This window comes from Rhodococcus gordoniae, from assembly GCF_001646655.1.
GTDB classification, from domain to species: domain Bacteria; phylum Actinomycetota; class Actinomycetes; order Mycobacteriales; family Mycobacteriaceae; genus Rhodococcus; species Rhodococcus gordoniae.
The window spans coordinates 57,672-115,342 of sequence record NZ_LPZN01000015.1 but is presented as its reverse complement, the minus strand read 5'-3'; the positions used below and the strand labels follow the sequence as shown (position 1 = coordinate 115,342).

General features: G+C 67.0%; 51 protein-coding genes and 1 tRNA gene (2 of these 52 cut by a window edge). 24 read left to right on the top strand and 28 right to left on the bottom strand.

Annotation, left to right across the window (positions count from 1 at the left end):
- Positions 1–498, top strand: the 3' portion of a protein-coding gene (locus A8G18_RS08830) for an IclR family transcriptional regulator (protein WP_115311591.1). It extends 270 nt beyond the left edge of the window; only the last 498 of its 768 coding nucleotides appear in the window; its start codon lies beyond the left edge, outside the window; its stop codon occupies positions 496–498.
- On the opposite strand, the gene A8G18_RS08825 is transcribed toward A8G18_RS08830, so the two are convergent.
- Positions 480–1,268: an SDR family NAD(P)-dependent oxidoreductase gene (locus A8G18_RS08825; RefSeq protein ID WP_064063566.1), complete on the bottom strand. Its 789-nt coding sequence runs from the start codon at positions 1,266–1,268 to the stop codon at positions 480–482. The genes A8G18_RS08830 and A8G18_RS08825 overlap by 19 nt on opposite strands.
- Positions 1,269–1,376: 108 nt before the next feature.
- Between A8G18_RS08825 and A8G18_RS08820 the strand changes: the two genes are divergently transcribed.
- A complete protein-coding gene (locus tag A8G18_RS08820; protein ID WP_064063565.1) occupies positions 1,377–1,964 on the top strand; it encodes a TetR/AcrR family transcriptional regulator in 588 nt (195 codons plus the stop codon).
- A 36-nt stretch (positions 1,965–2,000) separates the two neighbouring features.
- Here the strand turns inward: A8G18_RS08820 and A8G18_RS08815 are convergent, their stop codons facing one another.
- Positions 2,001–3,137 carry a 3-ketosteroid-9-alpha-monooxygenase, oxygenase component gene (locus A8G18_RS08815; RefSeq protein WP_064063564.1) on the bottom strand — a complete coding sequence of 379 codons (1,137 nt, stop codon included), beginning with the start codon at positions 3,135–3,137 and terminating at the stop codon, positions 2,001–2,003.
- A gap of 59 nt (positions 3,138–3,196) precedes the next feature.
- A complete protein-coding gene (locus A8G18_RS08810; protein WP_016933467.1) occupies positions 3,197–3,475 on the bottom strand; it encodes a hypothetical protein in 279 nt (92 codons plus the stop codon).
- 298 nt (positions 3,476–3,773) lie between these two features.
- On the opposite strand from A8G18_RS08810, the gene A8G18_RS08805 reads away from it, so the two are divergent.
- Positions 3,774–4,562: an enoyl-CoA hydratase gene (locus A8G18_RS08805; protein WP_016934603.1), complete on the top strand. Its 789-nt coding sequence runs from the start codon at positions 3,774–3,776 to the stop codon at positions 4,560–4,562.
- A gap of 296 nt (positions 4,563–4,858) precedes the next feature.
- On the opposite strand, the gene A8G18_RS08800 is transcribed toward A8G18_RS08805, so the two are convergent.
- Positions 4,859–5,137: a hypothetical protein gene (locus A8G18_RS08800; RefSeq protein WP_245207811.1), complete on the bottom strand. Its 279-nt coding sequence runs from the start codon at positions 5,135–5,137 to the stop codon at positions 4,859–4,861.
- Between the two features lie 400 nt (positions 5,138–5,537).
- On the opposite strand from A8G18_RS08800, the gene A8G18_RS08795 reads away from it, so the two are divergent.
- Entirely contained in the window at positions 5,538–6,410 is an 873-nt protein-coding gene (locus tag A8G18_RS08795; RefSeq protein ID WP_064063582.1) for an alpha/beta fold hydrolase, read from the top strand.
- Between the two features lie 26 nt (positions 6,411–6,436).
- Positions 6,437–7,198: a DUF899 family protein gene (locus tag A8G18_RS08790; protein WP_064063562.1), complete on the top strand. Its 762-nt coding sequence runs from the start codon at positions 6,437–6,439 to the stop codon at positions 7,196–7,198.
- A 152-nt stretch (positions 7,199–7,350) separates the two neighbouring features.
- Here A8G18_RS08790 and A8G18_RS08785 read toward each other — a convergent pair whose 3' ends face one another.
- Positions 7,351–9,297: an APC family permease gene (locus A8G18_RS08785; protein WP_084421624.1), complete on the bottom strand. Its 1,947-nt coding sequence runs from the start codon at positions 9,295–9,297 to the stop codon at positions 7,351–7,353.
- Positions 9,298–9,717: 420 nt separating this feature from the next.
- Between A8G18_RS08785 and A8G18_RS08780 the strand changes: the two genes are divergently transcribed.
- Together A8G18_RS08780 and A8G18_RS08775 are read left to right on the top strand one after the other, a co-directional pair.
- Positions 9,718–10,392 carry a PaaI family thioesterase gene (locus A8G18_RS08780; RefSeq protein WP_064063561.1) on the top strand — a complete coding sequence of 225 codons (675 nt, stop codon included), beginning with the start codon at positions 9,718–9,720 and terminating at the stop codon, positions 10,390–10,392.
- A gap of 161 nt (positions 10,393–10,553) precedes the next feature.
- Positions 10,554–10,943, top strand: coding sequence for a hypothetical protein (locus A8G18_RS08775; RefSeq protein ID WP_064063560.1), 390 nt, complete (start codon positions 10,554–10,556; stop codon positions 10,941–10,943).
- A gap of 492 nt (positions 10,944–11,435) precedes the next feature.
- Here the strand turns inward: A8G18_RS08775 and A8G18_RS08770 are convergent, their stop codons facing one another.
- Positions 11,436–12,971: an amino acid permease gene (locus A8G18_RS08770; protein ID WP_064063559.1), complete on the bottom strand. Its 1,536-nt coding sequence runs from the start codon at positions 12,969–12,971 to the stop codon at positions 11,436–11,438.
- A 220-nt stretch (positions 12,972–13,191) separates the two neighbouring features.
- Here A8G18_RS08770 and A8G18_RS08765 point away from each other — a divergent pair, with 220 nt between their 5' ends.
- Complete coding sequence (locus A8G18_RS08765) at positions 13,192–13,698, top strand: Lrp/AsnC family transcriptional regulator (protein WP_016933667.1); 507 nt, start codon at positions 13,192–13,194, stop codon at positions 13,696–13,698.
- A 103-nt stretch (positions 13,699–13,801) separates the two neighbouring features.
- Here the strand turns inward: A8G18_RS08765 and A8G18_RS08760 are convergent, their stop codons facing one another.
- The 4 genes from A8G18_RS08760 to A8G18_RS08745 all read right to left on the bottom strand — a co-directional run bounded on the left by A8G18_RS08760 (position 13,802) and on the right by A8G18_RS08745 (position 20,368).
- Positions 13,802–14,887: a Glu/Leu/Phe/Val family dehydrogenase gene (locus A8G18_RS08760; protein ID WP_064063558.1), complete on the bottom strand. Its 1,086-nt coding sequence runs from the start codon at positions 14,885–14,887 to the stop codon at positions 13,802–13,804.
- A gap of 53 nt (positions 14,888–14,940) precedes the next feature.
- A complete protein-coding gene (locus tag A8G18_RS08755; protein ID WP_064063557.1) occupies positions 14,941–18,399 on the bottom strand; it encodes an indolepyruvate ferredoxin oxidoreductase family protein in 3,459 nt (1,152 codons plus the stop codon).
- Between the two features lie 381 nt (positions 18,400–18,780).
- Entirely contained in the window at positions 18,781–19,221 is a 441-nt protein-coding gene (locus A8G18_RS08750; protein ID WP_245207810.1) for an SPW repeat protein, read from the bottom strand.
- Positions 19,222–19,369: 148 nt separating this feature from the next.
- Positions 19,370–20,368: a zinc-binding alcohol dehydrogenase family protein gene (locus A8G18_RS08745; RefSeq protein WP_026002793.1), complete on the bottom strand. Its 999-nt coding sequence runs from the start codon at positions 20,366–20,368 to the stop codon at positions 19,370–19,372.
- 91 nt (positions 20,369–20,459) lie between these two features.
- Here A8G18_RS08745 and A8G18_RS23025 point away from each other — a divergent pair, with 91 nt between their 5' ends.
- Together A8G18_RS23025 and A8G18_RS08740 are read left to right on the top strand one after the other, a co-directional pair.
- Entirely contained in the window at positions 20,460–20,612 is a 153-nt protein-coding gene (locus A8G18_RS23025; protein ID WP_167352079.1) for a hypothetical protein, read from the top strand.
- Between the two features lie 19 nt (positions 20,613–20,631).
- Positions 20,632–21,201 carry a hemerythrin domain-containing protein gene (locus A8G18_RS08740; RefSeq protein WP_064063556.1) on the top strand — a complete coding sequence of 190 codons (570 nt, stop codon included), beginning with the start codon at positions 20,632–20,634 and terminating at the stop codon, positions 21,199–21,201.
- A 24-nt stretch (positions 21,202–21,225) separates the two neighbouring features.
- On the opposite strand, the gene A8G18_RS08735 is transcribed toward A8G18_RS08740, so the two are convergent.
- Together A8G18_RS08735 and A8G18_RS08730 are read right to left on the bottom strand one after the other, a co-directional pair.
- Positions 21,226–21,705 carry a DUF421 domain-containing protein gene (locus A8G18_RS08735; RefSeq protein ID WP_016931901.1) on the bottom strand — a complete coding sequence of 160 codons (480 nt, stop codon included), beginning with the start codon at positions 21,703–21,705 and terminating at the stop codon, positions 21,226–21,228.
- Entirely contained in the window at positions 21,705–22,157 is a 453-nt protein-coding gene (locus tag A8G18_RS08730) for a hypothetical protein (RefSeq protein WP_232284655.1), read from the bottom strand. The genes A8G18_RS08735 and A8G18_RS08730 overlap by 1 nt, the downstream gene beginning before the upstream one ends.
- A 239-nt stretch (positions 22,158–22,396) precedes the next feature.
- Between A8G18_RS08730 and A8G18_RS08725 the strand changes: the two genes are divergently transcribed.
- The 3 genes from A8G18_RS08725 to A8G18_RS08715 all read left to right on the top strand — a co-directional run bounded on the left by A8G18_RS08725 (position 22,397) and on the right by A8G18_RS08715 (position 26,786).
- Positions 22,397–23,311: a manganese catalase gene (locus tag A8G18_RS08725; protein WP_016931903.1), complete on the top strand. Its 915-nt coding sequence runs from the start codon at positions 22,397–22,399 to the stop codon at positions 23,309–23,311.
- Positions 23,312–23,438: 127 nt separating this feature from the next.
- A complete protein-coding gene (locus A8G18_RS08720) occupies positions 23,439–24,731 on the top strand; it encodes an ATP-grasp domain-containing protein (protein WP_064063554.1) in 1,293 nt (430 codons plus the stop codon).
- 12 nt (positions 24,732–24,743) lie between these two features.
- Complete coding sequence (locus A8G18_RS08715) at positions 24,744–26,786, top strand: CocE/NonD family hydrolase (RefSeq protein ID WP_064063553.1); 2,043 nt, start codon at positions 24,744–24,746, stop codon at positions 26,784–26,786.
- Positions 26,787–26,852: 66 nt separating this feature from the next.
- On the opposite strand, the gene A8G18_RS08710 is transcribed toward A8G18_RS08715, so the two are convergent.
- The 3 genes from A8G18_RS08710 to A8G18_RS08700 all read right to left on the bottom strand — a co-directional run bounded on the left by A8G18_RS08710 (position 26,853) and on the right by A8G18_RS08700 (position 30,363).
- On the bottom strand, positions 26,853–27,311 hold the full coding sequence (locus A8G18_RS08710) for a DUF6098 family protein (protein WP_016931906.1): 459 nt from the start codon (positions 27,309–27,311) through the stop codon (positions 26,853–26,855).
- 83 nt (positions 27,312–27,394) lie between these two features.
- The gene (locus tag A8G18_RS08705) at positions 27,395–28,894 is read right to left on the bottom strand and encodes a sugar transferase (protein ID WP_064063552.1); all 1,500 of its coding nucleotides are present in this window, start codon (positions 28,892–28,894) and stop codon (positions 27,395–27,397) included.
- Between the two features lie 353 nt (positions 28,895–29,247).
- Positions 29,248–30,363 (bottom strand): glycosyltransferase, encoded by a 1,116-nt coding sequence (locus A8G18_RS08700; RefSeq protein ID WP_064063551.1) that lies wholly within the window; start codon positions 30,361–30,363, stop codon positions 29,248–29,250.
- Positions 30,364–30,546: 183 nt separating this feature from the next.
- On the opposite strand from A8G18_RS08700, the gene A8G18_RS08695 reads away from it, so the two are divergent.
- Genes A8G18_RS08695 through A8G18_RS08680 form a run of 5 tightly spaced genes read left to right on the top strand, consistent with a single transcriptional unit; the run spans position 30,547 to position 37,269 of the window.
- Positions 30,547–32,253 carry a serine aminopeptidase domain-containing protein gene (locus tag A8G18_RS08695; RefSeq protein ID WP_245207809.1) on the top strand — a complete coding sequence of 569 codons (1,707 nt, stop codon included), beginning with the start codon at positions 30,547–30,549 and terminating at the stop codon, positions 32,251–32,253.
- Positions 32,250–33,650 (top strand): O-antigen ligase family protein, encoded by a 1,401-nt coding sequence (locus A8G18_RS22735; RefSeq protein WP_147290697.1) that lies wholly within the window; start codon positions 32,250–32,252, stop codon positions 33,648–33,650. Before A8G18_RS08695 ends, A8G18_RS22735 begins: the two co-directional genes overlap by 4 nt.
- Positions 33,533–34,615: a glycosyltransferase family 4 protein gene (locus tag A8G18_RS08690; protein WP_026002796.1), complete on the top strand. Its 1,083-nt coding sequence runs from the start codon at positions 33,533–33,535 to the stop codon at positions 34,613–34,615. Before A8G18_RS22735 ends, A8G18_RS08690 begins: the two co-directional genes overlap by 118 nt.
- A 13-nt stretch (positions 34,616–34,628) precedes the next feature.
- Positions 34,629–36,176 (top strand): oligosaccharide flippase family protein, encoded by a 1,548-nt coding sequence (locus A8G18_RS08685; protein ID WP_232284657.1) that lies wholly within the window; start codon positions 34,629–34,631, stop codon positions 36,174–36,176.
- A 25-nt stretch (positions 36,177–36,201) separates the two neighbouring features.
- Complete coding sequence (locus tag A8G18_RS08680; RefSeq protein WP_016931913.1) at positions 36,202–37,269, top strand: cellulase family glycosylhydrolase; 1,068 nt, start codon at positions 36,202–36,204, stop codon at positions 37,267–37,269.
- Here A8G18_RS08680 and A8G18_RS08675 read toward each other — a convergent pair whose 3' ends face one another.
- A complete protein-coding gene (locus A8G18_RS08675) occupies positions 37,270–38,352 on the bottom strand; it encodes a GNAT family N-acetyltransferase (protein WP_016931914.1) in 1,083 nt (360 codons plus the stop codon). It abuts the gene before it with no gap.
- Between the two features lie 163 nt (positions 38,353–38,515).
- Here A8G18_RS08675 and A8G18_RS08670 point away from each other — a divergent pair, with 163 nt between their 5' ends.
- Complete coding sequence (locus tag A8G18_RS08670) at positions 38,516–39,640, top strand: GH39 family glycosyl hydrolase (protein ID WP_064063549.1); 1,125 nt, start codon at positions 38,516–38,518, stop codon at positions 39,638–39,640.
- A gap of 3 nt (positions 39,641–39,643) precedes the next feature.
- Here the strand turns inward: A8G18_RS08670 and A8G18_RS08665 are convergent, their stop codons facing one another.
- From A8G18_RS08665 to A8G18_RS08630, 8 genes are all read right to left on the bottom strand, one after another.
- The gene (locus A8G18_RS08665; protein ID WP_064063548.1) at positions 39,644–40,843 is read right to left on the bottom strand and encodes a MalY/PatB family protein; all 1,200 of its coding nucleotides are present in this window, start codon (positions 40,841–40,843) and stop codon (positions 39,644–39,646) included.
- A 42-nt stretch (positions 40,844–40,885) separates the two neighbouring features.
- On the bottom strand, positions 40,886–41,533 hold the full coding sequence (locus A8G18_RS08660) for a phosphate signaling complex PhoU family protein (protein ID WP_064063547.1): 648 nt from the start codon (positions 41,531–41,533) through the stop codon (positions 40,886–40,888).
- Between the two features lie 38 nt (positions 41,534–41,571).
- The gene (locus A8G18_RS08655; RefSeq protein ID WP_064063546.1) at positions 41,572–43,185 is read right to left on the bottom strand and encodes a hypothetical protein; all 1,614 of its coding nucleotides are present in this window, start codon (positions 43,183–43,185) and stop codon (positions 41,572–41,574) included.
- Between the two features lie 91 nt (positions 43,186–43,276).
- Positions 43,277–44,050, bottom strand: a complete 774-nt coding sequence (locus A8G18_RS08650) for a GNAT family N-acetyltransferase (RefSeq protein ID WP_064063545.1) — start codon at positions 44,048–44,050, stop codon at positions 43,277–43,279.
- A gap of 111 nt (positions 44,051–44,161) precedes the next feature.
- The gene (locus tag A8G18_RS08645; RefSeq protein WP_016935452.1) at positions 44,162–44,800 is read right to left on the bottom strand and encodes a hypothetical protein; all 639 of its coding nucleotides are present in this window, start codon (positions 44,798–44,800) and stop codon (positions 44,162–44,164) included.
- A 583-nt stretch (positions 44,801–45,383) separates the two neighbouring features.
- Positions 45,384–45,545 (bottom strand): hypothetical protein, encoded by a 162-nt coding sequence (locus A8G18_RS23015; RefSeq protein ID WP_016933265.1) that lies wholly within the window; start codon positions 45,543–45,545, stop codon positions 45,384–45,386.
- An 83-nt stretch (positions 45,546–45,628) separates the two neighbouring features.
- Positions 45,629–46,741 (bottom strand): glycosyltransferase, encoded by a 1,113-nt coding sequence (locus tag A8G18_RS08635; protein ID WP_064063543.1) that lies wholly within the window; start codon positions 46,739–46,741, stop codon positions 45,629–45,631.
- Positions 46,738–47,883, bottom strand: a complete 1,146-nt coding sequence (locus A8G18_RS08630; RefSeq protein WP_064063542.1) for a glycosyltransferase family 4 protein — start codon at positions 47,881–47,883, stop codon at positions 46,738–46,740. The genes A8G18_RS08635 and A8G18_RS08630 overlap by 4 nt, the downstream gene beginning before the upstream one ends.
- Before the next feature lie 140 nt (positions 47,884–48,023).
- On the opposite strand from A8G18_RS08630, the gene A8G18_RS08625 reads away from it, so the two are divergent.
- The 4 genes from A8G18_RS08625 to A8G18_RS08610 are packed head-to-tail and all read left to right on the top strand — an operon-like array spanning position 48,024 to position 54,608.
- Positions 48,024–50,015, top strand: coding sequence for a hypothetical protein (locus A8G18_RS08625; RefSeq protein ID WP_245207808.1), 1,992 nt, complete (start codon positions 48,024–48,026; stop codon positions 50,013–50,015).
- 5 nt (positions 50,016–50,020) lie between these two features.
- Positions 50,021–51,505 carry an archaeosortase/exosortase family protein gene (locus A8G18_RS23010; RefSeq protein WP_064063580.1) on the top strand — a complete coding sequence of 495 codons (1,485 nt, stop codon included), beginning with the start codon at positions 50,021–50,023 and terminating at the stop codon, positions 51,503–51,505.
- Positions 51,490–52,965, top strand: coding sequence for a glycosyltransferase (locus A8G18_RS08615; protein ID WP_064063540.1), 1,476 nt, complete (start codon positions 51,490–51,492; stop codon positions 52,963–52,965). The genes A8G18_RS23010 and A8G18_RS08615 overlap by 16 nt, the downstream gene beginning before the upstream one ends.
- Positions 52,962–54,608: a glycosyltransferase family 39 protein gene (locus A8G18_RS08610; RefSeq protein ID WP_172506063.1), complete on the top strand. Its 1,647-nt coding sequence runs from the start codon at positions 52,962–52,964 to the stop codon at positions 54,606–54,608. The genes A8G18_RS08615 and A8G18_RS08610 overlap by 4 nt, the downstream gene beginning before the upstream one ends.
- On the opposite strand, the gene A8G18_RS08605 is transcribed toward A8G18_RS08610, so the two are convergent.
- The 3 genes from A8G18_RS08605 to A8G18_RS08595 form a co-directional block, all read right to left on the bottom strand.
- Complete coding sequence (locus A8G18_RS08605) at positions 54,600–55,664, bottom strand: glycoside hydrolase family 5 protein (protein ID WP_064063539.1); 1,065 nt, start codon at positions 55,662–55,664, stop codon at positions 54,600–54,602. The genes A8G18_RS08610 and A8G18_RS08605 overlap by 9 nt on opposite strands.
- A 104-nt stretch (positions 55,665–55,768) precedes the next feature.
- The gene (dcd, locus tag A8G18_RS08600) at positions 55,769–56,359 is read right to left on the bottom strand and encodes a dCTP deaminase (protein ID WP_064063538.1); all 591 of its coding nucleotides are present in this window, start codon (positions 56,357–56,359) and stop codon (positions 55,769–55,771) included.
- A gap of 44 nt (positions 56,360–56,403) precedes the next feature.
- Positions 56,404–57,039 carry a TetR/AcrR family transcriptional regulator gene (locus A8G18_RS08595; protein WP_064063578.1) on the bottom strand — a complete coding sequence of 212 codons (636 nt, stop codon included), beginning with the start codon at positions 57,037–57,039 and terminating at the stop codon, positions 56,404–56,406.
- A 263-nt stretch (positions 57,040–57,302) separates the two neighbouring features.
- Between A8G18_RS08595 and A8G18_RS08590 the strand changes: the two genes are divergently transcribed.
- Positions 57,303–57,373: transfer RNA gene (locus A8G18_RS08590), tRNA-Gly, on the top strand.
- A 247-nt stretch (positions 57,374–57,620) separates the two neighbouring features.
- Here the strand turns inward: A8G18_RS08590 and A8G18_RS08585 are convergent.
- Positions 57,621–57,671, bottom strand: the final stretch of a protein-coding gene (locus tag A8G18_RS08585; protein ID WP_064063537.1) for a TetR/AcrR family transcriptional regulator. Its footprint extends 651 nt past the window's final position; only the last 51 of its 702 coding nucleotides appear in the window; the start codon falls outside the window, past its right edge — the gene reads right to left on this strand; it ends in the stop codon at positions 57,621–57,623.

Here is a 57,671-nt window from a genome sequence, read left to right as displayed (position 1 = left end):
CTGCACGAACTGCATTCGGCGACCGGTCTCGTCGTCCACCTCGCGGTACTCGACGGTGGCGACGTGCGCTACGTCGACAAGGTCGGCCGTGGACCGCTCGCGCTACCCTCGCGCATCGGCGGTCGGCAGCCGGCCCATCGCACCGCGCTCGGCAAAGCGCTCCTTGCCCATACCCGATTCGACGTCGTCCGACCGGCGCCAGGAGGTGTACCAACCGTTGAAAACCTGTTGCCCCGCAACGAGATCGCGCGTATCCGCGAGCGGCACATCGCCCACGAGCGGGAGGAATCCACGCCGGGGGCCGCGTGTGTGGCGGCACCCATCGGCAACGGCCGGACCTACGTGGCAGCGTTGTCCGTGACCGGCCCCGTGAACACGGTGGACACCGTCGGCCTGGCCACCCCGGTCCGGCTCGCCGCACGGGCGGTGTGGCGCGCGTTGTCCCCGAACGAATCGCAGCACGCGAGCGGACCGGCGTCTCAGCGCACCAGCGCCTGACCACCGTCCACCGGCAGCGAATGGCCGGTGATGTACCGGGCCGCCTCGCTGCACAGGAAGACCACGGCAGGACCGATGTCGGTTTCGGGGTCGCCGAGGCGCCCGAGCGGAATCGAAGCAGCGTACGCCGCGGCCTCCTCCGGTTCGCGTTCGGCCCACTCCTGCATGGCCATCGAATCGGCCAGCGGAAGAATGGAATTGACCCGAATGCCGTCGGCCGCCCACTCACAGGCGGCAGTGCGGGTGAACACTCGGATCGCCTCTTTCGCTGCCGCATATCCGCCCGTCCCCGAGGGGTTCCACCGGATACCGGCCGCCGATCCGAGATTGACGATCGAGCCACCGCCACGCAGATGCGGGTGACACGCCCGCATCATCCGCCAGGTGGCGGCCGGGCCGGACTCCATACCGTCGCGGTACACGGCTTCGTCGAGTTCGAGCAGCGTTCCCGGAGCCGGTGATTGCGCGTTGTTGACCAGGATCGTGAGTCCGCCGAACTCCGCCACCACGTCCGCTACGGTCGCATCCACTGCTTCCAGGTCGGTCACGTCGCACACGTACGGCACCGCGCGACCGCCTCGGGCTTCGATCTCGATCGCGGTGGCACCGATGGTCTCCGGGGTGCGGCCCACCGCGGCCACCGAGGCACCGGCAGCGGCGAGCGCAAGGGCGATACCCCGCCCGATGCCCTGACCGGCTCCGGTCACGAGGGCGGTACCACCCGCGAGGGGCAGCGTGGGAACGATCGGGTCCATACGGGATACGGCCATGCATACTCCTGAAGAGATCGGGACGGGACTCCATTGATCGATTGATCAATGGATGTGGCACAATGTTGCCCGGAACAGGCCTCGACCAGGCTTTACGAGAGGACGACGGTGGATCCGCAGGAGCGCAGGAGACAGATACTCGACAGATCTGCGGAGATCTTCGCTCGCAAGGGCGTCACCGCTACGACCATCCGCGAGATCGCCGATGCGGTCGGCGTCTACTCCGGAGCGCTCTACCACTACTTCCCGTCCAAGGAAGCGATCGTCACCGAGCTCATCCGCGAGTACATCACCGACCTCAACGAACGCTGCCGCGAGGTACTCAGGCGCAACCTGCCGCCCGTCGAGCGGCTCGAAGCGCTCACCCGGATAGCGCTGGAGACCTCCGAGGACTACCACGGGGCGACATCCATCTGGCGGCGCGAAGGCGAATACATGCGCGAACGCGTCGTCGAAGCCGACATGGTCGCCTCCGCGGACGCCATGCAGGTCGCCTGGCGCGACACCATCCGGGAAGGCACCGAAGACGGCCTCTTCCGCACCGACATCGACCCCGAGACGTTCCGGGAACTTCTCTACGACGCGGTCTGGCATGCCTCCCGCTGGTACCGGCCGGGACCGAACCGCACCCTGGCCGATCTCGCCCGCGCCATCGTGTCGCTGGCCGTCGACGGATTCCGCCGCCGAGAGGCCTGATCCGTCCCGCCGCAGGCGACGGGACGGATCATCGGATCACTCCGCAGAACCGGCGAGATTCTCCTCGACCTCCTGCTGCCACGACTCGAGCGCACGAGAGGTGTCCACCTCGAATTCGAAACGCTGCGTCATGTCCGGCGTGACGTCCTCGAGGTCGACGTAGAACTGGTTGTACCAGCGACGCAGCTGGTAGACCGGGCCGTCCTCCTCGGTGAGGAGCGGATTCTCGATGCGGGACTTGTGCTTCCAGATCTCGATGTCCTGGGCGAACTGCTCTTCGAGACCGTCGGTGAACATCGTCGCCATCTCGGCGGCCTGCTCCTCGGACATGCCCTCGATCTTCTTGACGATGGTGCCGAACTGCAGCACGAACGAATTGTTCGTCACCGGGTAATGGCAGTTGATCAGCTTCGACTCGATGGTCGTGCCCTCGGCGACCGTGTAGATCGTATCGAGCATGAAGGACGGGCCGTAGTAGAAGGCATCCGAAATAGTCTGCGCCTCCGGCAGATCCATCTGCACGCCGGTCTTGATGTCGTCACGGCCGTAGGAGCGCATGTGCTGGCCGGCGATGTGCCCGTCGAAGACGTTCTTGAAGTACTCGGGCATCTGGTAGTGCACGTAGAAGAAGTGCGCCATGTCGACGACGTTGTCGACGATCTCGCGGCAGTGCGAGCCCTCGACGTGGATGGTCGTCCACGTCCACTCGCTCCACTGCCCGTCCTCGTAGCCCTCGATCTCGGGGATCGCGAGTTCGGGAGTGGGCTCACTACCCTGCGGGCAGTGCCAGACGAAGAGAACGCCGTTGCGCTCCATCGTCGTCCACGCCTTGGTGCGGCCCAGCTTCGGCGTGCGGCGCGCGTACGGAACCGCTTCGCAACGGCCCTGGCCGTTCCAGCGCCAGTCGTGGAACGGGCACGCGATGGTGTCGCCCTTGATCTCCCCGCGCGCGAGATTGCCACCCATGTGCCGGCAGAAGGCGTCGAGCACGTGCAGCTTTCCTGCCGTGTCGGCGAAGACCACCAGGTCGGTGCCGAACACCTTGACCTGGTGCGGCTTTCCGTCACGGAAATTCTTGGCGAGGCCGATGCAATGCCATCCGCGCGCGAAGCGGGTGGGATTGGTACCGGGATCGATGTTGCGGATCTCGATCCGCTCCTGGGGGACGGTCATGGTTTCTCCTGCGCTGACGAGAAGTGAAGGGGCTGAAGAGTGGTGAAGACGAACGGCGGTCACCGGGCCGGGGTGGCCGCCTCCGTGGAAGCGAGAGGAGCGATGGCGGGGTCGACCCGGTGGCCGGTCCGGATCACACCGTCGGACACGGCCTCGTCCACCGTGCGGTCGAGTGCCTCGCACCGCATCACGTAAGCACCGGGACCGACCGCGGAGGCGGCCGCGATCTCACGGCACGACTGCCGGGCCTCGTCGGACCACTGGATGCTGGTATGAGCGGGGCTGTACTTCGCGACGAGCACGCGAGCGTCACAGGTGTGACAGGCGAGCGACTGCATTGTTGCCGGTTCCCTTCCTCGGATGAGCCGAGACTAGGAACCGCACTGTGTCCGGCGACACAGCTTTTCAGCCCAGCGGGACAATCGGCGTTCCACCGATCTCCCGGTCACCTTTCGCGCGGTGAAACGGGGCTCGCCCCGCGTGTTGCAGGGGCGAACCTCGTTTCGGCGCGTCGGCCCGGGGTCGGACGTGGAATGCGGATCACGTTCCGGCGCATCCGCTCAGCGGTGCGCATCCACGGTGCACTCGGTGAACGAGCGGGGTCGGATCCACCGAGGTTGCGGATACTGTCGGGCCATGACTTCCGAAGAGATCCTGCTCGTCGAGCAGCGCGACGCCGTCCGCATCCTCACCTTCAACCGGCCGCAGGCGCGGAACGCGCTGAGCTCGGCGCTCATCGACGCACTGCGCACCGAGGTCGCCGCAGCGGATACGGACGACGATACGAACGTCGTGATCCTCACCGGCACCGATCCGGCCTTCTGCGCCGGACTCGACCTGCAGGAACTCGGAGAGAGCGGCGGCAACCTCTCGCTGGTCTCGGGCGCCGGCCTCCCGGTCGGTCACCCGTGGACGCCGATCTCCAAGCCGATCATCGGCGCGGTGAACGGCGCTGCCATCACCGGCGGCCTCGAGATGGCGCTCGCGTGCGACTTCCTCATCGCGTCCGAGCGCGCCCGGTTCGCCGACACCCACGCGCGCGTCGGTGTCCTGCCGGGCTGGGGACTCACCCAGCGCCTGCCCGCAGCCGTGGGTCCGGGCTTCGCGCGTCGCATGAGCCTGTCCGGCAACTTCGTGAGTGCCGACGAGGCACTACGCGTCGGTCTGGTGACGCAGGTCGTCGCGCACGACGAACTCCTCGATACGGCACTGGAGGTCGCGCGGACGGTCGCCGGCAACGACCAGCCCGGTGTGCGGGCACTGCTCGCGTCGTATCGACGCGCGGAAGAGCACGTCGTCGAACCCGCTCTGCGCGTGGAGCAGCAGACGTCGGAGGCGTGGATGCAGGAGTTCTCCCCGTCGCTGGTCGCGGAGCGGCGAGCTTCCGTGATCGAACGAGGAAAGGCTCAAAACGCCCATAAGTGACGATATTTCGGGCGAATCGGACTTCAAGATCACAAAACAATCACAGCTGTTGATGCGGGGTAACAACAAATGGGACGGTTGCGACGTATGAGAAGGAAGTGAACGGAAACGTCTTCGGACACGTCCACTTCCGCACAGTCCCTCGTGGACATGCCAGTGTACGAACAACAATGGAGGTACTCATGCTGCTCGGATCCCTCGGTCTCACCCTCGTCGGCCTGCTCGCTGCCCTGGGCGTCATTCTCTGACAGCCGTAGATCGACTCCGCGCCCGCACTCTGTGCGGGCGCGGTTCGGTCATCGCCCGGATGAATCCGGATGCACCTCGGGAGCTCGGAAAACCGGTTTCTCGCGGCGCTTCTCGGACATTCGCTTCTCGAATTCTTCTTTCTCCCGTTCCGCCATCTCGGGGTCGACCTGCTCGCCCGAAGGCATAGGTCCGGGATCGCTGCCGGGCGCACCCGGACCCGGATCGGCCGCGTCGATCTCGTTCGAGCCGGTGTGCTTGATCGGGAGAAACGGTTCCATGCTTGCCATGGATACGGATTCCCGGCACCCATGCGCGCAAACGCCCACTCCGGCAGCGGAATGTTCTGCAGTCGCAGGTGACCGATGCGCGGCATCCCGTGGTCGAGCGAGTCGCAGACCCCGACCCTGCCCCACCGCGCAGAACCTTCCCGAGGGCACGAAAACGTAACGAAGTGAGTTCTCGACCGCCGGCAGGGTTTCACGGCGCAGCGGCGGGTACTCCTCCCTCAGCGTCCCGGTGCGGACGCAGTCCGGATTCCCGAACGACAGGAGGAACACATATGCACTTCGGATCTCTTGCGCTCCCCCTCGGCGGACTGCCCACAACACCGGACAGCATCCACTGAGCCAGCGCACGCCGCGTCCGAACGTGCGGACGCGGTCGTGTGTGCGATGAATTTTCCGGTCGGCGCGGGTCGGTATGGTCACCGAACTCGAAGGAGCCGACATGCCCGAACTCGTCACCCGCACGATCGACCTTCCCGGCGCGACCCTCGTCTACGACGTCCGCCCCGTCCCCGGCGGCGCCACGCCGCTGCTTCTCGCAGGATCCCCGATGGACGCGAGCGGCTTCGCAGGCCTCGCCTCCTGCTTCGACGACCGGACGGTGATCACCTACGACCCGCGCGGCACGGGTCGCGGTACGCGCACCGACACGTCGCTGCAGTCCACACCCGCCCTGCACGCCGACGACCTGCACCGGATCCTCGTCGAACTCGATCTCGGCCCCGTCGACGTCTTCGCCAGCAGCGGCGGGGCTGTCAACGCGCTCGAACTCGTCTCGCGGCATCCCGAGCAGGTGCGCACGCTGGTCGCCCACGAACCGCCGATCCTCGAACTGCTGCCCGATCGCGCCTCGGCCGAAGCGGTGCGCGACGACATCCACGACACCTATCAGCGCAGCGGCCTCGGACCGGCCATGGCGAAGTTCATCGCCCTGATCAGTTATGAGGGCGAGCTGACCTCCGACCATCTCGGTCGCCCGTCGCCGAACCCTTCCGACTTCGGGCTGCCCACCGAGGACGACGGGACCCGCGACGACGTACTGCTGAGCCAGAACTGGATGTCGTGCACGGGCTATCACCCGGATCTCGACGCTCTCGCGAGCGCGTCGACGCGCATCGTCGTCGCGAGTGGCCGCGAGTCGGCCCGTCAATTGTGCGGGCGGACCGCCGCAGCGCTCGCCGACCGGCTCGGCACCACCCCGACCCTGTTCCCCGGTGACCACGGTGGCTTCATGGGCGCCGAGCAGGGCATGCCCGGCGACCCGGAAGCGTTCGCCGCCGTGCTCCGCGACGTGCTGCAACCGAGCCGCGTGTAATCCGTCCGATCATCCGGGAGCTCACCATGACCACACCGCGATCCGGCCGCCCACCCGTGGTCGACCTCGCCACCTGGCAGGCCGCACGCGACGAGCTCCTGCTCCGGGAGAAGGCCCACACGAAAGAAGGCGACGCCATCGCCGCGGCTCGCCGCCGACTGCCGATGGTGGAGTTCGACGGCACGGTCGAGGTGGCAGGACCTGGCGGCCCGGTCCCCTTCCTCGACCTCTTCCAGGGCCGCAACGAACTCGTCGTCTACAAACACATGTGGTACGACGGTGCACCCCCGCAAGGACAGTGCGAGGGGTGCACCACCACGGCCTGGCATGTCCGCGACGCCGTCTACCTCGAGGCCCGCGGCGTCTCGCTCGCGTTCGTGACCACGGGTACCTGGGAGGAAGTGGCCGCGTTCGTCGAGTTCATGGGATACACCCAACCCTGGTATTCGGTGCGCGACATCGACGAACCCGTGGGCGGAGCGATGGGTTGTCTCACCTCCTATCTCCGGGACGGCGACCGGACCTTCCTCACCTACTCCACGACGGGTCGCGGCACCGAACGGGCCAACAGTTCCGTCGGCCTGCTCGACATGACCCCGTACGGGCGCGGCGAGAGGTGGGAGGACAAGCCCGAGGGCCGGCCGGAGGGAGACGACCCGTGCTGGTTCTGGCGTACGGACGCCGAGGGGCACGCGACATGGGGTGAGACGAGCCGCCCGGCGCCGCAATGGACCCGACCCGGCGCGACTCCCGTCGAGACCCTCGGGCGGCAGGGCGACTGGCACTGACCTCAGCGACTGCACCGACAACGACGAGCGCGCCTACCGTGGAAACGCAGTGTTTCCGACGAAGGAGATGTGCGTGGCGGATCGTCCCGAGTCCGAATGGAACGGCCGGGATCGGTATGTGAACTTCGGTGAGCGCAGCCCGTCGCGCTCGGTTACTTCGCTTCCGAAGAATGCAACCGCCACGGCACGCTCGTCACCATCACGCCGGGCTGGAACAACAGGCGACTCTTGAGCCTCAGCGCGCTCTGGTTGTGGAGCAGGTTCTCCCACCAGTGCCCCACGACGTATTCGGGGACGAAGACGGTGACCACATCGCGGGGTGAGTTGCCCCGTACCCGCCTGACGTACTCGAGCACCGGTCGTGTGATCTCCCGGTACGGCGACTCCAGCACCTTCAAGGGAATCGTGATGTCGCTGGACTCCCATTCGCGCACGAGATTCCGGGTGTCCTCCTCGTCGACGTCGACGGTGATCGCCTCGAGCGTGTCGGGATGGGTGGCCGAGGCGTACGCGAGCGCGCGACGCGTGGGGTGATGCAGCTTGGCTACGAGCACGATCGAATACGTGCGACTGGGCAACAGACCGTCCCAGTTGGCCGGGTCGAGTTCGACCGCCACGCGTCGGTAGTGGCGGTTGACGGCCCGCATCATCACGAACACGCTCACCATGGCGAGGATGGCAATCCACGCGCCGGCGAGGAATTTCGTGATGAGCACGATGATCAGGACGGTCCCCGTCATCGCGAGCCCGACACCGTTGATGACGCGCGAGCGTTGCATCCTCCGGCGGTGACGCGAGTCGGTCTCGGTGGCCAGCAGTCGCGTCCAGTGACGAACCATGCCGGTCTGGCTCAACGTGAAGGAGACGAACACACCGACGATGTAGAGCTGGATGAGATGCGTGACCTCGGCGTCGAACATCCATACCAGCACGATCGCTCCGAGGGCCAGGAAGACGATGCCGTTGCTGAACGCGAGCCGATCGCCTCTGGTGCGCAGCTGAGTCGGCAGGTGTTTGTCCTGCGCGAGCACCGACGCGAGAACCGGGAACCCGTTGAATGCCGTATTGGCGGCGAGGACGAGGATCAGCGCGGTGACGGCGGTGACGAGGTAGAAGCCGAGCGGGAAACCGGTGAAGACCGTTTCGGCGACCTGCGCGATCAGTGTCTTCTGGTGATATCCGGCCGGTGCTCCGCTCAACTGCGTGGCGGGATCTGCGGCGACGAGGACCCCCAGTCGCTCGGCGAGGACGATGATGCCCATCAGCAGCGTGATCGCGATGGCGCCCAGCATGAGCAGGGTGGTGGCGGCGTTGTGTGATTTCGGTTTCCGGAAGGCCGGTACCCCGTTGCTGATGGCCTCCACTCCGGTCAGGGCCGCGCATCCCGACGAGAAGGCGCGGGCGAGGAGGAAGGCGAAGGCCAGTCCGGCGAGGTGGGATTGTTCGGCGGCGAGTTCGTAGTGCGACGACTCGGCGCGTAGAGGGACATCGGACACGACGAGACGCACGAAACCCCAGACGAGCATCACCCCGACACAGAACATGAAGGCGTAGGTGGGCACGGCGAAAGCTGTTCCGGCTTCGCGCAGTCCGCGCAGGTTGACCGCGGTGAGGAGTGTGATCGCGGTGATGGCGAACAGCACTTTGTGGTGTTCGACGAAGGGGACGGCCGACCCGATGTTCTGGGCGGCCGACGAGATCGACACGGCGACCGTCAGCACGTAGTCGACGATCAGCGCGCTGCCCACCGTCAGGCCGGCCATCGCACCGAGGTTCTTCGTCGCCACTTCGTAGTCGCCGCCCCCGGACGGGTAGGCATGCACGTTCTGCCGGTAGCTCGCGACCACCACGACGAGAACGACGGCGACCGCGAGACCGATCCAACCGGAGAATGCGTAGGCGGACAGGCCCGCCACCGACAATACGAGGAAGATCTCCTCCGGCGCATAGGCGACGGACGACAGGGCGTCGGATGCGAAGACCGGCAGGGCTATCCGTTTCGGCAGCAGTGTGTGGCCGAGTGTGTCGCTGCGCAGCGGCCTTCCCAGCAGCACTCGCTTGGTGATGCTGTCACGGCCTTTGCGGATGGTTACGGCCACGACCACCGACTCCTGTCCGGCGCATACCCGCGCACGCAGAAGCGAACGGTACGCTTGTCTTACGACGCTCGCCAGGGGTGCGGATCGGGCGAATTTCACCCCGTCGATCACCCATTGGCGAGGTTGGCAGATGACACAATCGTCGATAACGTAAAGACGTTGTTGCTCCTCGCAACAAAGCGTGTCGGGTCTCCTCCCCTTTTGACTCGGCACGGACGGACCCCGTCGGCCCCTCCCCTCGTTGGCCGACGGGGTTCTCTCATCCTGTTCCCGCCCATGGCGGGTTCACCCACTTCCGTACCGAGCGGTCCGTTCACGCAATCTGCGGAGTTCCCGTGCAGCGGCAGCGGAGCTTGACTCACCGACAGTGCGCGCGGTCGACTGATTTCCTTCACCACGCTCACGATCCCGGAGACCCTGATGACCGATTCCATGCTCGAGCTCTACGTCCATGACGGATTGTCCGACGAGGAAATCGACCGGCAGAAGGCCACCTACGGCCCGCTCACCAAGGACGTGCGTGAGCTGATCCAGCTCGCACTGCAGACGCGCGCGGACGCCGACGACGTCGCGCGGGCACGCGAGCACCTCGCTGCCGCCCGCGAGATCCTCGGATGCGACCGGGAGGACGGCCCGTACGGCACCCGCTTCAACGACTCCGGCCGCTTCCGCAATTGGGGCAACGCCGCAATCGGTCTGCGCAACGCGATCGCGCCGATCGGCGAACTCCACGAGGACGCCGACGGCCGCGTATGGGCGGACATCCACCTCGGTCCGATCTACGAGGGACCGGCCGGGCACGTCCACGGCGGAGTCTCCGCATTGCTGCTCGACCAGATCCTCGGTGACGCCGCGCGCCTCTCGGGACACCCCGGGATGACGGGCACGCTCACCGTTCGTTACCGCAAACGCACTCCACTCGGCGCTGTGCACGTGGAGGCGAAACTCGACCGCGTCGAGGGGCGTAAGGCGTTCGTCGTCGGGCACGTCGCCGACGCCGAGGGAATCTGCGTGGAGGCGGAAGGCATCTTCATCGCCCCGGTGTGGATGGTCGAGCAGCGCGACTCGTTCGCGGAGACACCACGCCCGGAGTAGGGCGTCTCCCGACCGGCCACTCGCCCCGACGACGGTCACCCTGCAACTCCTGCCGTTGCGCTGATACTCCTGTTGCGAGAGTCACCACCTGCGACTCGGTATCCCCGGCTCCTCCGCCAGTACAGTGGATCGATATCCGGCTGGAGCGAGAGGAGTCGACCGTGCAGAATGCGGTGTTCTACTCGCTCGTCGCCATGTGCTCGCTGTTCGCCGCGTCGACCTGGTGCCTGTCGCGCCCGCATCTGCTGTCGAGCTCGGCTGCGCTCGTCGCCTCCGGACTCTGGGTACTGATGAACGCCCCCCTCGAGGGTCGCGTGCTGTACTCGGTGACGCCGAATCACGGATTGACCGAGGCAGACCTGCTCTCCGGAGTGGGTGTGTGCATCGCAGCCTGGGGATTCTGGACGTTGCGGAACCGTCGACGACGTCGGCGCGCGCCGCGACCGTCGTCGTACCGTGGGCATCCGGACGGGTCCCGCGCCATGCCCACCGCCGTCTTTCCGGCCAGGAGCGACGCCGAGACGGACTCGTTCCGCCGCAAAGCAGGATGAGCATCTCGGTTCGAGCCCGAGAAAATTTCTCAGGTCTCGTTTCAGTATCGACTCTGGACGACCGCCCAGGTCGTCACCTAAGCTCCAAGACGGCCACGGCGTAGGTGGCCGTGTCTCCCGAAAGTCCTCCCCGACACAGGAGATACAGCGCGAGGCCCCGCCGGCTCCTCCCCTCGAATCGCTGGCGGGGCCTTCCCCTGTCGGCCTCCCCGACGACAAGGGCAGATCGAAGGGTAGTCGGTGCCGGACACCGAGTTCGTCCTGTATTCGAACGAAACGTCCGGCGAGCCCTGTGACCCTCGTCTCTGCGGCGCCGATCACAGCATAGATCAATCTGCTCACCCGCGTGCATAGATCTCACTTCGGTTCCGTCCTCCGTTCGGTGTCGCGACCGGACGGCGTCCGGTCTCCTCCTCGCCGATACCCGCAACCTCCCGAACACACGAGCCCGCCCGCACCTGTTCGGCGCGGGCGGGCTCGGGGGCAACCGATCTACACCGGTTCCGGTTCCTTCGTCTCGTGCTGCGCGGCTTCCCGCTGGGCCGCTTCGAGCTTCAGCCGCTGCCCGAGCACCGACTTGCGCCGGCCGTAGGCGAAGTAGACCGCCACGCCGAGGACCATCCAGACGGTGAACCGGATCCACGTCTCGACCGAGAGGTTGAGCATGAGCCAGCCGCAGGCGAGCACCGCGAGGATCGGGACCAGCGGCACGAGCGGCACCCGGAATCCACGAGGCAGGTCGGGGCGGGTGCGACGGAGCACCATCACGCCGACGCACACGAGGACGAAGGCGAACAGCGTGCCGATGTTGACCATCTCCTCGAGCACACCCATCGGGAACACCGCGGCGAGGACGGCCACGACACCACCGACCATCAGGGTGATGCGCACGGGCACACCCTTGTGGTTCGTGACGGCGAGCTTGCGGGTGACCAGCCCGTCCCGGGACATCGCGAACAGCACGCGGGTCTGGCCGAGCATCATCACCATCACGACGGTGGTGAGGCCGGCGAGGCCGCCGATGTTGATGGCCATCTGCGCCCAGGTGATGCCGTGCGCCTCGAAGGCCGTGGCCAGCGTGGCACTGCCGTCACCGACCAGTTCGCTGCCGGTACGCAGATCGGTGTACTTCACCATGCCGGTGAGCACGAGCGTGACGCCGACGTAGAGGACCGTGACGATCGCCAGCGAACCGAAGATGCCGCGAGGCAATGCCTTCTGTGGGTTCTTCGTCTCCTCCGCGGTGGTGGCGACGACGTCGAAACCGATGAAGGCGAAGAAGACCAGGCTCGCCGCGGCGAGGAGTCCGTACCAGCCGTAGGTGCTGCCACCGGCGCCGGTGAGCGCCGAGAACAGCGACTGGTGCATGCCGGCCGCAGCGCTCTGCGATTCCTCGGCCGGCGGAACGTACGGCGAGTAGTTGGACTTGTCGATGTAGAAGATGCCGACGACGATGACGAGCAGGACCACCGCGACCTTGATGGCGGTGACGACGGCGGAGACCCGCGACGACACCTTGGTGCCGATCGCCAGGATGATCGTGATGGCGCCGACGATGAGCAGCGATCCCCAGTCCACCGTGATCGGCCCCAGGTCGATCGATGCGTCGCCGCCGAACATGCCCCCGAGGTACATCGACCATCCCTTGGCGACGACCGCGGAGGCCAGTGCGAATTCGAGGATCAGATCCCACCCGATGATCCAGGCGACGAATTCACCGAAGGTGGCGTAGGAGAAGGTGTAGGCGCTGCCGGCGACCGGTACGGCGGACGCGAACTCGGCGTAACACAGCGCAGCGAGGCCGCAGGCGATCGCGGCGAGGACGAACGCCAGCGAGATGGACGGTCCGGCGAGGTTGCCGGCGGTGCGGGCGGTGAGGGTGAAGATTCCGGCGCCGACCACGACGGCGACGCCGAACACGGTCAGATCCTTGGCGGTGAGTTCTCGTCGTAGCCGCGAACCGGGTTCATCGGTATCCGCGATCGACTGTTCGACGGATTTGGTCCGCCAGATGCCGACTCCGGGCATTGTGTGCTCCTCGGGGTGATTGCGGCGCCCGCCACGCCCGGTCCGGGCAGGGAAGGCATGTCGCTCACGTCGCGCGATGCATTACGTTGCAGCAGTGCGTGTTTGCATGAGCATTTGATTCAGCAATCATGGCACTGGCTGATGAAGTGTCAATATCTTTCTGCTCGGCTGAGCATTATGCTCGAGCAGTGACGCGCATCACAACAGAAAGGGTGTCATCGTGTTCAGTCTCGACCGGCTCGACGCAGCTCTCCTCGGAGAGCTCACTCGCAACCCCCGCGCAGGGATCGTCGACCTGTCGGCGAAACTCGGCGTCGCCCGTAACACCGTGCAGTCGCGGATCAAGAAACTCGAGGAGTCCGGTGCCGTCACCGGATACCGGCCGGTCGTCGACCTGCCGAAGCTGGGCGTACCGCTGCAGGCGTTCATCGGTGCCGAGCTCGTGCAGGCCCGCATGGGTCACGTGATCGCCCAGCTGGGGCGCTTTCCGGAGGTCCTGGAGGTACATGCGACGACGGGCCGGGAGGACCTCCTGATCCGGATGGCCGCGCAATCCCAGGAAGATCTGCTGCTGGTACTCGAACGCATCCACGCCATCGAGGGCGTCGCCCACACCACCACGACCCTCGCCCTCACCACGCCGATCCCGTACCGGACTCAGCCGCTCGTCGAACACATCACCCGCGACGCCGGACACGGCCGCTCGTCCTCGCCCGGCAACCCCTGACGGCACGACCGACACCGACAGCCCGGCCGACACCGACAGCACGGCCCGAAGACACGACAAGGGGAGGCACCGCGCGGCGCCTCCCCTTGTTCCCCTGTGCGGATCAGGCAGTATCGATGCGACGCTCGGCGATCCGATTCGCGGCGGCACCCGGCGTGACGCCGAGAGTGCCGGAGACGTCGAAGATCTCGGTGGTGCGGTCGAAGATCGACTCCACGCGTCCGCGGACGACCTCGGCGTCCGATCCGTCGACCTCACCGGCGACCTGGATCAGGCCGCCCGCGTTCGCGACATAGTCGGGCACCCAGACGATTCCGCGCTCGCCGAGGATGTTCTCCACCTCCGGCACGGCGAGCTGGTTGTTGGCCGCACCGCACACGAGCCGCGCGTCGAGGAGGGACGCCGTCGACGGGGTGAGCGTGCCGCCGAGCGCGCACGGCGCGTACACCTCGGCGGAGGAGGCGACGACACTGTCGGCGACCTGCGCCGGGAACTCGTCGAGCACCCGGGCGACGGCGGCGGGGTTGACGTCGGAGACGATCACCTCGGCCCCGTCGGCGACGAGCAGCTTCACGAGCTCGTATCCGACCTTCCCGAGCCCCTCGACGCCGACCGTGCGACCCGCGAGAGTCGTTTCGCCCCAGACGGTCCGGGCTCCCGCCCGCATGGCCTGGAAGACACCGAGGGCCGTGAGCGGTGAGCTGTCGCCGGATCCACCGGCCGCGACGGTGCGCCCCACCGCGTGGGCGGTGTGCCGGCCCACCACGTCGAGGTCCTCCGCGCGGGTTCCGACATCGGCGGCGGTGATGTAGCGACCACCGAGGGATTCGACGAATCGCCCGTAGGCGGCGAGCAGTTCGTCGTTCTTGTCCGTCTTCGGATCGCCGATGATGACGGCCTTGCCACCACCGAGATCCACACCCGACACCGCCGCCTTGTAGGTCATGCCCCACGACAGGCGCAGCACGTCCTCGAGGGCCGTGGCCTCGTCTGCGTACGGGTAGAAGCGGGTTCCACCGAGGGCCGGGCCGAGGGCCGTGGAATGGATCGCGACGATCGCTCGCAGTCCGGTTTCGGCGTCCTGATGGAAGACGACCTGCTCGTGCGGACGGTCGGTGAGGCGGCGGGATCGGCCGAAGACCCCCGAGGCGGGTCCGGTGTCGGGGTGGGCGGCAATCGAGGTGGTCACGCGTGTGTTCCTTTCCAGCAGAAGACTTGTACGAATCGGAAGTCGGTGTCGGCTCAGAACTCGGTGTCGACGCCGAGTTCGGCGAGACGGGTCCGGTACTGCTCCACGGAGCGGAGCTTGACGTCCTCGTAACCGCGCACCGTGTCGGGCAGTGCCGCGATCTCCACGGCGCGGTCGTAGGAATCGACGTCCAGGTCGGCGGCGAGCCGCCGGATGGTGGCGGTGTAGTGGGCGAGCAGGGCACGCTCGACGCGCCGGACGTGGGCGTAGCCGAAGGGATCGAGCTTGGTACCGCGCAGACCCTTGGCCTTGGCCAGGGCCTTCAGCGCGACATGCGATTTCGGTCCGAAGCCGACCTTCTTGTCCCGGCCGAGTGCACGCAGCACGGGCGGGTGCAGACGATAGGTGAGCTTGTGGCCGCCGGGGACCTGGCCCTGGACCTCGTCGAGGAAGACCGGGTCGACGAGCATCCGGGCGACCTCGTATTCGTCCTTGTAGGCGGTGAACTTGAAGAGCCCGCGGGCGACGGCCTCGCTGAACTCGGTGCGCTCGGTGACGCGCCGTTCCGCCTCCCACACCGACTGCACCTGCTCGATGTAGCGCGCGGCCAGGGCCTCGCTCTGGAAGTCGATCAGGGACGCGGCGCGGATCCGCACGAGCCGCTCCACCTCACCGGTGAAGGTGGTGCCGGCGAACAGATGCTCCGGCGCGACGGTGGCGGCACGCTCCGCGCGGGCCGGTTCGGTCGCGGCGGCGAAGGAGGCCGGATCGGCGACGGCCACCCGGCCCCAGCGGAAGGCGGCGAGGTTCGTCGCGACTGCGACTCCGTTGATCTCGATCGCTTCCTCGATCGCGGCGGCCGGGATCCGCAGTCCGCCGAGCTGGTGGGCGGCGCCCACGACGAGGAAGTTCGCGGCCGAGGTTTCGCCGAACAGTTCCTGCGCCGCGGCGAGCGCGTCGAACGCGACGGTCGTGCGGGTCGCGGTGTCGAGGCGGGCGAGCAGGTCCTGTTCGTCCGGGTGCCGGACCGAGCGGTCGTACACCATGTCGCCGGTGGGGACGCGACTCGTCGACGCGACCGCGACGGTCCGGGCGGGATCGGCGTACGCGAGGTTCTTCGGCTCGGTCGCGGTGAGCAGGTCGAGCGCGAGCAGAGCGGAGGCACCGCCCGGTCCGACCCGGTTGCCGGGTTCGAGGCCGTCGGCAGCGAACCGCAGGTGGGAGACCACCGGACCGGCCTTCTGGCTCATGCCGATCTGGTCGAGCGACTCCACCTCGAAGCCGGCGCGCAGCGCGGCCGTCGCGAGTACCTGGTTGACGGTGACGATGCCGGTGCCGCCGATGCCCGCGAGGAAGACGTTGCTCGTCCCGGTGGGGGTGTCGACGGCGGCGTCCGGAACCCGCGGTGGGGTCGGCGCCGTGCGGCGCTCGGGCTTGCCGGGCGAGGTCTCGACTGTCACGAACGACGGGCAGTCGCCGTCGAGGCACGAGTAGTCGGTGTTGCAGGAGGTCTGGTCGATGCGGGTCTTGGAACCGAACTCGGTGTCCACCGGCTGCACCGACAGGCAGTTGCTCTTGACGCCGCAGTCGCCGCAGCCCTCGCACACCGCTTCGTTGATGACGACGCGGGTGGTGCGGGCGGGCAGGGTGCCGCGTTTGCGCTGGCGGCGGGCGTCGGCGGCGCAGTGCTGGTCGTAGATGAGCACGGTGACGCCCTCGATCTCGCGCAGCAGCTTCTGTGCCTCGTCGAGCCGGTCGCGGTGCCAGACCTCTGTTCCGCGGGCGAGGGTGCGCTTGCGCAGACGCTTCGGCTCGTCGGAGCAGACGATGATCTTGCGGACGCCCTCGGTGGTGAGCTTGTGGGTCAGCGCCGGGATCTTCAGGGCGCCTTCGGCGTCCTGTGCGCCGGTCATCGCGACGACGTCGTTGTAGAGCAGCTTGAAGGTGATGTTCACCCCGGCGGCGACGCATGCCTGCACGGCGAGCTGGCCGGAGTGGAAATACGTTCCGTCGCCGAGGTTCTGGAACATGTGACCGATGTCGGTGAACGGTGCCTGGCCGATCCACTGCGCACCTTCGCCACCCATCTGGGTCAGGCCGGTGACAGCGCTGTCCTTGCGGCCGGACAGGGTGACCAGGGTGTGGCAGCCGATGCCCCCACCGCCGATCGACCCCTCGGGAAGGGCGGTGGAGCGGTTGTGCGGGCAGCCGCTGCAGAAGTACGGGGTGCGCGCGGTCGACAGCACCTCGAGCGACAGCTGCGGCAGGGGTGCGGGACCGAGTTCGACGTGGCCGCGCAGCACGCGGCGCAGCGGGCCGCGCAGACGACCGGCGGTGAGCTCACCGTCGACGGGCACGAGCGGCCGGCCGTCGGCATCCTTCTTGCCGACGATCCGCGGGGCGCCGGCGGTGCCGTAGAGGATCTCGCGGATCTGGGTCTCGACGAAGGCGGTCTTGTCCTCGACCACGATGAGTTCGTCCAGGCCGCGGGCGAATTCGCGGACGATCTCGGGTCCGATCGGGTACGGCATGCCGATGCGCAGCAGACGGATGCCGGCGCGGTGCAGCGCGGCGTCGTCGACGCCGAGGTCGAGCAGGGCTTGACGCAGGGCGTCGAAGGCGGTGCCGGTGGCGACGAGGCCGACGCGGGCCTGCGGCGGGTCGACCTCGATCACGTCGAGGCCGTTGAGACGGCCGTACTCCTGCACGATCTTCCACCGCGGGCCGTAGAGGTCGGCCTCGGCGATGACGCTGTCGCCGGGTGCGGCCATGGGGCGCTGCTTGTAGACGAAGGGCTTTCCTTCCCATTCGATCGCGGGAACCGTGATGGGCAGATCGGAGATGGAGCCGTCGACGGACCACGCGCCGTCGGCGACGTCCGCGACGATCTTGAGGGCGACGAGACATCCCGAGGCGCGCGAGAGCGCGACGCCGTGCAGGCCCATCGTGACGATCTCGGCGGCGTTGCGCGGGAACAGCACCGGGATGCCCAGCGCGGCGAGGGACCGCTCGCTGACGGCGGGGACGGTCGACGACTTCGACGCCGGGTCGTCGCCCACCATGAGCAGCACGCCACCGTTCGGGTTCACCCCGTACATGTTGGCGTGGCGCAGGGCATCGGTGGCGCGGTCGAGTCCGGGGCCCTTGCCGTACCAGACGCCGACGACACCGTCGTGGGTCGGTGTGCCGGCGCCGAGCTGCCCCTGGCTTCCCCACACGGAGGTGGCGGCGAGTTCTTCGTTGAATCCGGGCACGAAGGTGATGTCGTGCTCGGCGAGGACCTTCGGCATGCCGTGGAGCATCTTGTCGAGACCGCCGAGGGGGCTGCCCTGGTATCCGGAGACGAAGGTCGCCACCCGGCGGCCCTCCCGCATGGCACGCACCTGTTGTTCGACGAACAGCCGGGCGATCGCCTGGACACCGGTGAGCAGCACGGTGCCGGACCCCGAGCGGTATCGGTCGTCGAGGTCGTACGGGACTCGTTCGCTCTCGCGGATCACGGTCTCGGTCATTGCGTACCACCGTCCTTCGTCGCGGCGTCCGATTGTGTCTGCGCCGCTTCGATCGCGTCATTTGGTACAGCAATAGTCGATTGGGCTAGGCGAACTCGTCAACAGAAGATTTCTCAGTGCTTCATTTCGATCAGATGTGACCCACGGCACACGCGATGAATGCGCACGGTGCTCAGTTCCGGACCTCCTGGCGCATCGCCCCCTGTTCGGTAGAGGCGGACGCCACGGCCTTCACCGCTGCGCAATACGGGGTTGCAGCGTTCGAGCGAGGGGTATTGCCCTCGGTAGCCGGAAGCGGCGTCCGGACGCCGCACCCGGCCAGGTGCTGCCGGTTCAGAATCGCAGCCGGCAGCACCGCACGGGGCTACTGCGCCGAACCGGTCAGCGTGAACGGTCCATCAGACCGGTTCCCATCGCGGCCGTGGCCACGCCCAGGACGAATACGATCACACCCACGATGACGTGGGACCAGATCATGGAGGTCGTGGTATCGACACCGCTGACCAGCCACGGCGAAACGACCAGCCACAGACCGAGCAGAGGCGCGATGAACGCCAGGCCGTGGGTGCGGCCGTAGGCCGAACCGAGTGCCATGGCGAGCAGTGCGACCGCGAGCCCGCAGATCAGATTGGTGGTGGCGAGTGCCGTCTGATCGGCGAATCCGATGATCCACGCGGATGCCGCCGCATACAGCCCGGCGACCATCATCAATCCGTCGGTGACCTGGACTGTGGGCTGTTCGCCCATCCGGTCGTAGTGTTCGCGCATCTCGACGATGTCGGGATGGGTGTGTATTGCAGAGTGAGCCGATGATGTCGACATTGTCCTCATCTCCTCGTGAGTGAGAAGTCCGAGGGGCCCTCCTGGGTCCGACACCATTATCGTCGTCCCGGACAGGATTCTGCCGTAGGGTAGAAAGTCCCGACTTGGTGATCTCGGGCGTATCCGAGCAGTATCGATCTCCGAACTCTCAGGGGACGAGGACGGCAGCGCCTCGTACGCGGTCGCCTGCGAGATCCTTCAGTGCACGGTCGGCGTCGGGGAGCCCGTACCGCATCGTCGCGACCCTGATTCGGTGTTTCCCGGCGAAGCCGAGGAACTCCCGGGAGTCCTCGCGGGTGTTGGCCGTGACCGACCGGATCTCGCGTTCCTGGAAAAGGTGCCTTCGATAGTTCAATTGCGGGATGTCGGTGAGATGGATACCGGCGATCGAGAGGACGCCGCCGCGGTCGAGCGCCTCCAGCGCGGGCAGCACGAGGTCTCCGACGGGCGCGAAGAGGATGGCGGCGTCGAGAGGCGCCGGTGGCGCGTCCGCAGCACCCTGCACGGACGCGGCCCCGAGCTCGCGGGCGAGGGTCCTCGCGTCCTCGCTCCGCGTCATGACGTGGACCTCGGCACCTCTCGCCATGGCGACCTGCGCGGCGATATGCGCGCTGCCGCCGAAGCCGTAGATGCCGAGCCTGCCCCCGTCCGGGACGGATGCGCGCTTCAGAGCGCGGTAGCCGATGATGCCGGCGCAGAGCAGCGGAGCGAGTTCGACGTCGTCGTATCCGCCGGGGAGCGGTAGCGCGAACGCCGCCGGCACGGCGACGAACTCGGCATATCCACCGTCGTCGTCCCAACCGGTGTATCTCGAATTCGGGCAGAGGTTCTCGTCGCCCCGTCGGCAGTAACGGCACCGCCCGCATGTCGACCGCAACCATGCCACCCCGACGCGGTCGCCGGGGGCGAACCCCTCCACCGCCTCGCCCACCCGATGGACGACCCCGACGACCTCGTGCCCGGGGACGACCCCCGCCCGGTGGACGGGGAGATCACCTTCGGCGACGTGCAGGTCGGTGCGGCATACACCGCACGCCAGCACGCGCACCAGCAGATCGTTCGCGCCCGCTTCCGGAAGCGGGACGGATTCGAAGCTCATCGGGTGACCGGCGACGGGGCCGGGCTCGGTCACTCGCCACGCTCTCATCGATCGGGGTTCGTCCACGGCTCCCGCCTCCCCTGCGTTTCGCCGATATCCCTGTGTTTGCCGGTATCGGCACCGGTGAACCCCTTCATACATGAGCAGCACAGAAGGTTCCGCCGATTCGTACGATCCGGCCCAGGATCCCGATGCCGATCCCGACAACCTCCTCTCGAAGGCCCCGCGGCAGCCGGACCAGGCGGAAGGCGAGGACGAGCCGGCCGAGACCGGCGATACCGAACAATCCTGACCATTCGAAGGAGACCGCGATGAACGAACCCGCTCACGAGAACACGGATGTCGTCACCATCCTCACCGACGACCATCGAGAAATGCTCGAACTTCTGGGGCGAGCAGAGACCACTCTCGATGCGGACGAGCGCCGGGATCTCACCGACGCCGCGATCGCCGAGGTGATGAGACACTCGGTCGCCGAGGAGATGTTCGTCTATCCGGAAATGGAGAAACACCTACCCGGGGGGACGGAAGCCGTCGAACACGACAAGCAGGAGCACGACGAGATCGTGCAGGTGATGAAGCAACTCGAGGGTGCAGATGCGTCGAGTGCCGACTTCACGTCTCTGGTGAAGAAACTCGAGGATCTGTTACGCCACCACGCGAACAATGAAGAGTCCGAGCAGTTTCCGGCACTGAGGGCACACCTCGGGCACGACACGCTCGTGGAGGTGGGCGCCAAGGTACAGGCCGCCAAGAAGCTGGCGCCGACCCGACCGCATCCGTCCGCGCCTCATTCCGAACTGTTCCACAAGACGGTAGGCCCGGGGATCGGCATGGTGGACCGTCTTCGTGATGCCCTGACGGGACGTCGCACCGACTGACAGCCGATCGGATCGCCGCCGTCCTCATGCCGGGTCCGGTTCCTCCGGCGCGCCGTCCTGGGCGCGCCTGCGGGTGAAGAAGGAGACCCGGCCGTTCGTCTCGAGCACTGCGAGTTCGATGTCGGAAAACCGGCGGATCCCTTCCTGCCGCGCTGCGGCCAGAAGGTCGTCGAGGGACAGGCGTTCCCGCTTCAGGTTCTGCATGTCCGGTTCGCCGTCCTCGACGATCACGACCGGGACACCATGGGTGATCCCGCGCATCCTGGGGTACCGGGCGTTGATCGTCGCCAGACCCAAGGTCAGGACGGCGAAGACGCCGATGGTGAGGACCGCGGTCGTCACGGACACGTCGTCCTGGGTGATCCCCTGCTGTACGAGATCACCCATGGCCACGAAGAGCACGAGCTGGAATGTACTCAGTTCGCCGACGGTGGAACGACCGACGAGACGGGTGATTCCCCACAGGAACAGGAACAGGACGAGCGCGCGGATCACGATCTCCATCAGGGCACCAACCAGGTATCGAAATAAATTGTCACTGCCGAGTTCTCACCGTCCATCACCGAGACGGAGCCCGATTCGCCCCACTGCTTCCCGGCGCGGATCCGCACGTCGAGCGCAAAAGTGAACTCGTCACCCGGAGGCGGATCGAAGGTCAGATGCACCAATCCGTTGCCCGCGGTCTCGGACGCCGGTTCGGGCAGGCGGCCCCGCATCTCTAGGATCTCGAAATACGACGTGTCGATCGCGAGGACGATCTCCCCTTCGAACCCCCCGTCGCGATGCAACTTCACGGACCACGGAACATCGAGCCCGGGACGCGCGATCCGCGGGTAGGTCACTTCGAGGCCGTAGCCACCACCCTCGGCGGACGCGGTGGAACTGCGCACACCGAGCAGCCCGACACCGCCGGCCACCAGGACCACGGTGAGCAGAACTGCCGCAGCTGTGCGCAACCGTCCTACAGCTCTGCTGCGGGCTACCGCCCCGACATCTGCGAATGTCGAATCCGACCAACCTTCCATACCTCCACGTTGGCACAAAACGGAACGAGTACGGGGAGATACCGGATCGTGTTTGGAGCGCCCCGAGATGGGTAGCCGCTTCGTAGCCCACGGGCTTCCCGATACGGCGTCGAGAGCACGGCGCCGCCGGTGACTCTCACACGACAATCGGCATTCGAGGGGACACACCCATGTTTCGTCATACCGACCATCTGCAATTCGACGTCAAGCCCGAAAAGCCGGACCCGGTCTACGCCCGAAAGCTCCAGGAGCTGATCGGCGGTGCGTACGGCGAGATGACCGTGACCATGCAGTACCTGTTCCAGGGCTGGAACTGTCGAATGCCCGGCAAGTACAAGGACATGATCATGGACGTCGCCACCGAGGAGATCGGGCACGTCGAGATGATCGCCACCATGGTGGCGCGTCTCCTCGAAGGCGCACCCGCAACCGAGTCGACCAAGAACGCCGCCGCCGACCCGGTGGTCGCAGCGGTACTCGGCGGCATGGATCCGCAGCAGGCCATCATCTCCGGTGGCGGACCGACCCTCTCGGACAGCAACGGTGTGCCGTGGAACGGCCGTTTCATCGTGGCCAGCGGTAACCTGCTCGCCGACTTCCACGCCAACGTCGCCGCCGAAGCGCAGGGACGGGTGCAGACCGCACGGCTGTACAACATGACGGACGATCCGGGCGTCAAGGACATGCTCCGGTTCAACCTCGCCCGCGACACCTACCACCAGAACCTGTGGCTGGCCGCCATCGAGGAATTGAAGGCCGACGGCATCGAACCGAGCCCGATCGCACCCAACGCGCTGTTCGACGAGGAACATTCCGAACATGCGTCGAGCCTGTGGCATCTGTCGGACGGAGCAGCCGCCGATCAGGGACGCTGGGCGCACGGCACCGGACCCGACGGCACGACACCCATGTCGTTCCTCGCCGACCCTGTCCCGCTGGGCGACGTCGCGAGCGCACCGCCGCCGGACCCGAAGCTGTACGCGACCTACGACGGTTCCCAGGGCAAGCCTCGTTCCGCCGCACTGGGAACGGAGAAAGGACTCGTGGGCAAGGTCAAGGACGCCCTCGACCCCGACACTCCCTGATTCTCCCTTTCGATGCAACCGCCCCGGCTCCTGCGAGCCGGGGCGGTTGCGCGTGAAAGTACCTTCCCGACGGTTCGTTTCGTTATCCGATTGTTTCGTGCCGCGAGGGAGCGGGAAGGCTTCTTCCATGAGCACCAACATCTTCGTCCTCGGACTCACCGACATCCAGCGCAAGGAACTGGAGACCGTACGCGGTGCCGACCAGCTGAGCTTCTACGGGTTGCTCGACTACGAAAGCCTGGTGGAGCCCGACGAATACGTGTTCGACGACCTTCTCGACGCATGTCGGCGCGAACTGGACGCCTTCCCCGGTACCGTCGACGGGATCATCGCCCACTGGGACTTCCCCACCAGCGTGCTCGCTCCGATCCTGGCCGCCGAACGCAACATCCCCTCGCCGTCGCTGCGCAGCATCGTCGCCACCGAGCACAAGTACTGGAGCCGCCTGGCCCAGAAGGAATCCGTTCCCGAGTGCGTCCCGCAGTTCAGCTCGTTCGATCCCTTCGACGACAACGCACTCGACAGCATCGAGCTCGATTTCCCGTTCTGGGTCAAGCCCGTGAAATCGCATTCCTCGCAGCTGGGATTCGAGATTCGCAACGAGCAGGAGTTCGCCGAGGCCCTCGTCGAGATCCGGGAGAAGATCGGACTGGTCGGCAACGCATTCGACGAAGTGCTGCGCCGCGTCGACCTTCCGGACGAGATCGGGGAGAGCTCCGGCACCACCTGCCTCGCCGAGCAGGTCGTCAGCGGGATCCAGGCCGCCCCCGAGGGCACGATGTTCCAGGGGCAGTTCGGCATTCACGGTGTCTTCGACATGCGCAAGGACGCGGCGGGGCACAGTTTCGAGCGCCTCGACTACCCGGCGAGCACCGTGCCCGACGAGGTACAGGCACGCATGATCGACATCACCGAGCGTTACCTGCGGCACGTCGGCTTCGACAACGGCTGCTTCAACTCCGAATTCATGTGGGACGAGGAGAACGACGAACTCTGGCTGATCGAGGTCAACACGCGAATCTCCCAGTCGCACAGCGAATTGTTCGCCAAGGTCGACGGGAGTTCCAACCACGAGGTGGCCATCGACATCGCGCTCGGCCGGCCGCCCCGGATGCCGTACCGGCAGGGCGAATCCGCCGTCGCGGCGAAGTGCATCATCCCGCGCTACGAGGACGGCATCGTCACGTCGGTGCCCACGGAAGCGGACATCGCCCGCCTGCGTGAAACGATCCCCGGCGCCCTGGTGTGCATCGACGTCGCTCCCGGCGACCGGCTCGCCGACCTGCCCAACCAGGATGCCTATCGCTACGAGCTGGGCACCATGTACATCGGCGCCGACAGCGTCGAACAGCTCGGGCAGCGCTATCGGCAAGGACTCCAGGCACTTCCGTTCACCTTCGATCCGGTGCCGGAGAACTGAGAGGAGGTCGGCATGCGCACGATCACAGACCTCCCGAACGAGGTCCGTGTCATCGAGAACGTCTTCATCACGATGCGTGACGGTGCGCGGCTCGCGGCAAGGATCTGGCTGCCCGTCGACGCCGAACAACACCCCGTGCCCGCGGTATTCGAGTACATCCCCTACCGTAAGCGCGATACCACCCGCGGACGGGACGCACTGAACCATCCCTACGTGGCCGGCCACGGCTACGCCTGTGTACGAGTGGACATGCGCGGAAGCGGGGACTCCGACGGGGTGCTGCGCGACGAGTACCTCGCCGACGAGCACGACGATGCCTGTGAGGTCATCGAATGGCTGGCGTCGCAACCGTGGTGCGACGGCTCCGTCGGCATGATGGGCATCTCGTGGGGTGGCTTCAACAGTCTGCAGGTCGCCGCGCGCCGGCCGCCGGCCCTGAAGGCGATCGTCAGCGCGTCCGCCACCGAGGATCTGTACGTCGACAACATGCACTACATGGGTGGTTGTCTGTTGTCCGACAACCTGTCCGAGGCGACGGTGATGTTCGCCTTCAACAGCCTGCCCCCCGACCCCGCGATCGTCGGCGACCGGTGGCGCGAGATGTGGCACGAACGGCTCGAGGGCAGTGGACTGTGGATCGAGAAGTGGCTCGAACACCAGCACCGGGACGACTACTGGAAGCGGGCCTCCGTCAACGAGGACTACTCTGCCGTGCAGTGCCCGGTCCTCGCCGTCGGCGGCTGGGCCGACGGGTACACCAATGCCATCTTCCGGTTGATGGAACATCTCGACGTCCCCCGGAAGGGACTGATCGGGCCGTGGGGCCACAAGTATCCGCATCTCGGCGTCCCCGGCCCGGCGATCGGTTTCCTGCAGGAGGTCGTGCGGTGGTGGGACCACTGGCTCAAGGGCATCGACACCGGGGTGATGGACGAACCGATGGTGCGGGCCTGGATGCAGGACGCCATCGAACCGAACCCGTCCTACGCGGAGCGTCCGGGCCGGTGGGTGGCCGAACCGTCGTGGCCGTCACCGAACATCGAGAACCGCCGCTTCACCTTCGATCGGCATGCGCTGCATCCCGACGACGACGGCACCCTCGCGGTCGACGAGAGGCCGCTGCCGCTCCGATCTCCGTTGAGTGTGGGCATGTTCGCCGGCAAGTGGGCCTCCTACGCTGCGACGCCCGACCTGCCGTCGGACCAGCGTGAGGAGGACGGCGGTGCGCTCGTCTTCGAGACCGAGGCGCTCGACACCACGACGGAGATCCTCGGTCGCCCCGAGGTGGAACTCGAGGTCTCGTCGGACAGCCCGGTGTCGATGCTCGCCGCCCGGTTGTCCGACGTCGCGCCGAACGGCGAGGCGACACGCGTGACCTACGGGTTGCTGAATCTCACCCACCGCGACAGCAGCGAGAAACCGGAAGCTCTCGAACCGGGCCGGCGTTATCGGATCCGGATCGAGCTCAACGGGATGGCCCACGTGTTCCCGGCCGGGCACCGCCTCCGGTTGTCGCTGTCCACCTCCTACTTCCCCCTGGCGTGGCCGTCCCCGACACCCGCCGAGGTCACGGTGTACACCGGTGGACATCTGCATCTGCCGGTGCGGCCACCGCGACCGGAGGACGCACACCTACGCGAGTTCGGGGAGCCGGAGACGGCTCCGGAACTCGGGATCACGCTCCTGCATCCGGGTGAACACCACTGGCGGACCACCCGCGACCTCGCGACCGGCGTGTCGACTCTCGACATCCTCGACGACCAGGGGTCGTTCCGGATCGACGAGACCGGCACCGTGATCCGGCGCCGCACCCAGGAGTGGTTCAGCTTCGGCGGCAACGACCCGAATTCGGTGCGCGGTGAGACCCGCACCCTGCGCCGCTACGAACGGGACGACTGGCGCACCGAGGTCCGCACCCGCACGATCCTCACCTCCACTCCCGAGGAGTTCGTGATCAACGCCGAGCTCGATGCCTTCGAACTCGACGACGATCACGGCGATCGACGGGTCCATGCGCAGAACTGGCAGCGCCGGATCCCACGGGACCTCGTGTGACACGCACATCGGCAGCCCACCCCGCGCCGCGCCGGGTGGGCTGCCGATGTTCTGCGCGAACGATACTCACGCACTCCTGCGTGAATCGTTGCCGACGTCGAAATGCTCGTCGTACCAGCGTCTCGCCTCGTCCAGGACACCCTTGCTCAGCCGCGCATGGGGACGGACGTCGACGAGCAACGGTTCGTGATCGGGACCGCGTCCGACCATCCTTCCGGTGAGGATCCACGCGAAGCGTCCGTCCTCCTCGTCGAGCTCGGTGTACTTGCAGAGACGTCGGGCGACCCAGTCCTTGACGGGGCGCCGCCACCACGGCTCGGGGGCGAGGGTGGTGACCGAGAGCCCCGGCAGCGTCAGGTTCGCCTCGTGGTCGCGGCTCGGTCCGTCCTCGGCGTCCGCTGCCGGTCCCCTCGAATATCTCAGGTACAGCAGCGGATCCGTCGCGAGATCGGCGATCTGGTCGAGTGACGTGACGAGTGGGATGTCGTCGGGGTCGGGATGGAATCTTCGGACGGACGTGTTCACCTTCTCCTCCTCCTGCCGACACTCCAGGACGAATTCGAAGAGTTCCCCGCTCCCCGACCGCGAAACCCCGCCACCCGGCCGGGTCAGTAGGCGCCGTCGCTCGCCAGCACCGCCCGCACCGTCTTCACGACGATGAGCAGGTCCTGCACCATCGACCAGTTCGCCACGTAGAACAGGTCGAGCCGGATACGGTCGGCTTCGGCCAGATCGGATCGGCCGGAGACCTGCCACAGTCCCGTCATGCCGGGACGCACCAGGATGCGGCGGGGAACGAAGCCCGGGATCTTCTCCCCCTCACCGACCGCGAGGGGACGTGGGCCGACGAGACTCATGTCGCGGGCGAGGACGTTGAACAGCTGGGGCAGTTCGTCGATGCTGGTGCGGCGGATGAACCGTCCCACGGGCGTGATCCGCGGATCGCGGGCGGACTTGTAGAAGGTCGCGTCGTCCTGCCCGGTCTGCGTGCGAACTGTATCGACCATCCGGTCGGCGTCGACGACCATGGACCGGAACTTCCACATCCGGAAGACCGTGCCGCCCAGTCCGACGCGTTCCTGCCGGTAGAAGACCGGGCCGCCGTCCTGGAGTTTGATCAGCGCGGCGACCACGAGCATGCCCGGCGCCGCGACCGTCAGGGCAAGGACCGCACACGCGAGGTCGAAGGTCGTCTTGGCCAGCCGGTGCGATCCGCGGTACTGCGGCTCCTCGACGTGCACGAACGGCAGTCCGCCCACGGGGTGCATCGACAGTCGCGGCAGAGCGATGTCGGTGACGCCGGGAGCCACCACGAGATCGACGCGGTAGGGCTCGAGCTCCCAGGCCAGATCGCCGATGTCGCCGTTGCCCCAGTGGGTTCCGGCCGCGATCGCGACGGTGTCGGCGCCGGAGAGCTTGACGGCGTTGATCACGTCCGTCTCCGCTCCGAGCACCGGGATCTCCTGACCGGCGACGGTGATGACGCGGTCGGTGTCGCCCGTGTGCCCGGTGGTGCACACGCCGACGACGCGGTATCCGGCCGAGGTGTCGCGGACGAACGATCCGACCATCGCATCCACCGCGTGTTCGGAACCGACGACGAGCACCGACGTCCTGAATTCGCCCCGGACGCGGCGCCGCTCGATCACTCGACGGCACCACCGCCGACCGAGAGGCAACGTGACCAGTCCGACGGGAAGAGCCACCAGCAGATAGGCCCGAATCGTGTTCAGGTCGGTGGCGAACGAGTCGACGACGAACGATGCGATGGCGAGCAAGCCGAAGGTCTGCACAGTGGCCCTCGTGACGAGCCGGTATTCCTCCTCGCCACTGCCGACGATCGGATCCTTGCGAGATCCGTTGAGCGCGAGCACCGCAAGCCACATACCCGCCACCACGGCAGCCGATCCGATACTGTGGGCCACCCCATCGATGGTCCAGCCGGCCTGCTGTGCCAGAGCTACGGTCACGATCACGATCGCCGTATCGGTAACCGTCAACGACCTCCGGTAACTCCGCTGCCAGCGCCGGCGCGGGACACTCCCGCGACCGTCGCTCGTATCGCGGGCCGGCACACTGCTGCGCGCCAACTCGGGTCCGATCCCCATGCTTCTCCTGCTTGCCTACTCCACCCAACAGCGTGGCCCCGACAGCCCGATAGTCGTTTTGGTGCTTTTGTCCGTTTGATCGGACGACGTGCGAGTTTCGTTTCAGTGCAAACGACCACAGTGTCGCAGGCAACATTCGCCCGCGAGCGGATACCGAAACGGTCCGAACAGAGTGCGAGTCGGTCTATTTCGCGGGACCACGCACGAGGGAGCAGCATCGAACGGAGTTCGGTCGGCGGCATCGAGACATGGCAATCCCCCATCCCAACCTACGGCTCCCGACCCGGGAGAACCGTACAACAGGGACGAACCACCGACAAGAGTAGAGCTACTCGTCGGTAGCATGATCTGAGTCACCCCGGTCCGACCCTCTCGCCCACCCAGTCTCGGATACGCCGGCGAAAGTTCTCCGAGGAGAGCCGCGCCACCGATCCGTCACCCCCCTTCGGCACCGCGTCGATCGCCGCGATGCACTCGGCGACGGCCTCGACCGTGTCCTCGTGGAAGCGCAGGCCGTCGACACCCTCCGCAACCGTCTCACCAGCACCTCCGAGCGCATTGACGATCACACGCGCTCCCGCTGCCCGCGCCTCGACGGGCATGATCCCGAAATCCTCCACCGCAGGGAAGACATAGACGTGCGCCTGCTGGTAGAGCGCGTAGAGGAGAGCATCGGACGGCCGTGCGAGGACGTGAACCGGCACCGCCGCTTCGGCGGCGAGCTGCCGCAGCCGGCCCTCCTCCGGTCCGGATCCCGCGATCACCGAGGGCACCCCGGCGAGGTCGGCGGCCCGGATCACCCAATCCAGTCGCTTGTACGGTACGAACCTCGATGCTCCCAGCACGAAGATCTCGGGAAGCCTCTCCAGCAGGGCGGATTCGACCGAGGGCAGTTCATCACGCCAGTCGGGCACCGACGAGATGCGGGTCGTCTCGACGGGAGGAAAGATCACACGCGCCTCGACATCCCAGGCCCGCTCGATGCGCCGGCGCACGAAATCGCTGTTCGCAGCGAAGTGCGCACCCTCCCGCGCGCGGAGCCGATCGAGGGCCCGCAGCGGGGGCGCGGCGCACCGCACCGCGAGCGAGGCACCCCGATCGTCCAGCTCAGGATTCCACAGATAGCGCGCGGGGGTGTGCACGTAGACGAACTTCTCGAACCCGCTCGGGGCGCTCCGGAAGGTGACGTGATGAGCGAAGCAATGCGAGCTGACCAGCGCGAAGTCGTACGAGCCGGGTCGCCGCCGCCAGACGTACGGCATGGCGGACAGGGCAAGCGCCTTGTTCCGTCGCAGGGGTGTGCGCGCCAGGCCGCTCTCGTGGACCGTCCGATCCGGATACCGATCGGCGTCGTCCCAGAGGCACAGCACGTCGGAGTCGGGGAAGGTGCGGACGAACTCGTCGAGAACCTTCTCCGAACCTCCGTCGCGTGCGATCCATTCGTGCACCAGGATTCCAGGCACAACCATCCCTTCGAAAACCCCGAATCGTCCGAGGGGTACTTTATGACCCTGCCGGGAGTGAGCGGTAACGGGCCGGAGTGGTGCCTCGATCCGAATGCGTCCGAACGACAAGAAGATTCAGGGTTGAACCACGGGTCGAGAAATCACCCCGTCTTTCACCCCCTCGACAGTGGAGGTCACGGAGTGGATGTGCAATACGCATCGTGGTTCGGTGACGCCGAGTCTCCCCTCCTCGGCCACGTCCACCTTCCCTCCGGCGGCCGCGCACGCGGCGCGGTGGTGCTGTGCCCGCCTCTCGGCAAGGAACATCTCGACACCTATCGGGGGGTCAAGGCCCTCGCCGAACAACTCACCGAGCGCGGACTCGCGGCATTGCGTTTCGACTACGAGGGCACCGGCGACTCCGCGGGCGATCAGGATTCACCCGATGCGGTCGAGGCATGGCAACGCAGTGTCGCCGCGGCGGTCGCGACCGCACGTGCCGGCGGCGCCGCACACGTCACCGTCGTGGGATTGCGCGCGGGAGCACTGATCGCAGCCACCTCGCTACCGCAGTGCGGTCCGGTCGATGCCGCAGTCCTGTGGGATCCGATCGTTTCGGGACGCGCATTCCTACGCGAACAACGCGTTCTCTATCGCCTCGCCCTCGGCATGGACCACCCCGACGATCCACGGGTGTCGATGATCGGTGGAGTGCTCGCCCCCGAGGCCGCCGAGGCGCTCGGCGCTCTGAGGATCGATCCACGCTCTCTGGCCGGCGCACGAACCCTGCTTGCCACCCGGCCCGCGGCCCGTGAAACCACAGCGGTCGCCCGGCTCGCCGCAGCACTCGAGGCAGATGAGCTCTCCTTGCACGGCCATGAGTCCTTCACCACACCCAGCACCCTCCACCCGGCGATCCCGACCGGTCACCTCGGCCGCATCGCCGACTGGATCGGTGCTGCCGCACCGAGCTCGACCACGGAAATCCGCTTCCCCGACCGGAAACATGCGGTGGTCGCGACGACCGACACCGGAGTTCCGATCACGGAAAGCGCGGAGTACCTCGGCCCGAACTCGATGTTCGCTCTTCGGACCCAGGGGGTGAGAGGCGCGGGCTCCGCCGGTTCGACGGTGTTGTTCTTCGGGACCGCGTACGAACACCGGGTAGGGCCGAGCCGACTGTGGGTCGAACTCGCGCGCAGTCTCGCCGCGCACGGCGTCTCCTCGATACGTTTCGACAGGACCGGCGTGGGCGACACCGGCACGGCGCACAGAGCGGCCCCCACTCCGCTGTACTCGGACACGTCCGATCGCGACGCAGAAGATGCCGTCGCCTCCCTCGGCGTCGCCCCACGGGATCTCGTCGTGACGGGACTGTGCTCCGGAGCATGGTACGCGGCATGGGTCGGCATCCGAGGGCACGCGCGCACCGCTGTACTCGTGAACATGATCCTGTGGTCGACCCATCGACGGAAGTCACTGCGGAACATGCTCGCTCCCCCTGCACCCGAAGCGCCCGGAAAGGTCGACAACAGTTCCGTTCCTCTTCGCGCCCGCATCAAACCGTGGGCGCAGAAACATCTCCCGTACCGGCTGTGGCTGTTGCTCGGGTGGTTCGGCGTCACACAGGTGCCCGAAGTCGTACTCGAAGCGCTGCGACGTGCAGACGTTTCGACCACGGTCGTGCTGTCGGCCCAGGATCATCGTTCCTTCGAATCCCAGCGCGGAGGGGAGGGCCTGATGCGGTTGCGACGCCGCGGATTCACCGGTCACATCATCGCCGGACCGGTGGGCGACCACGGCGGCTATCACCGCGACGGCCGTGAATTCCTCAGGTCTGCTGTCACTTCCACCATCCTCGGCGAGTTCGGGACAGTGCCGGTCGAGCCGATGAACAGTGAGCGCGCCTCGTGACGACGCCTGTCCTGCTGCTCGCCCTTCCGGCAGTGATCGCGCTGTTCGCGCTCTTGTATCTACGAGCGCAGAACGGTCTGCTGATCGTCGCGGCCCTCACTCCGCTGCACGGTCTGCTGACGATCGTGCCCGGCGGGCAGGCACTCGCGCCATGGAAGGAAGGCGTTCTCCTCCTCACTCTCGCAGCCACATTCGTCAGTCCGTACCGTCGCCGACTTCCCGCTCCGTCGTATCCGTGGTGGCCGGCTGTGGCCGCCTGGGTGGCGATGGGCGTACTGTCCGCTCTTGCCGTCTCCGGACTCGCCGGCATCACGGCGCTCAAGATCACGTATTTCTATCTGGTCATCCCTGTCATCCTGTGGCGTGCGCCCTTCGACGCCCGCGACCGCGATCGCCTCGTCACGATCGTCATGGGTATGGGGGTACTGACCGCGGTGGTCGGTCTCGCACAGCAGGTCATCGGCGGAGAGCGACTCGCCGAACTCGGCTATCGCTGGGACGAGCATCTCCGCACCACCGGTGGGATCCTGCGCAGTTTCAGCACCTTCACCACGCCGTTCGCCTTCGGGTTGTTCGTCATGATCTCCCTGATCGTCGGTTGCGCAGTAGCGTTCGCCGACCCGCATCGACTCCGCAACAAGGTGTTCCTGTGCGCAACGCCGATCATGCTGCTCGGCATGGGTGTGACCATCGTGCGCGCCAGCTATATCGGGCTGGCGGTCGCCCTGTTGTGGTTCGCGATCCACCGCTACCGGGCGTTGTTCCTCGCCTTCGGCAGCATCGCGGCGCTCGTGCCGATCGTCCTCGTCGCTGCGCCGAGTTCGGTTCTCGCAACGCTGTTCTCCTCGTCGAGTCTCGGCGAACGCGGCGACGGATGGTCGCAGACCATGTCGTCACTGTGGGTGCACCCCTTCGGCCAGGGACTCGGCGCGACCGGCTCGGCCGCGTCCAAGAATCTCGGTGACGGCAACCCCATGCTGTCGGATCTGTCGTTGCACGCCGCAGTGCAGTTCGGGTTCATGCCCTATCAGCCCGACAACTACTACATGAAGCTCGCCGTGGAACTGGGCCCCTTGGGCGTGTGGTTGTTCGTTCTCGTGCTCGTGTGCGCCGCGGTCTCGACACTGCGCGCATCGCGGATCATGAGCGGGCAGGATGCCGCCCTCGCACTCGGTGTCAGCGGCACGATCGTCGCGGCAGCGATCGCCTCCACGGTGGCGACCTATCTCGAGATCTTCCCTCTCGACGTCTATTTCTGGCTACTGTTAGGAACTGTCGGATGCGCACTGACCCAACGCTGGTCACTTCACCGAAACTTGCCCCCCACATCGGATTCGGCGCCCTCGCACTCCGTCCGTCCGGTAGTGGCGTCCAGACCTACGTCCGGGAACTCCTGAACGCGCTCGACCTCCTGCTCCCCGCAGCGGCGCTGCGAGCCTCCGTGCAACATGACGCGACGGGCGAGTTGCCGTTTCGCGTGGCCCCGCACGTGCGGCCGGTCGCCGGTGGAGTGCGACGGATGCTCTACGCCAAGATGCCCGTGTGGGGCGTCGACTTGTTCCACAGTCTCGACGTCGACGTCCCTGTTCGGTGTTCCGGCGTCACCGTCTCGACGTTCCACGATCTGGCCGTCTTCGACACCCCGTGGGCATTCGGCAAGTATCGTGCGGCCGGTGAGCGCGCCCTGTTGCGAGATGCCATGAGGCGAGCGGACGTGCTCGTCGCGGTCTCGAACTTCACCGCCGAACGTCTGCACGCCCTGTGCGGTCGCGAGGCCGTGGTCACCCCGCTCGCACCCGCGGTGTGGGCGAAACCTCCCACCCCCGAGAAGGTACGGGGTATCCGCAGGGCCTACCGGCTGCCCGAACGGTTCGTCCTGCAGGTCGGCACCGTCGAACCCCGCAAGGACGTCGCGCTCGTCGCCGACGCGTGCCGCATCCTCGACATCCCCCTGGTGCTGGCCGGGGCCGGGTCCACCGGCCCCGACGCGCCGGCCGGTTCGATCGGTCTCGGTTACGTTCCCACCGCACACCTCCCGGCACTGTATGCCGCGGCGAGCGCCGTCGCGTACGCCTCGCGCTACGAAGGTTTCGGGTTGCCGCCGCTCGAAGCGATGGCGTGCGGGGGCGCGGTGGTGACGAGCGCCGTCGGTGCCCTGCCCGACATCGTCGACGACGGAGCACTGCTCGTCACCGAACACACGGAGACATCGTGGACCGCGGCGTTGCGGGTGGTCGTCCACGACACCGATACCGCCGATGCGCTGCGCGCACGCGGACGCGAGGTCGCCGCGACCTCGACCTGGAGGCGCACCGCCGAGCTCACGCGCGACGCTTACCGCATCGCAGGCCTGAGAATCTGAGAAGGCCGCCGCCGTGGGCAGACATTCGCTGGCCGACCGCATGGCCGAGACCGTCGTGATGGAACGGATCGCCGCGGCGCACGACCCCGGGGGCACTCTCCACGAACCCCGGACACCCCGGCTCGACGGGCGTGCCGCGCGGCGCAACACCGTCGTGATGCTCGGCAGCCGGCTCGCCGTCGCGTCGATGGGCTGGGCCGGTTCGATGATCGTCGCCCGCGCGCTGGCACCGGACGACTTCGGCAAGTTCTCCTTCGTCTTCGGTCTGCTCGGGTTGCTGTCCGTCGTCACCGATCTCGGCGTGGGCCGCGTGGTGCTCGCCAAGCTCGTCGAATGCAATCCGTGGGAGGTCTCCTACGTCACCACCGCGTTCATCGCGTTGCGTGGCGTGCTCGGTCTGCTCGGTTACGCACTGGCCATCGGGTACGTACTACTCCTCGGATACTCCTCCGATGTCGTCTGGGCGACGGTGATCGCGGGGCTCGTCGTGGTGATCGCGACTCCCAACAACGCCCTGTCCGTCATGTATCAGAGCCGGTTGCGGATGGCATCGGTGGCTGTAGCCGAGACCTTCGGCCAACTCGCCCAACTGATCGCCACCATCGCTGCCGTGCTGTGGAATCCGGTGCTGCTCGTACTCGTGGTGCCGGCCGTGATCAACGAAATCGCCGGGGCGGGCATTCTCGTGCGCGGCGTACGTGCGGGGAAGGCCGGCCCCCTGCCCGCCGCGCGCGCCCAGTTGTGGCGCTGGCGGGAGATGCTCGTCGAAGCGATCCCGCTCAGCATCGGTTTCGCTCTGCTCACGGTGCTGTCCAAAGTCGACATCCTCATGCTCGGCCGCATGGACACCTTCGACTCGGTAGGTCTGTACACCGTCGGCTACAAGTTCGCCGATCTTCTGTCGATGGTCTCGTCGACGGTCGTCGGTCCCGTGACCACGCTGCTGGTCGCGACCTGGCCGGCGCAGAGCGAACAGTTCCGCCACCGCACACGTGAGGCGGCGATGCTCCTCGCGGTGCTGGGTGCAACAGCTGCTGCCGCCTTCTGGCCTTCGGCCGACGGCGTCCTCTCTCTCCTCTACGGCGATCGGTTCGCCGACGCCGCCGACGCCTCGCGCTTACTGGTACTGGGCAGTGCCCTGTCGATGCTCACCCAACTCGGTCTCACCGTGCTCATCGCGACCGCTCGACACCGGGTGTATCCCTGGGTCGCAGCGGCCGCGCTCGTCGGGAACGTCTGCGCGAACCTCGTGCTCATCCCCCGCATGTCGTTCGACGGGGCAGCTCTGGCGACCGCGCTCACCGAGGCCGCGATGCTCGTTGCGATCTGGATCGTCGTGGCCCGTACGGTGCGGATCGGGCGCTTGTTCCCCTTCGCAGAGACCTGCGCGATCGCACTGCTGGGTGTTGCGGTGGCCGTGTGGATGTCGCTGTTCGCGGAGCGCTACGATCTCCCCTGGCCCGTCACCGCCGTCATCTCGGCAGTCTGTGTTCTGGCCGGAACCCACGTCCTTCCCATCACCGGCGGGCTCGGCCTCGTCGGTCTCGTCAAGTCCCGTTGAGGTTGCAGTGTCCCTTCCGCGGTCCATGCCACTCCGCGCCGTCGTCACCCTCGTCGGTGTGTTCGCTCTGTCGTGCACCCAGAGCACCGAGGCACGCGACTGCCGGACCGATCTGACGGGCGGAAGCCTGGGAATTGCGACCGGCTCCGGCCTGGATACCCTCGACGACACCGATCTCGGGGCGTACATGTCGGCGGTCGCCGACAGCGGTGCCGGCTGGATCCGGTTCGACATGGACTGGTCGATCATCGAACCGGCGCGTGGTCGCTTCGACTGGAGCGGCACCGACCGCGTCGTCGCCGCGGCCGAGTCGCACGACTTGCAGGTGCTGGGCCTGCTCACCCACACCCCGCGCTGGGCGCGGACATCCGAGGTCGAGCCCGAGGACACGCACGGCATGCCCGCCGACCCCGGCGAGTTCGGACGCTTCGCGGGCGACGTCGCCGATCGTTATTCCGACACCGTCACGCACTGGGAGATCTGGAACGAGCCGAACCTGACGGCCTTCTTCACCCCGCAACCCGATGTCGGCGCGTACGCGGAGATGCTCGTTGCGGCGTCGGATGCCATCCGCAACGTCGACCCCGGAGCAGTGGTGGTCACCGGCGGCTTGTCCCCCGCCACCGACAACGGATCGGACATCGCGCCCACGACGTTTCTCACCGAACTGTACGACCAGGGTGTTTCATGGACCTTCGACGTGGTGGGCATGCATCCTTACAGCTACCCGGCCCTGCCGTCCGACGCGTCGACGTCCGACTGGAACTCCTTCTACCGCATGCGCGAGATGCGCACCGTCATGGTCGAAAGGGGAGACTCCGACAAGCCGATCTGGGCGACGGAGATCGGGGCGCCCACCGGAACGGGCACCGACGCTGTCGGGTTCGCGGAGCAAGCGGAGATTCTGCGCGACGGGATCACCGAACAGCGCGCGCTGGGATTCGTCGACAAGCTGTTCGTCTACAGCCTCCTCGACCGGGGCACCGACGTGTCCGATCGCGAGCAGAACTTCGGGGTCCTCGCGCATGACGGGTCGCCCAAACCGGCCTGGGACGTGCTGCGCACGGCGGCGGTCACTCCCGGTTGCCTCTGATCACGAACGGTTCGACGTGAGGGCGTCGCGCGCGGCCAGGCGCAGGGGACGGACGAGACCGGCTCCGAGGTCCGCGGCGCGCAGGGTCCACCGGTGGTGCGGTCGCGAAGTGGGAACGGCGACGATCCGCCCCACCCGGTAATCACCGTTCGCCCACTGCTCCTTGAATTCCGATGTGCCGAGCAGATAGTCGAAGCGGTTGATGCCCAGTTCGTCGTGCCGATCGGTCAGCCGTCGCTGCAGCAACTGTCCGGGCTGGTGACGGCGCACCTCGGGATGGAAACGGCCGATCCACATCTCCGCCGTCGTGCCGGTGCGGAACATGATCTCGTGGGCCATCCACCGGTCGCCGACGAGTAGACCTACGACGAGCAGCCTTCCGGCACGGGCCTCGGCGTCGAGCAACGGCCGGGTGAAAGCGGTGAACGGAGGCGCACAGAAATCGTCGCGTCCGCTGTGCTCGTCGGCGGCCGCAGCGACCGCGGTGATGTCGGACCATCTCTGCGCGAGATGGTCCGGATCGCACACCACGTCGACGGAGGCCGGGGTGCCCTCCCTTGCCAGCGAACGTTCCAGTCGGGACAGCGTCTTCAGTGTGCGTCGACCGCGCAATGATTCGGCGCCGGCACCGGTGGCGAGATCGATGGTCAGGCATCGTTCGGTTCCGACGATGTCGACGCTCCACCGAGGCGACGCCTGCAGCATCTCCACAAGAGGGTCGGTGAGATCGACGTGGTCGAGTTGCAATGCCATGTTCCGGTCGGCGATGCCGTCGAGCAGATCGGCGAGTGCCGCCTCGTCGGTCGCGAGGAAGGTTCCTATCGTCGCGAGGCCGTGGGCCGGCAGCCGGAGCGCGGTGACCCCGAGTCGGGTGCGGGCGTGCAGGGGCGCGAGTCCGACGAGTCGGCCACCGCGCCGGACGGTGCACACCGCCGATCGTCCGCGTCCCATTCGGTTCCAGGCCAGCGCGTACGAAGGCCGGGTCGCGACACGCTGTCCCAGCTCCTGCGCGAGGTCGTCCCATTCCGTGAAGAGCCGGGTGGCCGATGCCTCATCGTGGATCTCGAAACTCACGGTGCGCATGCACCGGATTCTTCAGTCCACGAATCCTGCATCTTTCGGTCCTCTCCTCGTTACAGTGAATTCGCGGCATCGGTCTGCCGCTCGCTCCACGAGAAGAATCGTAGATCGGTGGCGCGACGTTACGACCGATGCCCGAATTGTCCGTTCTACCACAGGAGAGTCGATGGGTCGTCCAGCACGCGCCATACTTACCGCAGTCCTCGCGTGCTCCCTCGCAGCACTCGCAGCGTGCGCCCCACCGATCCAACCGACTCCACCGACGACCTGCGGGAGTGATGACATCGGCATCGCGGCCGGCGCCCCGCTGATGTACCTGCCGGACACCGAACTCGACCGCGAACTCGATGCGATCCGTGCGGTGGGCGCTCGGTGGCTGCGCGTGGACATCGACTGGTCGGTGATCGAACCGAACCGCGGGCAACAGAATTGGTCGATCCCGGACCGCGTGGTGGACCGCGCTCGCACACGCGGACTCGAAGTGGTCGGCATCATCGCGTACACGCCGGCCTGGGCGCGCGTCGCGGGCGGAGCCGACACCCACGGATATCCCGCCGATCCGGCGGCGTTCGCCACCTTCTCCCGCCAGGTCGCGCAACGTTATTCGACCCGTGTGAGCCATTGGGAGATCTGGAACGAACCGAATCTGACCGGTTTCTTCCGGCCCCGGGCCGACATCGGGAAATATGTCGAACTGCTCGCGGCGGCGGCACCGGCCATCAAGTCCGTGCAACCCGGCGCGCGCATCCTCAACGGTGGCCTCGCCCCCGCTGTGGACGACGGCACCAACATCTCACCGGTCACCTATGTGCAACAGCTCTACGCACGAGGTGCACAGCAGTACTTCGACATCCTGTCGATCCATCCCTACAGCTATCCGGCGCTGCCGAACGACGCGAGCACACAGAGCTGGAACACCTTCTATCGCATGCGCCTGATGCGCGACACCATGGTGCAGTACGGCGACGCGGCCACCCCGATCTGGGCGACGGAGTTCGGCGCCCCGACCGGAACCGCCTCGAACGCAGTGAGCGCACAACGGCAGGCGGACATCATCGCAGCCGGCATCGCAGAGGCACGCCGGCTGGGCTGGGTGCAGAAGGTGTTCGTCTACTCGATGCGCGACCGCGGGACGAACCAAGCCGATGTAGAGCAGAACTTCGGCTTGCTCTACCAGAACTTCACGGCGAAACCTTCACGCGCCGTTGTCGCTTCGGCCGCACAAGCATGCACGACCGTGAGCGATTCGCTCGAGATCACGACCCCGCCCGCAGTGGATCCGGTCTGGTGATCATCAGGAGCCGAACGCGTCGGTGACCCCGTCGAGGATCCGATCGAGAATCGGCGCCGACGTCGCGAAGTTGATGCGCAGAAAGTTGCGCGCTCCGGAGCCGAACCGCACCCCGCCGTCGGCGAGGACGCGTCCTCGATCGCGCACCGTCGACACCGGATCGTCGATGCCGAGCGGTCCGGTGTTCAACCACGTCAGGTAGGTGCCCTGCGGCAGGTGATGCCGCAAGGCCGGGATCCGTTCGCGCAGAACCTCGTCCACCCGCCGGCGATTCCGGTCGAGGACGCGCAGCAGATCGCGCTGCCACGCGTCGCCCTCACGCCACGCCGCGAGCGTGGCGGCCACTCCCGGAACCGAGACCGTCCCGTACAGGTCGAAGGGTTCCGCGTCCCGGCGCTTCAGCAGGGTCTCGGACCCGTAGTGCACCACCGCGCACCGCATCCCTGCGAGATTGAACGCCTTGCTCGCAGAGGTGAGCGTGACGGTGCGCGCAGCGACCTGCGGCCCGAGCGACGCGAACGGGATGTGCCGATGCGGTTCGTAGATCAGCTCGGCGTGGATCTCGTCGCTGACGACGAGCATGTCGAACCGTTCGGCGAGGTCGGCTATCCGCTCGAGTTCCTCACGTGTGAGCACCCGCCCGGTGGGGTTGTGCGGATCGACGAGCACCAGCACCCGCGGACGACGCCGCGCCACCAACGGCTCGAACGTCTCGAAGTCGAGCACCCACCCGTCTCCTCGATCGACGAACGGAAAGTCGATCTGCTGCAGTCCCATCCGCCGCAGCGACGCCAGGAACGGCGGATAGCTCGGTGTCTGGATCGCCACCGCGTCCCCGCGCGTGGTGCTCAGATGCAGCACGAGCTGTAGTGCCTGGATGAGATCCGTCTGTTCACGGACGGCACCGGGATCGGGTGCCCAGCCGTAGCGCGTGCGCATGCGCTGCGCGAACTCCTCGCGCAGCGGCGTGCCGTGGAACCAGTCGGGATAGCCGAGATCGCTACGGTCGACCAACTCGTGCAGCGCACGCGCGATCGGCGGTGCGACCGGGAAATCCATGTCGGCGACCCATGCGGGAGTCAGCCCACCGGCTGCCGCCCGTGCCCACTTGGCACCGGACCGCGCCGCCAGGGCGTCGAAGTCGAGGTCGTCGAACCCGGGCACGCCAGGACCGCCGACCGAGAGGCGCTCGTCGCTGGTCACGGGGAAAGAATCGCATGGTTCCCGGCGCTCCGCGCGCCGAAGTCAGGCCGCCGGTCGCTGGCCGGTGACGAAGAAGATCAACCGATCGGCGACGTCGACGGCCTGGTCGCCGAAACGCCCGTAGAAACGCGCGAGGAGTGCAGTGTCGACCGCCGTCCGGATATCCCCGTCCCACTCGGGGCTCTCGAGCAGGGCGAGCAGTCGCGAGTGCACCGCATCGAGTTCGGTCTCGATGGCATGGGTGCCCTTGATCGTCTCGAGGTCGAAGTCGGTGAATGCGTCGCGCAGGATCGCAACGATCTCCGCCGCGAGCTCGGCCATCCGGCGAAGATCCTCGCGCAGAAGGTCGGAGACCAGCGACTCGGGATGGCGGCGCCGTACGACCCGCGCGATGTGCAGGCTCAGCTCACCCATCCGGGTGAGATCGCCGGTGATACGAACCGCGGAGAACACCAACCGCAGGTCGGCGGCCACGGGACCCTGCAGGGCGAGGATCCGTACCGCTCGCTCGGAACAGTCGGTGTCGAGTTCGGCGATCCGCGCGTCGAGATCGAGGGCGGCCTGAGCTGCGTCGAGATCGGTGTCGAACAACGCGTGCGTGGCCAGGTCGAGCCCTTCGGCGGCAACCGCTGCAAGCTCGCCGAGGCGTCCGACCAGGTCGTCGAGCTGCCCTCGGAACAATTCCCTCATGTCTCGCTCCCTCCTCGTCGCAGTCGTCGACCAGGAGCCTAACGACGCGCGTCGACGACGCTCTCTGCGGCGACGTCCTCGGTGGACGATACAGAGCTCACGTCGTCGTCCATGCGGGCGAGATGAGCCTTGATCCATTCGGTGCTTCCCGGCGTCGCGGTGCTGTGCTGCGGGGTGCCGGCAATGCAGATAGACAAATCGATTCCCTCGTCGTGACGCCGATGTGCTCGGCTGCGCAGGCCACACCCATCCCCTGGAGTGACCGTCATCACTATAGCGTGTCGGGGTAGGGATTCAACTCGAGCGGAAACCGGGTCAGGGACGTGGCGACGTCTCCCAGTGCTTGCCGTAGCCCTGCTGTTCCGCGTAGCCCTGCTGTTCCGCGCTCCGGCCCGGGCCGGAGCGGACGGTACGGGTGCCGGGTCGTAGGGAGCGGTCTCCACGGCCGGGCCGCGACGGCGAGCCGGGAGCAGGGGCATCCACTCGCGTCCGGCACCGAGCACGACGAGACGCGTGGGCACCTCGATCTCCGCCAGCGCACGGAGGGTGTCCTCTGTCTCCGCACGCTCCTCCGCCCCGGCCTGCAGCACGACCACGGCGAGCGCGAGCCCTTCGGTGGGCACTCGTGTCCACCACTGATCGCCGATCCCGCAACTCACGAACCGATCGTCGACGTCGGCGAATGCATCGGTCTCGATGGTCACGCCGCCCCCGTGCAGAAGCAGTACGGAGTCGCCCAGCGACACACGTTGCCGAAGCATGACGACAGTGTCGAGCGGCAGAGTCGTCCGGGCGTCTCTCTCCACCTGCACGGCCGAGCGGTAGCGACGCGCGACGCGCCGGGCCCATGCCGCATTGTTCGTCGCGCCGAAGCGCCCGTTCAGCGCGACCAGCAACTCGGCGACGAGGACGAATACGGCGAGGAACGCCACCGCGGCTTCGGCCCGAGGTTGAGGCGACACCTTCGCCCCACTGCCTGCCGGCACCGACAGCACCTGGAGGTATTCGAGGCTTGCGCCCGAGCGTGCCTGGCGGAGTTGTTCGAGGCGGGCATCGAGGTCGGCCTGCACCGCCGGGTCGGCCGTACCCTCCTCGCCGGCCGCGGTGCTCGCGGCGAGGTCGGTACGCAGTCCGCCGACGATGGCGTCGAGTTCGGCGATGCGTGCATCGAGCGCTGCCCGGTTCCGATCGGTCTGCGCGCGGTCGAGCTGGGTGACGACGACCTGTGCGAGATGATCTGCAGAGGCCTGGGACTCGGCTCGGGCGGTCACGGTGAGCAAGGTCGGTGACGAGCCGTACCCCACGTCGATCCTCGATGAAAGTCCCGCAGGGTCGTCGTTCGCCTCGGTCGCGATCGCGGCCACGACCGCCGAGTCCTGAGACAGTGCGACGTACGGCGCGATGAGCTGCCCGAGCGTCGCGTCGGATCCGGACACCGCGGACGCCGAGCGGATCTCCGCGACGAGCGATGATTCGTACACACCGGGACCGTTGTCACGAACGAAGAACACCGCGACCGCGGCGAGGGCGGCAACGAGTGCGGCGGGCACGGCCACACGGGCGAGATCGCGGGCATGACCCACGAGATCGACGGTCGGTGGGACACCGAGTTCGCGACGCAGTTCGGCGTCGCGGATGCTTCGTTCGGACACGATGCACTGGCCTTTCGCTGTCGCCCTTCACTGGGCAGGTCGACAGTGTGTCGCACCGAATCGGGCAAACGTTACTCGTCCGTACAGTCCGTCAACTGCCGAGCAGCCAACGCGGACGCGACCACATCTGCCAGGTCTCCGCGACGCGTGCTCCGGCGGCGAGATACAGCGGTGTGACGCGCGGCCTGGTGAGCCCGCACATCGCGACCGGGCCGCGCTGCGCGTAGGTGTGGGCGGCGCCCGCTCTGATCAACCGGTTCGCGAACCCGCGCCGTTGGCGTCCCGGGTGAGTTCCGAGCGACCACACCGTCCGGATCGCCCCACTGTCCACGAGCAGCGCACAGCACTGCAGATCCCCGTCCTCGACGATGCCGACCACCTCGACGCCGGGGGTCCGTGCCATGGCATCGGCGTAGGCGACGGCAGCAGTCCCGGGCGCGATCCCGAACGTCCCGGCGGCGAGTTCGCGGGCATCCGCCATATCGGCTTCACCGAGCGTTCGGAAGCCCGGGTCGACGGGAGCGTCATGAGCCACGAGACAGGTCAGATCCAACGATCCGGCACACACCCAACTGTGGTCGGCAAGGACCTGCGCAGCACCGAGTCCGTCTCCGGCGAGCAGGACGATCGACGGGTTGCCGGCTTTCGTCAGGGTCTCGTAGACGTGTTGTACCCGGGTGGTGACATCGCCACCGTGGACGAGAGCGAGGTTGTAGTCGGGGTCGGGGGCACCGGTGATGCCCACCCACCAGCCGTCACCGGCGGACCAGCCCCCGCCGGACGTCAGTGGACGCAGACTCTCACCGTAGGAACGACGCAGCTGCGGCAACGATGTGAGACCCGACGCGGTCGAAGCGGCCTCCACACATTCTCCCTTCCACGGCTCACGCACTCTCGGACTGCCTTCTCCGGGCCACTACAGAAACAGCATCGGCGGCACCCCTGGGGGTGCCGCCGATACGGACGTGCTCGAGGATCAGGACTGGTTGCCGATCAGATCGCGCAGGAACTTGATCACGAACTGGAGAGGATCCACGGGCTCCTGCTCCGATTCGGGAGTCTGAGGCACCTGGCCGGACTCGGGAGCGACCTGGGTCTGCGGTGCCGACTTCGCCTGCGGAGCAGGAGCCGACTCGCCCTGCGGGGCGGACTCGCCGCCGCCGACCGTCACGGGGATCCCCCCGGTGAAGGGGCGACCGGACGCGTCGAAGATGTTCTCGTACTGCGTACCCGAGGCGTCCTGGCAGCCCCAGAAGACGTTGTAGGTGCCGTCGGTGATCGCCTCCGGGCCGGCCTGCGCGGGTGCGCCGTCCCTGATGTACAGCGCGCTCGAGGTGCTGGTGTTGGTCACCGAGAAGCTCGTGCCGGCGGGCTGCGCATCGATGCGGCCCGACGGATCGGCCGTGTCGACGGTGCCCGGCTTCAGGACGTAGGTGACGCAGGTGACGCCGCGATCGACGTCCGCCCGGCTCAGATCGAAGTCGACGACGATGGCGCCGTTCTCCACATTCGCCGATACGTTCGGCCCCGCAGCGGACGAGATGCCCGGCACTGCCAGTGCCAGCAGTGCGGCACCCGACGCTGCGACGGCAGCCTTCTTCGCAACAGAATTCATCGATTTTCCTCCCCGTATTTTCGATGTCGGCGACCGCTTCGTGAACGGCACGCCGTCGACCGTGCCCGACGCGCGTAGAACGCGGGCACATATACCGGAACGTTACCGCGAGATGTCGGTACTGTCGCGACGAGGGGCATCGTCGGTCCGGGCGGCACGAGCGACGTGCCCGAGAGCACGAGCCGGATCCACGAGCTCGCGCACCCACTGCCCGAGCGTAGCGATTTCCGGAAAACCGTTGACCCCCTTACGGTCCCGAACAACCGCACCGAGCGCGGTACCGAAAATGTCCGGCAGCTCCTGCGCCATCCGCCCGGCACGCAGCAGCCATCGGTACCGTGCGCAGGCGATCGCAGAGCGGGGAGTCCGCTCGGTCAGGAGCGACAGAATATCCCCGCCGGAAATAGGTGAAGCCCCGGCAATCGTGGTGGTGGATCGGCCGGGGCTTCGGCACGGACCGGTGATGGGGGTAACCGACCCGTGCGGTCGTCCTCACATGGGGGGACAGGAGGACGACGCGGAACCGAGTCTAGACACGAAAAATTGTTACTCGCGAGTACCGCGTCGGCGGTGATGCGGCGTGTCAGGAACTCACGGGAGGATTCGCAGAATCACGCTGCTCGCGCTGCATCTCGACGAGTTGTTCCTCCCTCTCGGAGACGAACAGGAACCGACCGACCGCGAGCGCGCCGAGAGCCGAAAGGCTCAACCACGCCGCCAGCGCCGATGCGATCCACACCCACATGGCTCACAGTGTGCGCGAATCCGCCGCCAACACCAAACACCGGAGATCACAACATGGTTGCAAAAGCAATACTCGAGGATGGCTCACAACGTGACGCCGGTCGCCCAGAGCGCGTTCGCCATGGCCGGCAGCGTCACCTCGATATCGTGATGGTCCTCCACCCTGCGACGCGCGGTGACGACGAGCTCGGTTCGTAGTTCGGGTTCGGCGACGATCCGGCGCAACACCGCGGCCAGGGTGTTCGCGTCACCGGGCGGCACCAGCAGTCCCGCGCCGTCGGACAGATATTCGGCGGTGCCTCCGTGATCGGTACCGACGACGGGCACACCGTACGCCATCGCCTCGAGCACTCCCAGCGGCCCGGCCTCCGGTGCAATACTGGCCGAGACCAACGCGTCCCAGACCGCGAATACCTCTGCCGGGTCGACCTGCCCCAGGAACGACACGCGTCCACGCAGGTCGGAGCGCTCTGCGCGGCGGCGCAACTCGTGGAGGAACGCTTCGTCGCCAGGAAACGGCGTACCTGCCACGTCGAGGCAGATTTCGGGCACCTCGGCGACCGCATCCAGAAGAACCCGATGCCCCTTCCACTCCGTCACCGACGCCAGGATGCCCACCCGCACGGCCGAGTCGGCACGACGGGCCGTGAGGGACGGTGCAGCCGGCACCGGAACGCCGTTCGGCGCAACGACGACCGGATATCCGCATTCGCGGACCGGAGCCGCGGTGGCGCGGGAGACCGCTACGGCCCCCGCCACCGCTGCTCTGCCGAGGCGGGCGACGAGGCGTTGCTTCCGTGACGACAGAGTGTCGTGCACCAGCCACCTCGCACGTTCGCGATGGGATGTACCTGCGACAGCGAATCGCAGGGATGGCAACGCGAACAACGAGTTGCACACCACCTGTGGTCGCTCGGCGGCGAGCACGCGCCGGAGCCGGAGCGCGCCCCCCAGCCACCGCACCGGAAGACTCGCCAGGCCCGTGATCCGCCCGGTTCCCGTCTGACCCCACATGCCCAGGCGTGGCAACCCGACGTGCACGCACCCGGCCGGGAGCGCCTCGGCCAGGGGTCCATCGGGGCACGCCACGGTGACTCGCAGGCCTTGTGCGAGGGCGACGTCGACGAGCGCCAGCATCACCTTCTCGGCACCCGACCGCTCACCGGTGTGCGCGACGAACAGCAGCGAAGCGCTCACCGCGCCACGACCCTCCTGTGCACCCGGCCGAGCAGCTCCGTCAGTCGCGCGGCGGTCGTGCGGATATCGAACAGTTCGGCGATCCGCGCGTGCGCTGCCGCGCCCATGCTGCGTCGTCGCACCCCGTCGGCGAGCAACATCCGGAGTGCCGCGAGGAGCGCCTCGTCGTCGGTGTGTTCGACGAGAAGCCCGGTCTCGCCGTCGACGACCATCTCGGGGATCGACCCCACCGTCGACGCGACGACCGGAAGTCCGGCCGCACCTGCTTCGAGAATCACGTTGGGTGCCTGGTCCATTCCGGACGGGAAGCACATCAGGTCCGCTTCGGCGAGGATGTCCCACAATCGGTCGTCACCGCTCACGAGATCACCCACCACCCGCACACCCGGCAGATCCGGAACAGGATCACGTGTGACGAGCACCAGATCACACGTCTCCCTCAGGTACTGCTGGTGCAGCCGCAGGAGAGTGCTGCCGCCCTTGCGTTCCATGCTGGTGCCGATGAAGACGACGGTGGGACGCCGGTGCCGCGAACGATCGGGCAATGCCCGTTCCCCGGTGAGAAAGGGCGACCAGATCCCGGGTGCCATCGTCAGCACCTTCTCGGCGGGCAATCCGTACGTCGCCCCGGTCAGCGACGAGGCGGTGCGCCGGCCGTTGGCAATCACCAGGTCCGCGGCATCCAGCACCGGACGCTCGAAGCGGACCGCTGCGCGCACCGCGAACGGAGTGAACCGGGTCGCCGTGCGATACGGGATCAGATAAGCGTTGAGTTCGTTGGTGCTGTCCGTCGTGACCACCGTGGGACGAGTCCGCATCAGGTCGGCCGAACCGAGCATGCAGTTCTGGGTGTAGACGTGGAGGACGTCGATGTCTCCCTGGGCAAGACGTTCCTGCAGCCGACGCCTCAGCCCCCGGGAATGCACGAGCTGCCCGCGCAGCGCCTGGAGGTCGAGATCGAGCCGATCGAGTCCGGGCACCGGCGCGCGGAACACCTTGCCCACGAATCCCGGACCGTGGGCGTCGAGGAACTCCACCTCGATGTCGTCGCGTTCGACGAACGCCCGCCGGAGCGAATGGTGCACCGTAGCGTGTCCACCGATGTTCTCGTTCACGAACAACGCCTTCAGCGGTTCCGCCACCGGTGCCTCCTGTTTCGTCCGGTTCGGGGTCGTCGGCTGAAATCGGGACCGGCCCTCGTTTCGTTACAACAGAGCAACGTCATAACGAATTGCCGACGCGCCTGCAATACTTTCGTGATCCGACACAATACGCTGTTCGGGTGACATTCCACCGAACCGGTCGCCGTTCCCGCCGTAGCCTGATGCTGGCACTTGCCGCCTCGATAGCGTTGTGCGCGAACCCGATTACTGCTTCAGCACAGGATCTCGAGCCGACGGAACCGGCCTCGCCGGGCGAGGTCGCATTCCCGACCCGCAATCTGGGGCTCGGCCCGAAGCTGGAATTCCGCGGCAATTCCGATGTCGTCACGCTCACAATTCCGGTCCCTCCCGGAAATACCCCCGCTCTCCTGGACACCACAGCCCAACTGCCCACGAACGTCGCGCGCGGATGGATCGACGTCACCTCGGACGGACGGTTGCTCACCCGCGTGGAACTGCCGGCCGGTGGCGACATCGTGCCCCTGTCGATTCCGCTCACCGGCGCGAAGGTGGAGAACGACGCCGCGGTGATCTCGCTGGGGCTGACCTTGACCGCAGTCGACAACATCTGCCCCGACGACTGGACCCTCGGTTCGGTACGACTGCACGACGGTGTGATCCGGTACGCCGGTACCCCTACGCTCCCGTCGGTGGTCGCCGACTATCTGCCGCCCGTCCTCGAACGCCTCGAGTTGTATCTGACAGAAGAACCGACGGACGCCGAGTCGACCGTCACCCTGGATCTCGCCGCCGGCGTGACCGCGCGCTATTCGGGACGTCAGGTGCCGGTGGACGTGCGTGAACTGCCGCCGAACGGCATTCCCCCGGCCGCCGACAGTCCGTTCGTCCGGCAGATCGTCGTCCGCGAAGGCGAGGAGACGGGTGTGGAGATCGGCACGATTCCCGATGGGCCTCCCGCCCTGTACGTCCGAGGCGATGCCGAGACCCTTCTCGACCAGGGGCGCCTGGTGAACAGCGTCCTGTCCGGCTTCGCCGTGGGCTCCGACGTGGCCGTCGGCACCTTCGACGTCCCGCCCATCCTTGCTCCGGACTCGACCACCCTGTACGACCTGCGGGTGTCCGATCTCGAGACGAGCGGTCTCGGCATCGCCGACGTACATCTGTTCCTCGATCAGGCCGAGTTCGGCCGACCCGTCCGGGATGTCGCCATCGATCTGAAGGGTTCCTACACCCCGCTTCCCGCCACCCAGGGTGGGCTGATCACCGTCTCGGCCGGTGACGTCCAGCTCGACGCATGGGCAGCCGACTCGAGCGGTGTCATCGACCGCATGGTCACGGTGCCGAACTCGTCCCTCGGGCGCCTCACCGACATCACCGTCGCGCTCCGCACGACCGGTTCCCAGGAGCAGTGCGGTCTCCAGCAACCCGTCACCCTCCGTATCGACGGCGACAGCCGCGTGTCGAGCACCGTCGCCGACCCGCCCGTTCCCGCCGGATTTCCGTCGCTGCCCCAGACCCTGATGCCGCAGCTGAACGTCGCCACCGCCGCTCGCACACTCGTCGACGTCGGACGTGCCGTCGAACTCGTCGCCGGGCTCCAGTCGCTCACCACGCGCCCGCTGGATCCGACCTGGGTGTCGATCGACGACGCGCTCGCCTCGTCGGCGCCCGCACTGGTCGTGGCGGCGAACGGCGTCATCCCCGACCGACTGCAGTCGGAGTTGCCGCTCGTCCGCACCGAGGACCGCCGGTTCGAGGTCCGCGACGCCACCGGCGAGAGCACCAGCCTCACCTTCGGCACCGAGGTGGACTTCGCCTCCGTGCAGGTCGTGCGCGAGGACGGACGCACCGTGCTGGTCGCCACGTCCACCGACGTCCCCGAAGAACTCGATCGGACGATCGACTGGCTCTCCGCCGAGCCCGGCCGCTGGTTCGAGCTCGAGGGCAGCGTGCTGTTCACCGCGCCCGACCGCGATCCGATCACCCTCATCGATCCCCGGACCCAGGACGACGGCGTGGACGCGGCGTCGTCGGGAACGAACAGCACGGTGACCGCGGTGGTCGTCGCGGGTGTCGTCCTGCTCGTCGCCGGTGCGGCAGGCGCCGCGGTGTGGGCGCTCTCCCGCCGGCGCCGCCCGCAGTCGCGGTGAACGCGATGACCACGACAGTCGAGCAACCGCCGTTCACCGAACGGTTCTTCACGAGCGCGCTGCGGCGCACCACCATCCGGTGGGTCGTGATAGTCGCCGCGACACTGATCGGCTTCCACTCCACCTGGCTGCAGCTGATCGCGGAGATCCGCACGGGCACCACGGGCGGTTACGTCCTGATCGTGCCACCGCTCGTCGCGGTCGTCGCGATCGGTGTCACGCGCAGGCGCCGGAACGAACTGCCCATCCACGACCGGCAGACCGACATCATCACGTCGGTGCTCCTGCTGCTGATCGCGCTCGCGATCAAGGGCCTGCTGATGCCGAGATATGCGACCACCTACCAGGTGATGCACCTCGACGTGCTCGCCGCATGGGTGTTCGTGTGCGGTGCGTGCATCGCGATGTTCGGCCTGCGGGTGACCGCGGCCTACTGGGAGGCATGGATGATGCTCTTCCTGAGCTCCCCTGTCGTGTACCGGATCGTGCTCGTCGAACTCGGCGGGACGAAGTTCGTCGCCGGTGTGGTCACCCTCGTCCTCGCCGCCTCGGCGATCGGACTGGCGACCCGGCGCACCTGGGCTCGTGGATTCTTCTACGGCTCCGCAACATTCGTGATCGGACTGATCGTGCTCGCCGTGATCGATCGGCGATGGCCGGACGCACCCATCGCCGTGGACCAGTACGTCCCGGCGGTGATCGCGACGGTGGTCGTCGGCTCCGGCGCCTACCTGTGGACCTTTCGCGGACTCGCACCGCGCACATTGCCTCCGAATCCGGTCTCGATCGCCCAGGCAGTACGCGGAGCGATGTGCATCGCGGTGGCCGCCCTGCTCGCCGCACTCCTGCCGCTTCCCGACCAGCGCCTGACACCCGTCTCGGTCGGACCACCCTATTCGGGCGCCGCCGCCCAGGTCGTCCCGTCCGGATGGGTGCAGTTGTCGTCCGTCGACTACGACTGGCCGCGCGCCTACTTCCGTCAGGGATCGGTGCTGCGCCGGCAGATGCTCCGGGCGGAGGAACCGAACCCGGAGTGGGATCGGCTGCTACGCCCCCGCACCGTCGCAGTGCAAACCCTGCAGGTGCGCAGCCCGAACCAGTTCGCGGTCTATCCCACCCAATCGATGTACGCACTGGGCAGATCACGGGTGAGCCCGAAGGAATACGTCGATCTGGGTCGCGGTGTGACCGCCGAATACTTCACCGTCGTCGACGACACACTGCTCCTGACGTGGAGCCTGCTCAGCTTCGTCTGGACCCGCAGCGACACCGTCGCCCAGCGGGTGAGCCTGCTGACGGTGGACAACCACGAACTCGATGCGCCGTTCCCGCAGCCCGAGCCGAACACTGTCGCCAACGCACGCACGCTGATGCGAGTGTTGCTGCGCGGCAACGGCACCGTCGAGGACACCGAACCCGAGTACAAGGACCGTTCCATGCTCATCGAGGTGGGTCGCGAACTCGTGGAGGCACAATGGCAGGACGCGTGAACGTCGGTTCCGGACACGATGTTCCGGCCGAGAACACCATCGAATTCGACGCCTACCGGAAGGCGGCCCTGCACGAGGCCGTACACGGACTCCGTGAACGCAGCCCCGTCTCGTCGGCGTCGGTCGCATTCGTGCCGTGGCAGAAGTATCTCGGATTCGCACTCGCCGCGGCCTTCGTGGCCTCGCTGGTCGTAGCGACGAAACCTACCCTGATCGTCTTCACCGTGCTGTGCACCTTCGGGTACATCGCGACCCTCGCCGACCGGCTGCTGCTCTTCACCCGGGGCATGGCCCGCGACGCGCAGTTCATCGTCGACGACGAGGAAGCGCTCGCCCTGACCGACGACCTGCTCCCGCCGTACACGGTGCTCGTCCCCGCCTACAACGAACCCGAGGTGGTCGGCGACCTGCTCGCTGCCATGGCCGCGCTCGACTATCCGGCCGACAAGCTCCAGGTGCTGTTGCTGCTCGAGGAGGACGACACCGTCACGATCGACGCCGCGGAGGAGGCCGGACTCGGCGAGAGCGTCGAGATCCTGCTCGTCCCGGCCGCCGACCCGCGCACGAAACCGAAGGCGTGCAATTACGGACTGCACTTCACGACGGGTGAGATCGTGACGATCTTCGACGCCGAGGATCTCCCGGAACCACTGCAGCTGCGCCGGGTGGTCGTCGTCTTCGACCGCCTCGGCGACGACGTGGCGTGCGTGCAGGCGAAGCTGGCCTTCCACAACGGAACCCAGAATCTGCTGACCGGCTGGTTCACCGCCGACTACGCGCTGTGGTTCAACTTCATCCTGCCCGGCCTGATGAAGTCGCACTCGCCGATCCCGCTCGGCGGGACGTCGAACCACATCCGCCGATCGGTGTTCGACGAGATCGGCGCGTGGGATCCGTACAACGTCACCGAAGATGCCGATCTCGGTGTCCGGATCGCCGAATCGGGTTACTCCACCGCGGTTCTCGACTCGACCACACTGGAAGAGGCGAACAGCGATCCGATCAACTGGGTGCGGCAGCGATCCCGGTGGTACAAGGGCTATCTGCAGACCTGGCTGGTCCACATGCGCCGTCCCGTCCGACTGTGGCGAGTCATCGGCACCGCGGGAATGCTGCGGTTCACCACCCTGCTGGCGGGTACACCGATCATCGCGTGCCTGAACATGGTGTTCTGGATGACGACGCTGTCGTGGCTGCTCGGACAGGCGGATCTCATCGAGGAGATCTTCCCGTGGTACGCCTACTTCCCCGCCTTGATCTCGCTCGTGTTCGGCAATGTCGCCGTGATGTACATGAACTTCGTCGCGTGTCGCGAGACCGGGCACGCGAACCTGTGGTGGCCGTGCCTGACCGTCCCGCTGTACTGGGTGCTCATGTCCATCGCGGCGATCAAGGGCACCTATCAGCTCATCCGCAATCCCTCCTACTGGGAGAAGACGTTCCACGGGTTGTCGTCGTGAAGGCCCGCAGCCGGTGGGTGTTCTGGACCTCGTGCCTGATCTATCTGGCGGCAGGTCTGTGGCTCGCGCTCGACGTGCAGTACTACCAAGGGGATTCGCTGAGCCGTGTGAGCGCTGCGCGGACGGTGCTGCTGAGCCGCGACCCGCATCTCGCCGCCATCGGATTCGTGTTCACGCCGCTCACCGCACTCGTCCAGGTGCCTCTCGCCGGTCTGTCGGCGTGGTTCCCCGGACTGACGGCCTATTCGGTGACGGCGGTGATCATGTCGGCACCGTTCATGGCCGGTGCAGCGGTGCAGATCCACAAGATCGCGTGCGATCGCGGATGTTCCCCGTGGTTCGTGTGGACGGTGACGGCGGCCTTCGCACTGAATCCGATGATCGTCTACTACGGCGCGAACGGGATGAGCGAGGCACCGTTCCTGTTCGCGTTGTGCTGGGCCGCTCGCCGGCTCATCCGGTGGTGCAGCACCGACGACATCCACGACCTCGCCCTGGCGGGCATCGCCCTGGCACTGGCGTATCTCGCGCGGTACGACGCGCTGGCCGTCGGTGGGGCGGTGACGGTCTTCGTCGCGCTGCTCGTCCGGTACCGCTCACGCCGATACGCTCCCGGCGCCGGATGGCAGCCGGCGATCATGGACGCCATTCTCGTCGCCTCTCCCCTCGCCCTGGCCTTCGTCGTGTTCGTCACCACGAGCTGGCTCGTCACCGGAGAAGGGCTCGCGCAGTTCACCTCCACCTACGGCAACGCCGCCATCCTCGAGCAGAGCGGTGGTGGGTCGTCGGGCGGACTCGGTGCGATCGCCTTCTCGCTCGCCGAGACCGTCGTGCTCGGACCGGCGCTTCCGCTCTTGATCCCGGTCGTGGCGGTGCTCGCGTGGCGGCGACGCGATCTCGAACCGCTCGTACCGTTCGTGGCCTTCGGCGCGGTTCTGGGCTTCGCGGCACTGTCCTACGCGCGCGGGATGACCTTCCCGTTCCTGCGCTTCTACATCTGCGCGATCCCGCTGCTCGCCGTGTGGGTCGTGCAACTGGCGCCGCGACGCGGGCGGTTCGCGGCCCGACGTCCCGGCCCGCACACCGTTCCGAGAGCCGAGGACGACAGCGGGGCGGCCCCATTGGGTGCGGTACTACTGGTGTGCAGTCTGCCCATCACGTTCGTCGCGATGGGCTCGCCCGCCCTGTCGCAGGAACAACACGCGCTGCGCACGGTTCTGTTCCCGGACGACGACGATCCGTCCGACGTGCGTGAGCAGCAGCGACGGGTGATCGCGGCGTTCTCCACCGAACGACGCATCGCCGAATACCTCGACGAGATGGACCTGCCACCGGGTTCGGTGCTGATGGACACGGTCTACGGGTTCGCGATCTTCTCGGCCACCGAACGCCCCGAGACGTTCGTCATCCCTTCGGATTCCGACTTCACGGCCGTGCTCAACCGCCCTTCGTCCTACGGAGTCGAATACATCCTGACCGTCCCCAACGAGGGTCGCGGAACATCCGATGCCGTGAACCGCCGCTATCCCACGATCTACGAGACCGGCAGCGACATCGCCGTACTCGAACTCGAGATCCCCAACGACGGGGCCGACCAACCCGATTGGAGGCTCTTCCGCGTGAGCGACCGCGCTTCATCCTGAGCGGTGGTGACGCCGTAGGACATACCGGACCGGGTCGTCGAGACCGATGTCGTAGGTGCACTCGTCCGCCCGCGGGTCGGGGACGAACGACCACAACAGCGCACCGTCGGCCCCGAGGTCGCGGTACCGCGTGAGCGTGCGGTCGACGATCTCGGCACGCTCGCGCAGGTCGAGACACGAGCCGGCCCGGACCCCGAGTTCGGCGACGAGCATCGGCTTCGACAACCGGGCGAGCCGCTGCTCGAGGAACTGCGCGTCGTCGTAGTCGTGGTACTGCACGACGTCGAGCTGCTCCGCGTCCGTCACGATCTCGAAATCGTCGCCCGCCGAACCGCACTGGTCGCCTCCGATGGTGCCGACCGTGACGAGCCGGTCCGGGTCGTGTGCGCGGACGATTCCTGCCGCCTCGTCGATCCAGTTGCGGAGCAGTCGCGCACCACCGGGAAAGCACTCGCGTCGTTCGAGGGTGCATTCGTCGTCGGTGCAGGTCGCGGTCTCGGGTTCGCCGATCAGCTCCCACATCGCCACCGAGGGCGACGATCCCCACCGTTCGACGGCCGTCGCGACCCAGTCGTCGTAGGCGAGCACATGACCGGGCAGCGGGTCGCGCCAACCGGTGTCGTACCAATCGGCCTGCTTGTATCCACCCGCGTCGCAATCACTGTCCTGCGGCGCGAGAACCGGGATCACGTACACCCGGTGCCGTTCGGCGGCGTCGAAGACGGCGTCGAGCGCGGAGAAGTCGAGCATGTCGCCGATCCGGTGCACGGCGTGGGACTGAAAGGCGTCGAAACGCACCACCGATCGGGGCGCCAGCGCACCGAAGAACTCGTCGAGATCCACCTCGGCACCGCATCCCCTGTTGATCTCCCAGCGCGTACCCAGCTGATAGGCGTTGAGCCCGGCGGGCCACCACGGACGGTCGTCGAGAACGAGCCGGTCGCCGTCCGTGCGGACCACCGGAAGATCCTCCGGAGGCGAGGGACGCGACGAAGTATCCTGCGCGCAGGCCGCGAGCAGGAGCAGAAGTGTGGTAGCAACCACAGCGACGCGCACGTTCAGAGACTAACCCGCGCGGTCGTGTGCACACGGGCCGGCCGGAAACATCGCGGCCTCCGTGGTGTATCCGGCCGTTCCGAGCGCAGGATCCGACGCGGACGTCAGCTGGGACGCGCGTCGGGGTGCTTGTGCACGAAGTTCAGGTACGCCTTCGACGGGGTGGGCCCGCGCTGGCCCTGGTACTTGGATCCGACCTTCGCGCTGCCGTAGGGGTGCTCGGCGGGGCTCGTCAGCCGGAACAGGCACAGCTGACCGATCTTCATTCCCGGCCACAGCGTGATCGGCAGGTTCGCGACGTTGGACAGCTCGAGGGTGATGTGCCCGTCGAAGCCCGGGTCGATGAAACCGGCCGTCGAGTGTGTGAGCAGGCCGAGCCGGCCCAGCGACGACTTGCCTTCGAGGCGACCGGCGAGGTCGGACGGCAAGGTGCACCGCTCCATCGTCGACCCGAGCACGAACTCGCCGGGATGCAGCACGAACGGCTCACCCTCGGGCACCTGCACCAGCGACGTCAGTTCGTCCTGCTGCTCCGCCGGGTCGATGTGGGTGTAGCGGGTGTTGTTGAAAACGCGGAACAGGCTGTCGAGCTTGACGTCGACACTCGACGGCTGCACGAGTTCCGGATCGAAGGGGTCGATGCCGAGATGGCCGGAAGCGATCTGGGCGCGGATGTCACGATCGGAGAGCAGCACGGATAGAGGTTAACAACCTGCTCGGGGCCGGCCGGACAGGTGCTCTACGTGGACTGATCCTTACGCAGTTGCTCCGAGATGATCAGCAGCAGCTCGGTGCACTCCTCGATCACGTCGTCGCGATCCATCGGGACCGTGCCGTCGAGCCACGCCGTCAGTGCCTGCGCAAGCCCTCCGACGACGTAGTGTGCCGCAAGGTCGAGGCGCGGGCTCGGGGCGACCGCGTAGATGTTCTCGGCCTGCGCCGTGACGAGACCGGCGAACATCCGGGTCGAATCCAGGCGCCGCCTGGACAGCTGCGGATTGGCCTGGCTGACGGAGAACATGATGCGGCCGAGCCGGGGGTCCTCCTCGATCTCGTGGACGATGTTCTCGACACCTGCGCGGACGATGACGCGGTCGTCGCCGGTCGGTGCGGCCGTCACCGCGGCCATCGTGCTCTCGGCGATGCGCTGGACCACGTGGTCGTAGACGGCTTCGGTCAGCTCGTCGCGGTCGGTGAAGCTCTCGTAGAAGTAACGCGACGCCAGGCCGGCGCGCTTGCAGACGCCGCGGACGGACAACGTGGGCTCGCCCTCGGCGGCGCCGAGGAGGTCGAGGCCGGCCTCGACGAGCTGGGCTCGTCGATCGGCCTGCCGTTCCTCACCTGCGCGTCCACCGTAGAGCCGTCCAGTCGTCATGAGTCCATCTTCGCAGCGTTCCACCGTCACGCCCTAACCCACTCCGAACACGAGCACGTTCACATGACGGCAGGTGAAGGGGACGCGACGCCATGTTTTGGCACGACATTGCAAGTGCCACAGGAAACTATCGAGCACTTCTTGCCGGCACCGGGCGGCGGAATCGGACGGGACGGTCGCTCGTCCACAGGCCCTGCGGGTCTGCTACAGTGTGCTCCGAAGCTTTGGGCGGGAGTCGACGAAAATTGGCGAACGCCCAGCGTGCCGATGTAGTTCAATGGTAGAACATCAGCTTCCCAAGCTGAATACGCGGGTTCGATTCCCGTCATCGGCTCTCATGAATACCGCGCATGACCAGCGCAAACATTACAGCCGAACATCGTGGCCGCAGTCCGCTGCAGCCGAACATGTAGCCACAGCCCGAATGGGTGAGTGGCTACAGCCTTCGGTGTCGACGTGACCGATTGTCGTACGCATCGTGAGCGACACGGAGCCGGAAGAGCAGCAAAGCAATGATGGATCGAGTGGTGGGAATCGATTGAGGACCTCCGGCCGGATCCACAGCGTGTCGCCGACGCCTGCTACGGCGACCCTTCCGCCTCCCGCAAGCCCTGACCGACCGCGACCCGGTC

Coding starts and splice junctions, on each gene's coding strand:
- A8G18_RS08825 (WP_064063566.1), bottom strand. CDS start 1,268: ATGGCCGTATCCCGTATGGACCCGATCGTTCCCACGCTGCCCCTCGCG.
- A8G18_RS08815 (WP_064063564.1), bottom strand. CDS start 3,137: ATGACCGTCCCCCAGGAGCGGATCGAGATCCGCAACATCGATCCCGGT.
- A8G18_RS08810 (WP_016933467.1), bottom strand. CDS start 3,475: ATGCAGTCGCTCGCCTGTCACACCTGTGACGCTCGCGTGCTCGTCGCG.
- A8G18_RS08805 (WP_016934603.1), top strand. CDS start 3,774: ATGACTTCCGAAGAGATCCTGCTCGTCGAGCAGCGCGACGCCGTCCGC.
- A8G18_RS08795 (WP_064063582.1), top strand. CDS start 5,538: ATGCCCGAACTCGTCACCCGCACGATCGACCTTCCCGGCGCGACCCTC.
- A8G18_RS08790 (WP_064063562.1), top strand. CDS start 6,437: ATGACCACACCGCGATCCGGCCGCCCACCCGTGGTCGACCTCGCCACC.
- A8G18_RS08780 (WP_064063561.1), top strand. CDS start 9,718: ATGACCGATTCCATGCTCGAGCTCTACGTCCATGACGGATTGTCCGAC.
- A8G18_RS08770 (WP_064063559.1), bottom strand. CDS start 12,971: ATGCCCGGAGTCGGCATCTGGCGGACCAAATCCGTCGAACAGTCGATC.
- A8G18_RS08755 (WP_064063557.1), bottom strand. CDS start 18,399: ATGACCGAGACCGTGATCCGCGAGAGCGAACGAGTCCCGTACGACCTC.
- A8G18_RS08750 (WP_245207810.1), bottom strand. CDS start 19,221: ATGTCGACATCATCGGCTCACTCTGCAATACACACCCATCCCGACATC.
- A8G18_RS08745 (WP_026002793.1), bottom strand. CDS start 20,368: ATGAGAGCGTGGCGAGTGACCGAGCCCGGCCCCGTCGCCGGTCACCCG.
- A8G18_RS23025 (WP_167352079.1), top strand. CDS start 20,460: ATGAGCAGCACAGAAGGTTCCGCCGATTCGTACGATCCGGCCCAGGAT.
- A8G18_RS08740 (WP_064063556.1), top strand. CDS start 20,632: ATGAACGAACCCGCTCACGAGAACACGGATGTCGTCACCATCCTCACC.
- A8G18_RS08735 (WP_016931901.1), bottom strand. CDS start 21,705: ATGGAGATCGTGATCCGCGCGCTCGTCCTGTTCCTGTTCCTGTGGGGA.
- A8G18_RS08725 (WP_016931903.1), top strand. CDS start 22,397: ATGTTTCGTCATACCGACCATCTGCAATTCGACGTCAAGCCCGAAAAG.
- A8G18_RS08720 (WP_064063554.1), top strand. CDS start 23,439: ATGAGCACCAACATCTTCGTCCTCGGACTCACCGACATCCAGCGCAAG.
- A8G18_RS08715 (WP_064063553.1), top strand. CDS start 24,744: ATGCGCACGATCACAGACCTCCCGAACGAGGTCCGTGTCATCGAGAAC.
- A8G18_RS08705 (WP_064063552.1), bottom strand. CDS start 28,894: ATGGGGATCGGACCCGAGTTGGCGCGCAGCAGTGTGCCGGCCCGCGAT.
- A8G18_RS08700 (WP_064063551.1), bottom strand. CDS start 30,363: ATGGTTGTGCCTGGAATCCTGGTGCACGAATGGATCGCACGCGACGGA.
- A8G18_RS08690 (WP_026002796.1), top strand. CDS start 33,533: ATGCGCACTGACCCAACGCTGGTCACTTCACCGAAACTTGCCCCCCAC.
- A8G18_RS08680 (WP_016931913.1), top strand. CDS start 36,202: ATGCCACTCCGCGCCGTCGTCACCCTCGTCGGTGTGTTCGCTCTGTCG.
- A8G18_RS08675 (WP_016931914.1), bottom strand. CDS start 38,352: ATGCGCACCGTGAGTTTCGAGATCCACGATGAGGCATCGGCCACCCGG.
- A8G18_RS08670 (WP_064063549.1), top strand. CDS start 38,516: ATGGGTCGTCCAGCACGCGCCATACTTACCGCAGTCCTCGCGTGCTCC.
- A8G18_RS08660 (WP_064063547.1), bottom strand. CDS start 41,533: ATGAGGGAATTGTTCCGAGGGCAGCTCGACGACCTGGTCGGACGCCTC.
- A8G18_RS08645 (WP_016935452.1), bottom strand. CDS start 44,800: ATGAATTCTGTTGCGAAGAAGGCTGCCGTCGCAGCGTCGGGTGCCGCA.
- A8G18_RS23015 (WP_016933265.1), bottom strand. CDS start 45,545: ATGTGGGTGTGGATCGCATCGGCGCTGGCGGCGTGGTTGAGCCTTTCG.
- A8G18_RS23010 (WP_064063580.1), top strand. CDS start 50,021: ATGACCACGACAGTCGAGCAACCGCCGTTCACCGAACGGTTCTTCACG.
- A8G18_RS08615 (WP_064063540.1), top strand. CDS start 51,490: ATGGCAGGACGCGTGAACGTCGGTTCCGGACACGATGTTCCGGCCGAG.
- A8G18_RS08595 (WP_064063578.1), bottom strand. CDS start 57,039: ATGACGACTGGACGGCTCTACGGTGGACGCGCAGGTGAGGAACGGCAG.